Genomic DNA, 42819 nt, shown 5'->3' with positions numbered 1-42819 from the left:
GCCAGTGCAGCTCGGGCATGTTGTCGAAGTTCATCCCGTAGATGCCCGCCACCAGCGTGCCCACGGCGGCGATCGCCACCCACGCCGAGATCTTCCGCATGTCCTCGTTCTGCTCGACGCTGATCCGCGCCAGATGGGCGTCGAAAGCCGTCGAGAGCAGGCCGTCGAGGGTCTCGATCGTCTCCGTGACCCGCACGACGTGGTCGGCCACGTCGCGGAAGAACGGCGCCGCCTCCTGGGTGACCACCGGGACCGACCCGGTCGCGAAGCGCTTCATGGGCTCGCGCAGCGGGTTCACGGCCCGGCGTACCTCGGCCAGCTCACGCTTGAGCACGTAGATCCGGCGGGAGTCGTGGCTTCTGGCGGGCGAGAACACCGACTCCTCCACCTCGTCGACGTCCACCTCCAGCTGGGCGGCGACATCCTCGTAGGCGTCCACCACCCGGTCGCAGATCGCGTAGACCACCGCCGACGGCCCGTGGCCGAGCACGACCGTCTCCTGCTCGAGGTCGAGCCGGGCGGTGTGCAGCTCGGTGCCCTCGCCGTGGCGGACGCTGATCACGAAGTCACGGCCGACGAACAGGTTGATCTCGCCGGTCTCGACGGCGTCCTCCTCGTCGACGTACCAGAGCGTCTTGAGCACTAGGAAGATGCCGTCCTCGTAGCGCTCCAGCTTGGGCCGCTGGTGGGCGTGCAACGCGTCCTCCACGGCCAACGGGTGCAGGGAGAACGCCTGGGCGACCCGGTCCAGCTCCTCACCGTCGGGCTCGTGCATGCCGACCCAGAGGAAGTCACCGGCGCCGGACGTGGCGTCGCGGACCGCGTGCAGGTCGTCCTTGTCGCAGGGAAGTGGGACCCGGACACCGTCCCGGTAGAGGGCGCTGTCGACGATCATGTGACGAGGCTATGGCACGTAGGCTGCCCGGCATGGCAACCGTGATCCTCGTGCGACACGGCCGCACCGGCGCCAACGCCACCGGTGTGCTGGCCGGACGGACCAGGGGAGTGCACCTCGACGAGACCGGCGCCGAGCAGGCCCACGCCGTCGGTGCCCGGCTGTCGGTGCTTCCGCTGGCGGCCGTCGTGACCAGCCCGCTGGAACGCACCCGCGAGACGGCCAAGGCGATTGCGGCAGCCCAGGCCGCGCCGTCGCGCCCGCGGTCGGAGAAGGGCCTGCTGGAGTGCGACTACGGCACGTGGACCGGGCGGGAGCTCAAGACCCTGGCCAAGGAGGAGCTCTGGCGAACCGTACAGGCGCACCCGAGTGCGGCCGCCTTCCCCGACGGGGAGTCGATGGCCGAGATGGCGGCGCGCGCGGTGGGTGCGGTTCGACGGTGGGACTTCCGCCTCGAGGACGAGCACGGCGCCGACGCCGTCTGGGTCGCGGTGAGCCACGGCGACGTGATCAAGGCGATCCTGGCGGACGCGCTCGGCATGCACCTCGACGCCTTCCAGCGGCTGGTCGTGGACCCCGGCTCCTGCTCGGTGGTCCGCTACACGCCGCTGCGGCCGTTCGTGCTGTCGATGAACACGACCGAGGGCGACCTCGGCCACCTCCGGCCCCCGAGGAAGTCCAAGCGCCGCAAGCGCGCCAGCAGCGACGCGGCCGTGGGTGGCGGGACGGGCGCCGCCGCGCACGCGGACCCGGTTCGACCCACCGCATAGGCTCGGCGGCATGGCATCGGTGATCCACAGCTTCGATCCGCCGGAGCGGTTCGTCGCCGGGACGGTGGGCCCGCCCGGGCAGCGCACCTTCTTCCTGCAGGCACGCGCCGGTGCGCGCGTCACCAGCGTGGCCCTCGAGAAGCAGCAGGTCTCCGTGCTCGCCGAGCGCATCGACGAGCTGCTCGACGAGCTGCTCCGGACCGACGAGGGATCGAGCACGATCCCTGCCGTCTCGCCGGTGGCCCTCGAGGCCAACGGGCCGCTCGAGCAGCCGATCGTCGAGGAGTTTCGGGCCGGCACGATGACCCTGTCGTGGGACGCGTCCGACGAGCGGGTCGTCGTCGAGGTGTTCCCGTTCACCGAGGAGTCGGTGGTCGAGCCGGGCACGCCCGAGGAGGAGATCGACGAGCCGGAGCCCGAGGAGATCCTCGTGGTCAGGCTGCCGGCCGGGCTGGCACGTGCGTTCAGCAAGCGGGCCCAGCGCGTCGTCGGCGCGGGTCGCCCGTCCTGCCCGTTCTGCGGCGGCCCCGTCGACCCGGCCGGCCACCTGTGCCCGCGGGCCAACGGCTTCCGGCGTACGACGACCTCCGCGGACTGACCCAGCCGTGATCGAGCGGACCGCGCGATGACCGAAGCCGCCGGCCCACGGGCCGACAGCCCGGCCCAGCTCCTCGACGGCGACGTGCAGGTCGAGGGGCGGGTGCTGCCGGCCTCCAACGCGACCTTCATCGCCCGGGTCGGCCCGGTGGGGGCGACCGTCGCCTGCGTCTACAAGCCTGTCGCCGGCGAGCGACCGTTGTGGGACTTCCCCGACGGCACCCTGGCCCGGCGGGAGGTCGCCGCGTACGCCGTGTCGGAGGCACTCGGCTGGGGCGTCGTCCCGCCCACCGTGCTGCGTGACGGGCCGGCCGGCGTGGGCATGGTGCAGGCCTGGTGCGAGCCGGATCCCGCACAGGCTCCGGTCGACCTGGTGCCGCGGCGGCGGGTGCCCGACGGTTACCTGCACGTGCTCGACGCGTACGACGGCGCCGACCGCCCGATCTCGCTCGTCCACGAGGACTCCGTCCCGCTGCGCCGGATGGCCGTCCTCGACGTGCTGGTGAACAACGCCGACCGCAAGGGCGGCCACGTGCTCGCGATGACCGACGGGCACCGCTACGGCGTCGACCACGGCGTGAGCTTCCACGTCGACGACAAGCTCCGCACGGTGCTGTGGGGCTGGGCCGAGGACCCGCTCGACCCGACCGACGCCGTGGCCGTGGGTGGGCTGCTCGACCGGGTGAGCACCGGCGGCGACCCGCTGCGTGCCGAGCTCGACGAGCTCCTGGCCGGCCACGAGGTCGACTCCCTCGTGGCCCGCTGCGAGCGGTTGCTCACCCGCAGGCGGATGCCGTCGCCGTCGGGGGAGTGGCCGGCCATCCCCTGGCCGGCGTTCTGATCCGGTGCGGGTCCGGCGCCCGCCGCCTCGATAGGCTCCCCGCATGCGCGCCTGGACGAGCCCGGACCTGCCGAGCCTCGACGATCTCGGTCCGGCACCGGCCGTCCGGATCCACGACTCGGCCTCGCGGGGGCTGTTCACCACTCCGGTCCCGAGGTCCCAGGTGGGCGGGCACCCCGAGGGCTCTTCGCCGGACGCCGCGCGCATGTACGTCTGCGGGATCACGCCGTACGACGCCACTCACCTCGGGCACGCCGCCACCTACGTCGCCTTCGACCTGCTCAACCGTGCCTGGCGGGCCGCCGGCCACGAGGTCCGCTACGTGCAGAACGTCACCGACGTCGACGACCCGCTGCTCGAGCGCGCCGCCGCCACCGGCACCGACTGGGTCGAGCTCGCCGAGCGCGAGACCGAGCTGTTCCGCGCCGACATGACCGCGCTGCGGGTGATCGCACCGGACGAGTACGTCGGTGCCGTGGAGTCGATCCCGCTGGTCGTCGAGCTGGTGCACCAGCTGCGCGAGCGGGGTTTCGTCTACGACGTCGACGGTGACCTGTACTTCTCGGTGCACGCCGATCCGCGCTTCGGCAGCGTCTCGGGGTACGACGAGGCGCGGATGACCGAGCTCTTCGGCGAGCGCGGCGGCGACCCGGAACGCAGGGGGAAGAAGCACCCGCTCGACTGCCTGCTGTGGCAGGCCGAACGTCCCGGTGAGCCGGCCTGGGACAGCGAGCTGGGCCGGGGCCGGCCCGGCTGGCACGTGGAGTGCTCGGCGATCGCGTTGCACCACCTCGGCGAGGCCTTCGACGTGCAGGGCGGCGGCAGCGACCTGGTGTTCCCGCACCACGAGATGAGCGCGGCCGAGGCCCAGGCAGCCTTCGACGGGCTCACGTTCGCACGCGCCTACGTGCACGCCGGCATGGTCGGCTACGAGGGCGAGAAGATGTCGAAGTCGAAGGGCAACCTGGTCCTCGTCTCCCGGCTCCGTGAGGACGGCGTCGACCCGATGGCGATCCGGCTCGCCCTCCTGCGGCACCACTACCGCAGCGACTGGGAGTGGACCGACGGCGACCTGACACGGGCGGAGACCTGGCTCGCCGACTGGCGGACCGCGGTCACCCGGCCCTCCGGTGCGGCCACCGCCGAGGTGGTGCGGGCCGTCCGGGCCGCGCTGGCCGACGACCTCGACGCCCCGCGCGCCACGGAGGCGGTCCGCCGCTGGTCGGTCGCCACCAACGAGGGGGCGGACACCTCGGAGCCGGGCGCCGGCGAGGTCATCCGGCGGCTGGTCGACGCCAGTCTCGGCATCGCGCTCTGAGCCGCGGCGCGGCGGCGGGAGTGAGCGGCAGCCCGGTCAGTCGTCGCCGGAGTCGCGGCGCTTGAGGTAGCGCTCGAACTCACGCGCGATCGCCTCGCCGCTCGCCTCCGGCAGCTCGGCGGTGTCCCGGGTCTCCTCGAGGGCCCGGACGTAGTCGCCGATCTCCTCGTCCTCGTCGGCGAGCTCGTCGACGCCGCGCTCCCAGGCGCGGGACTCCTCGGGCAGGTCGCCGAGCGGGATGCTGATCTCGAGCAGGTCCTCGAGCTGACCGACGAGCGCAAGTGTCGCCTTGGGACACGGCGGCTGGGCGACGTAGTGCGGGACCGCCGCCCAGTAGGAGACCGCCGGGATGTCCATCTGCGTGCAGGCGTCCTGGAAGACGCCGACGATGCCGGTCGGTCCCTCGTAGTTGGACTGCTCGAGCTTGAGCCGGTCGATCAGCTCGGGCTCCGTCGCCGTGCCCGTGACCGGGATCGGACGGGTGTGCGGGGTGTCCGCGAGCAGGGCTCCGAGCGTGACCACGATCTCGGCGCCCAGCTCGTCCGAGGCCGCGAGCAGTTCGGCGCAGAACTGCCGCCACCGCATGTTGGGCTCGATGCCGCGCAGCAGGATCACGTCGCGCAGGGCCCCTGGAGGCGAGGCGACCGCGAGCTGCGTCGAGGGCCACGTGATCCGGCGCATGCCGTCCTCGTTGGTGCCGACGACGGGCCGGTTCATCTGGAAGTCGTAGAACTCCTCCGGGTCGATCGCGGCCACCACCCGGGCGTTCCACACCCGCATCAGGTGGTCGACCACCGACGACGCGGCGTCGGCGGCGTCGTTCCAGCCCTCGAACGCGGCAATGAGGATCGGGGAGCGCAGCTCCGGCACCTCTTCGATCTCGATCACGGTTTCAGCGTAGGCCCTGGTGTGTCGCAGCGTGCGCAGGTCGGCAAGGACGGCGAGGGCCGGCTATCCCGGCGTACCCGACCTGACACAATGTGAGACGCCGGTGTCACCATCCGGTAAGTCCACGGGACCGGGGGACCGCCGTGCCTAGGCTCGGGCGAGTGCCTGCCGGACCCCAACGCTGACCCGAGGAGCCTCGTGCCCGACTCCACCCTCGTCCGTCCCGACGCGACCGCGGAGCTCACCACGGCTCTGCGCGAGCGGATCCTGGTGATGGACGGTGCCATGGGCACCCTCATCCAGAGCCACGGGCTCGGTGAGGACGACTACCGCGGCGAGGTGTACGCCGACCACACGCACGACCTCAAGGGCGACTCCGACATCCTGTCCGTGACCCGTCCCGACGTGATCGCCGACATCCACCGCACCTACCTGGAGTCGGGCGCGGACATCGTCTGCACCAACACGTTCACGGCGTCCTCGATCTCGCAGCTGGACTACGGGCTGCAGGACCACTGCTACGAGATCAACCGCTCCGCGGCGGCGCTCGCGCGGGTGGCCGCCGACGAGGCGAGCACCCCCGACCGGCCGCGCTACGTCGCCGGCTCGATGGGCCCCACCAACCGCACGGCCTCGATCTCGCCCGACGTGAACGACCCGGGTGCACGCAACGTGACGTTCGAGGAGCTCGTGGCGGCCTACCTCGAGGAGGCCCAGGGGCTCGTCGACGGCGGTGCCGACCTGCTGCTCGTCGAGACGATCTTCGACACGCTGAACGCCAAGGCCGCGATCTTCGCCCTGGAGACCCTCTTCGAGGAGCGCGGCCGGCGCTGGCCGGTGATCATCTCGGGCACCATCACCGACGCGAGCGGCCGCACCTTGTCCGGGCAGACCACCGAGGCGTTCTGGAACTCCGTGCGCCACGTCCGGCCCCTGGCCGTCGGCCTGAACTGCGCGCTCGGCGCCGGCGAGCTGCGTCCCTACGTGCAGGAGCTCTCGCGGCTCGCCGACTGCTTCGTCTCCTGCCACCCCAACGCCGGGCTGCCCAACGCGTTCGGGGAGTACGACGAGGCGCCCGACCAGATGGCCGCCGTGCTGGGCGAGTTCGCCGGCGACGGGCTGGTCAACATCGTCGGCGGATGCTGCGGCACGACCCCCGAGCACATCGCGGCCATCGCGACGGCGGCCAAGGGCGTCGAGCCGCGGGTCGCGAACGAGGTCGCGCCGGCGCTCCGGCTGTCCGGCCTCGAGCCGCTCAACGTCGACGAGTCGTCCCTGTTCGTCAACGTGGGCGAGCGCACCAACATCACCGGGTCCGCGAGGTTCCGCCGCCTGATCAAGGAGGGCGACTACGGCACCGCCCTGTCGGTCGCCCGCCAGCAGGTCGAGAGCGGGGCGCAGGTGATCGACATCAACATGGACGAGGGGATGATCGACGGCGTCGCCGCAATGGACCGGTTCGTGAAGCTGGTCGCCGGTGAGCCCGACATCTCGCGGGTGCCGCTGATGATCGACTCCTCCAAGTGGGAGGTCATCGAGGCGGGCCTCCGGTGCACCCAGGGCAAGCCGATCGTGAACTCGATCTCCATGAAGGAGGGCGAGGAGAAGTTCGTCGAGCAGGCGCGGCTGTGCCGGAAGTACGGCGCGGCCGTGGTGGTGATGGCGTTCGACGAGGATGGCCAGGCGGACAACCTGGAGCGGCGCAAGGCGATCTGCAAGCGCGCCTACGACATCCTGGTCGACGAGGTGGGCTTTCCGTCCGAGGACATCATCTTCGACCCCAACGTGTTCGCCGTCGCGACCGGCATCGAGGAGCACGCCGAGTACGGCGTCGACTTCATCGAGGCGACCCGATGGATCAAGCAGAACCTGCCCGGCGCCCTGGTGTCCGGCGGCGTCTCCAACGTGTCGTTCTCGTTCCGTGGCAACAACCCGGTGCGCGAGGCGATCCACGCCGTGTTCCTCTTCCACGCGATCAAGGCCGGCATGGACATGGGGATCGTCAACGCCGGCGCCCTCGTGGTGTACGACGAGATCGACCCCGACCTGCGCGAGCGCATCGAGGACGTCATCCTCAACCGGCGCTCTGACAGCACCGAGCGGCTGCTCGAGGTGGCTCCCGACTTCGCCGGCGACGGTGCCCAGCGCGAGGTGGCCGACGAGGCCTGGCGGGCGCTGCCCGTGTCTGAGCGGATCACGCACGCCCTGGTGAAGGGGATCGACGAGCACGCCGAGGCCGACACCGAGGAGCTGCGCGCGGAGATCGCTGCTCGCGGCGGCCGTCCCATCGAGGTCATCGAGGGACCGCTGATGGACGGCATGAACGTCGTCGGTGACCTGTTCGGCGACGGGAAGATGTTCCTGCCGCAGGTCGTGAAGAGTGCCCGGGTCATGAAGAAGGCCGTCGCCTATCTGATCCCGTTCATCGAGGCCGAGAAGAAGCCCGGCGACGCGGTGGAGAAGAAGGGCCTGATCGTGATGGCCACGGTGAAGGGCGACGTCCACGACATCGGCAAGAACATCGTCGGCGTCGTCCTGCAGTGCAACAACTACGACGTCATCGACCTCGGCGTGATGGTGCCGGCGCAGAAGATCCTCGACACCGCCCGCGAGGTGGGCGCCGACATCGTCGGGCTGTCCGGACTGATCACACCCTCGCTCGACGAGATGGTCAACCTCGCCTCCGAGATGGAGCGGCAGGGCTTCGACATCCCGCTGCTGATCGGCGGCGCGACCACGTCGCGCGCGCACACCGCGGTGAAGGTGGACCCGAAGTACCACGGTCCGGTCGTCTGGGTGAAGGACGCATCGCGGTCGGTCCCGATCGCGTCGTCCCTGCTGTCCGACGAGCGCCGACCGGCGCTGATGGAGGAGGTCAAGGCCGACTTCGACTCGATCCGCACCCGGCACGCGGCCAAGAGCCAGGAGCGCCCGCTGGTCACGTTGGAGCAGGCACGCGCGAACCGGACGCCGATCGACTGGTCCGGCTACCGGCCGCCCCGGCCGCGCGTCTACCAGGCGCAGAGCGGGGACGTGTGGTCGCACGTCCCCGGCGAGCGCGCCGGCGACGCGTCGCCGCACTTCGTCCGCACGTTCACCCACTACGACCTGGCCGAGCTGCGTCGCTACATCGACTGGCAGCCGTTCTTCAACGCCTGGGAGATGAAGGGGAAGTTCCCCGACATCCTGAACAACCCGACGACCGGCGAGGCGGCTCGCAAGCTGTACGACGACGCGCAGCAGATGCTCGACCGGCTCATCGAGGAGCGGTGGCTGGAGGCACGCGCCGTCGTCGGGCTGTTCCCGGCCAACGCGGTCGGCGACGACATCGAGGTCTACGCCGACGAGTCGCGCACCGAGGTGGTGACGACGCTGTGCAACCTGCGTCAGCAGGGCCAGCACCGCGCGGGGGTGCCGAACCGGTCCCTCGGCGACTTCGTGGCGCCGAAGGACACCGGCCTGCCCGACTACGTCGGGGCCTTCGCGGTGACGGCCGGCATCGGCTCCGGGGCCAAGATCATGGAGTTCAAGGCCGCGCTCGACGACTACTCGGCGATCCTGCTCGAGTCGCTCGCCGACCGCTTGGCGGAGGCGTTCGCCGAGCGCCTGCACGAGCGGGTGCGCCGTGAGTTCTGGGGCTATGCCGCCGACGAGCACCTCGACCACCAGGCGCTCATCAAGGAGGCCTACGCGGGCATCCGGCCCGCACCCGGATACCCGGCCTGCCCGGAGCACACCGAGAAGGCGAAGCTGTGGGAGCTGCTCGACGTCGAGCAGGCGGCCGGCATCGAGCTCACCGAGAGCATGGCCATGTGGCCGGGCGCGTCGGTGAGCGGCTGGTACCTCAGCCACCCGCAGTCGCAGTACTTCGTGGTCGGTCGGGTCGGCAAGGACCAGGTCGAGGAGTACGCCGAGCGCAAGGGGTTCGACCTGCGCACCGCCGAGCGCTGGCTCGCGTCGAACCTCGGCTACGAGCCCGAGGACTGAAAACACCGGTGGACACGGCTGTCGAGACTCCCGACGCGGTGCTGTGGGACATGGACGGCACCCTGGTCGACACCGAGCCCTACTGGATCCGGTCCGAGCACGAGGTTGTCGCCAAGCACGGCGGCACGTGGAGCGACGAGCTCGCGATGAACGTCGTGGGCTTCGACCTGCTCGACGCCGGTCGCTACATCCGCGAGCACAGCGGCATCGACGTAGAGCCGGCGGACATCGTCGAGCAGCTCCTCGACCGCGTCGTACGCCGGGTGGAGGCGGCCGTGCCCTGGCGGCCCGGCGCCCTGGAGCTGCTCTCCGACCTGCGCGACCGCGGGGTGCGCTGCGCACTGGTCACGATGTCCTACCGTCGCTTCGTCGACCCGATCCTTGCCGGGCTGCCCGCGGGCACGTTCGAGGCAGTGGTGACCGGCGACGCGGTGTCGCAGGGCAAGCCGCATCCCGAGCCCTACCTGAAGGCAGCGGCACTCCTCGGCGTCGACCCGGCCCGAACGCTCGCGATCGAGGACTCCAACACCGGCACCAGGTCCGCGGAGGCGGCCGGGTGCACCGTGCTCGTCGTGCCGAACCACGTGCCCGTCCTGGAGGGGGAGCGCCGGGTGTTCGTCGACTCGCTCGCCGGGCTCACGGCGGCGACCCTGCCGGCACTCCGGTAGTAGTACCACCGGACAGGTGGCGCACGGCCCGGCCGCTCATGGACCCTTGGTAAAGATCGTTCAGCCGGGGAGTAACACCATGGAGCATTCTCGATACAGGCTTGCGGTCGCGACCTTCGCGACGCTTGCTTTCGTTGTCGCAGGCACATCTGCCTCAGTCGCCAACGATGACGACGTCGTCGTGGACGGCAACTGCAGCAAGCGCGCCGAGTACCAGCTCAAGGCCAGCCCCGAGGACGGACGCCTGGAGATCGAGGGCGAGGTCGACAGCAACCGCGTCGGCCAGACGTGGCGCTGGAAGCTCTGGCACAACGGCAGCCTCACCGGCAAGGGCACGCGGCGCACCAAGGGCGACTCGGGATCCTTCGAGGTCAGGCGGGTGATCGTGGACATGGCCGGCACCGACTGGAGCACCTTCAAGGCGCGCAACATCCGGTCCGGCGAGATCTGCCGTGGGGTGGTCGGATACTGACCCGCGGGCGCCCCTCGCGGGCACATACTGGTGCCGTAGACATCATCGAGGGGAGGAGGGCAGATGCGCCTGCTCAGGAACCCTCTTGCCCAGTTCCTCGGTGCCGGGATCCTCATCATCGTGGTGGCCATGCTGGCCGTGCTCCGGCTCAGTGACACCGCGGCCCAGGAGGAAGCCATCGACGACGCGGTCGCCACCACCGAGCTGCTCGCCGAGTCGGTGGCCGAGCCGGCCATCCCGCGAGGTCTGGTCGACGGCGACCCGGGGGCGATCGACCGGTTCGACCGCGCGGTCAGCGAACGGCTGCTCGTAGGCGACGTGCAGCGCATCAAGATCTGGAACAAGGACGGCAGGATCGTCTACTCCGACGAGACCGAGCTGATCAACCAGACGTTCGCCTTCGGCGGCGAAGAGCTCGCCGTCCTGACCGCCGGCGGCCACGACGCCGAGCAGTCCGACCTGGCGAAGCCCGAGAACCAGTTCGAGCGCTCGTCCGGCGGGCTGCTCGAGGTCTACACGCGGATCTGGTCACCCGAGGGCGTGCCGCTCCTGTTCGAGGTCTACTACTCCGCCGAGGACATCGAGGACCGCAAAGCCCGTGTCTTCAGTGCGTTCCGTCCGATCACCCTGGGCGGCATGACCGCGCTCGTCGTCGCCGCCGTGCCGTTGCTCTGGGTGCTCACCCGGCGCCTCGACCGCACCGCCCGCGACCGGGAGCGGCTGCTCAGGTCCGCCGTCGACGCCTCGTTGGCCGAGCGTCGCCGGATCGCCCGCGACCTCCACGACACCGTCGTGCAGGACCTCGCGGGGACGGCCTTCGCGCTGTCCGCGTCGGCCCGCGACGGCGGTGCCGCCCGCGACGAGCTCGACCGGATGGGCAGGTCGGTGCGCAGCTCGCTGCGGTCACTGCGGTCCCTGCTCGTCGAGATCCTCCCGCCCAACCTGGCCACCTCCGGCCTGCACGCCGCGCTGGAGGACCTGGTCGCGACTGCTGCCAACCGCGGCGTCATCGTCGAGGTCGAGGCCGACGACCTCGAGGGCGTCGACAACAACACCGCCGGCCTGGTGTGGCGGGTCGCCCAGGAGGCGGTGCGCAACACCCTCCGGCACGCCGAGGCGGAGCACCTGCACGTGCGCGTGACCACCGCGGGACCGACCGTGCTGCTCGAAGTGATCGACGACGGTCGCGGTTTCGACCCCAACGAGGCCGGTGACAGGACACACTTCGGACTACGCGGGATGGAAAGCCTCATCCACGACGCCGGAGGACACCTCGAGGTGACCTCGGCTCCGGGACAGGGCACCCGCGTCCGACTTCAGCTGGAGGCCCGATGATCCGCGTCGTACTCGTCGACGACCATGCCGTCGTCCGCACCGGTCTGGCGCAGCTCGTCGCCGCCGCCGGAGACATGGAGGTCGTCGGCAGCGCGTCCGACGGGTCCGAGGCGCTCGCCGTCGTGCGCGACACCGAGCCCGACGTGGTGCTCATGGACCTGCAGATGCCCGGCGTCGACGGGGTGGCCGCAACGAAGGCGCTCCGGGCCGCCGGCGTCTCGTCCGAGGTGCTCGTGCTCACGTCGTACTCCGACTCCGACCGGATCGTGGCGGCGCTCGACGCCGGCGCGGTCGGCTACCTGCTGAAGGACGCCGACCCGGAGGACGTGCTGGCCGGCGTCCGCGCCGTGGCACGCGGGGAGTCGCCGCTGCACCCGCGCGCCGCCCGCGCCCTGCTCAGTGCACGAGGATCCGGCAACCACACGTCCGGTGACGTGGGCCTGACGATGCGCGAGCAGGAGGTGCTGAGCCTGGTCCGCGAGGGTCTGGCCAACAAGCAGATCGGCCGCAAGCTCGGCATCAGCGAGCGCACCGTGAAGGCCCACCTGACCTCGATCTTCCAGCGCCTCGACGTGCAGGACCGCACGCAGGCGGCGCTGTGGGCCGAACGTCACGATCTGTGACCGTGCGGACACGCGGGCTCAAATCAGTGCACTCGGGCTGAGCAGCCGCCAGACTCAGCGGGTCCGGGAGGAGACCCACGTGCGCGCCCTGAGGAACCCCGTGTTCCAGTTCGCCGCCGCCGCCACGCTGATCGTGGTGGTGGTCGCCTTCGGTTCGGCACGGCTGAGCCGGCAGGCGGCGGAGGCCGAGGCCGTCGCCGACGCGCGGGCGATGACCGAGCTGCTGGCCTGGTCGGTGGCCCAGCCCAGCGTGCCCCGCGGTCTCGTCTACGGCAGCCGTTCGGTCGCCGACACCTACGACTACCTGATGCGCAGCTCGCTGCTGATCGCGAACGTGCAACGGGTGAAGATCTGGAACGCCGAGGGTCGGATCGTGTACTCCGACAAGAAGCGCCTCATCGGCCAGCGGTTCGAGCTCGGCGACAGCGCCCGCGCGGTGCTGGAGTCGGGCGGCTCGGACGGTGGCGTGCCGGACCTCCGGCGGCCGGAGAACCGCTACGAGCTCGGCGAGGGCGGGCTGCTCGAGGTCTACACCCGGATGGTGTCGCCCGAGGGCGAGCCGCTGCTGCTCGAGATCTACTGGGCGAAGGACCAGCTCACCGACAGCACCGAGGTCGTGCTCGACACGTTCCGCCCGATCGCGGTGGGCGGCGTGCTGCTGCTGGGGCTCCTCACGACCCCGCTGCTGTGGGGGCTGCACCGCCGGCTCGGTCGTGCCTCCGAGGCTCGCGAACGGCTGTTGCGCAGCGCCGTCGTCGCGTCCGAGGAAGAGCGCCGACGGCTGGCTCGGGACCTGCACGAGGGCGTGGTGCACAGCCTCGACGACGCGTCCGCGGCGCTCGCCGCGGAGGCGCGGGACGAGGCGACGCCGTACGCCGCGTCCCGCCGGTTGCTCCAGGTGGACGAGTCGCTGCGCGGCGGCATCGCCTCGCTGCGGTCGCTGGTGCTGGAGATCTACCCGCCGGACCTCGACGCAGGCACCCTTGCTGCGGCGCTGGACCGGCTGGTGATGCCGGCGGAGTACGCGGGGATCGACGTGACCGTGCACGTCGCCGACCTGCCCGGCGCCTCCGACGACGCGATCGCGCTCGTGTGGCGCGTCGCCCGCGAGGGCGTGCGCAACGTCGTGCAGCACGCACGGGCGCACAGCCTGGCGGTCTCCGTCCGGCAGAGCCGGGGCCGCGTGGAGCTCCGGGTCGCCGACGACGGCGTCGGGTTCGTGCCCGGCGCGTTCGGGGACGCCGGCCGGTTCGGGCTGCGCGGTCTGCAGGACCTCGCCGCCGAGGCGGGTGGTCGGCTCCAGGTCACGTCGGGGCCGGGACGCGGCACCGTGCTGCTGCTCGACGTACCGTCGGCCTGACGTCGGCCGAACGCAATCCGGTCGGTCAGTCGAGGTCCTCGGCGGTGAGGCCGCCCTCGAGCTCGTCGTGCCTGAGCCCTTCGGTGGGCGGGGGCGGAAGCGGCGGGGGAGTGCCACCCCACTCGGGGCAGATGCTCTGGTGGGCGCACCAGCCGCAGAGCGCGCTCTTGTGGGGGCGCCAGTCGCCGGTCTCGTGGGCGCGGGCGATGGCCGCCCAGATCGCCTCCACCTTGCGCTCGGTGGCGCGCAGGTCGGCCTCGTCGGGGGTGTAGCGCAGCACCTCGCCGTTGCCGAGGTAGATCAGCTGCAGCATCCGGGGCACGACACCGCGGGTGCGCCAGATGACCAGCGCGTAGAACTTCATCTGGAACAGTGCCTTGGCCTCGAACGCCTCGTGCGGCGACCGTCCGGTCTTGTAGTCGACGACCCGGATCTCCCCGGTCGGCGCGATGTCGAGCCGGTCGATGAAACCGCGCAGCAGCAGCTTGGAGTCGAGCAGGCTCTCGACGTAGAGCTCACGCTCGGCCGGCTCGAGGCGGGTCGGGTCCTCCAGCGTGAAGTAGCGGTCGAGCGACTCCCGGCACGACGCCAGCCAGGCGCCGACCTCCGGACCTTCGGGGCCGAACATCTCCGCGATCGTCGGCTCGGCCTCCAGCAGCTGCTCCCACGCAGGCTGGAGCAGCTCGGCCGCCTGACCAGGGGTGCGCTCGGCGGCGGGCAGGTCGAAGAGGTCCTCGAGCACCTTGTGCACGACGGTCCCGCGGACGGCGTCGGGCGACGACGGCTCGGGAAGCTTGTCGATGGTGCGGTAGCGGTAGAGCAGGGGGCACGCCAGGAAGTCGCCGGCACGGCTCGGCGAGAGGGAGCCCAGCACGTCGACGCCGTCGACGACCGTGCGCCCGGGGTGCTCCACCACCTCACTGCTCATGTCAACGACCCTCGGCTCCGGCTGTCGATCCTGCGGTCCATCATCTCCAGACAGACCCTAGGCGACGTCGCCGACAGTTCCGGTGCGGCCCGATCGGGCGGCCGCGGGATACTTTGGGGGAGTGACGGACGACGAGCGGCGGGCCCGCGAGCCGGGGACGCTCAAGATCGGCGAGATCGGCGGCGTCGACGTGCTCGTCCGCTCCTCGTGGCTGCTGGTGGCGGTGCTGATCTCGGTGATGATCGCCCCGGCCATCGAGCAGGTGGAGCCCGGCATCGGCAACGGCAAGTACGTCGCCGGCGCCGCTTTCGCCGTGCTGCTCTATCTGTCCGTGCTGCTGCACGAGATGTCGCACGCGCTGATGGCCAAGCGCTACGGCCTCCCGGTCCGCTCCATCACCCTGCACTTCCTCGGCGGAGTCACCGAGATCGAGGGCGAGCCGGACACGCCGGGACGCGAGTTCGGCGTTTCGGTCGTCGGGCCGATCACCTCGATCGGGGTCGGCCTCGCCTTCCTGCTGCTGCACCCGGTCGTGCCCGACGGGCTGCTCCGGCTCGCCGTCGACGCGCTCGCCGGCGCCAACCTCGTCGTCGGCGTGCTCAACCTGGTGCCGGGCCTCCCGCTCGACGGCGGCCGGGTGCTGCGGGCGGGTGTGTGGCGGGTCACCGGCAACCCGCACCGGGCCACCATCGTCGCCGGATGGGGCGGACGGGTGGCGGCGGTGCTGTGCCTGCTGTTCCCACTCCTGCAGGAGCCGGTCACGGGGCGACCGGCACTGGTCACCGACTACGTGCTGGGGCTCGTGATCGCGCTGTTCCTCTGGGGCGGGGCCACCCAGGCGATCGTGTCCGCCAAGGTGCGCGCCCGGCTCCCCGTCCTGCGGGCCCGCACCCTGGCACGGCGGGCCCTCGCGGTGCCGCACGACCTGCCGCTGGCCGAGGCGGTACGCCGTGCGCAGGAGGCCCAGGCCGGCAGCATCGTGGCCGTGGGGCTCGACGGCACCGTGTCCGGGATCGTCAACGAGGCGGCCGTCCTCGCGACCCCGGAGGAGCGGCGTCCGTGGGTGGCCGTCAGCACGGTCGCGCGCACCCTGCAGCCGGGACTCCGGCTGCCCGCCGACCTGTCCGGTGAGACGCTGATCCGGGCGATGCAGCGCACCCCGGCCTCCGAGTACCTCCTGGTCGAGCCCGACGGGACCACGTTCGGCGTGCTGGTCACCGAGGACGTCGACCGCGCCTTCGCCGCCGCGACGTGAGGCGCGCCCAGCTCACTCTTATAGGGTCTGGGCCGTGTCCGACGCCGTGCCTCCCGCCCCCGACCGGCCCGACGACCCGACCTGGTCGGGGGTGCACCGTGGACCGCTGCGGGCCGGCGAGTGGGTCCGGCTGACCGACCAGAAGGGTCGCCGGCACAACATCTGTCTCGAGCCCGGCAAGCGGTTCTTCTCCAACAAGGGACACCTCGACCACGACGAGCTGATCGGCCGGGACGAAGGGTTCTCGGTGACCTCGTCCGCCGGCGGCGAGTACCTCGTGTTCCGCCCGCTGCTCAGCGAGTTCGTCGTCTCCATGCCGCGCGGCGCAGCGGTGGTCTATCCCAAGGACGCGGCCCAGATCGTCGCGATGGCCGACGTGTTCCCGGGTGCGCGGGTCGTCGAGGCCGGCGTCGGGTCCGGGGCGCTGACCTGCTCGCTGCTGCGGGCGGTCGGACCCGGTGGCCACGTCTCGTCGTACGAGCGTCGGCAGGAGTTCGCCGACGTCGCCGAGAAGAACGTCACCCAGTTCTTCGACGGCCGGCACCCGGCGTGGGAGCTCACCGTCGGCGACCTCGTCGAGGCGATGAAGGAGGAGGAGAGCTCCGTCGACCGGGTCGTCCTCGACATGCTCGCGCCGTGGGAGTGCGTCGACCGGGTGGCCGAGGCGCTCGCCCCCGGCGGGATCCTGTGCGCGTACGTCGCGACGACGACCCAGCTCGGCCGAACCGTCGAGACGGTCCGCGCGCACGGCGGTTTCACCGAGCCGCAGCCCTGGGAGACCCTGGTCCGCGACTGGCACGTCGAGGGTCTCGCCGTCCGGCCCGGGCACAAGATGATCGGGCACACCGGCTTCCTGGTCACCGCACGCCGGATGGCGCACGGCGAGGTCGCCCCCGCGAAGAAGCGGCGGCCTGCGCCCGGCGCGTACGGCGTGGACTACTCCGGACCGAGGCCGTCCGGACTGCCGCCGACCGCGTCCGCGGAGCCGTTCGAGGAGTAGCCGACGGCTCGGATCGGGTGTCGTGACACGTCCGTTACCTACGTGCTGGATTTGAGACCGACACTTGCCCGGTTGCGACTTCAAAACGGTTGACGCGCGGGTAGGGTCGAATTCAGACGAAGCACCCATGCTGCGGAGGTGACGGTCGTGCCGGCATCAGACAGTGGCTCCGAGCGAGCCAGGGGGCGGACCCCGGAAGAGCTGGAGACCCAGGTCGGTTTCCTCGAGGACGAGGTCGGCGACCTGCGTCGACGCCTGGCCGAGAGCCCGGTGCACTCACGCGCGATCGAGCAGCGGCTGGCCGAGACGCAACGGTCCCTCGCAGCCGTGACCGCGCAGAACGAACGCCTCGCCCAGACCCTTCGTGAGGCGCGCGACCAGATCATGACCCTCAAGGAGGAGGTCGACCGGCTCGCGCAGCCGCCGGCCGGCTTCGGCACGTTCCTCTCCCGCAACGAGGACGACTCCATCGACGTCTTCACCGGCGGCCGCAAGCTCCGCGTCAACGTGAGCCCGTCGGTCGACCTCGACGACCTGCGCAAGGGTCAGGAGGTCATGCTCAACGAGGCCCTCAACGTGGTGGCGGCGATGGCGTTCGAGCAGGTCGGCGAGGTCGTCATGCTCAAGGAGGTGCTCGCCGACGGCGAGCGCGTGCTCGTCATTGCCAACGCCGACGAGGAGCGCGTGGTGCGGCTCGCCGCTCCGCTGCGCGACGAGATGCTGCGCGCAGGTGACTCGCTGCTGCTCGACACCCGTTCCGGCTACGCCTACGAGAAGGTCCCGAAGTCCGAGGTGGAGGAGCTGGTCCTCGAAGAGGTCCCCGACATCGACTACGAGAAGATCGGCGGGCTCAAGGGGCAGATCGACCAGATCCGCGACGCGGTGGAGCTGCCGTACCTCTACCCCGACATGTTCAAGGAGCACGAGCTCAAGCCACCCAAGGGCGTGCTCCTGTACGGCCCGCCCGGCTGCGGCAAGACGCTGATCGCCAAGGCCGTGGCCAACTCGCTGGCCAAGAAGGTCGCGGCCAAGACCGGCGGCGAAGGCTCACCGGGGAAGTCCTACTTCTTGAACATCAAGGGACCCGAGCTGCTCAACAAGTACGTCGGAGAGACCGAGCGGCACATCCGGCTCGTGTTCCAGCGGGCCCGGGAGAAGGCCAGCATGGGCACGCCGGTCATCGTGTTCTTCGACGAGATGGACTCGCTGTTCCGCACCCGCGGCTCCGGCGTCTCCTCCGACGTCGAGAACACCATCGTCCCGCAGCTGCTCAGCGAGATCGACGGCGTCGAGGGCCTCGAGAACGTCATCGTGATCGGTGCGTCCAACCGCGAGGACATGATCGACCCGGCGATCCTGCGGCCCGGCCGCCTCGACGTGAAGATCAAGATCGAGAGGCCGGACGCCGAGTCGGCCCGCGACATCTTCTCGAAGTACCTCACCGCCACTCTGCCCCTGCACGCCGACGACCTCGCCGAGTTCAACGGCGACAAGAACGCCTGCGTCGCGGGGATGATCCAGGCGACGGTCGAGCGGATGTACACCGAGACGGAGGAGAACCGCTTCCTCGAGGTCACCTACGCCAACGGCGACAAGGAGGTCCTGTACTTCAAGGACTTCAACTCAGGCGCGATGATCCAGAACATCGTCGACCGCGCCAAGAAGATGGCGATCAAGGACCTGCTCGACAGCGGCCAGAAGGGTCTGCGGGTGACGCACATGCTCCAGGCGTGCGTCGACGAGTTCAAGGAGAACGAGGACCTGCCCAACACCACCAACCCGGACGACTGGGCCCGCATCTCCGGCAAGAAGGGCGAGCGGATCGTCTTCATCCGCACGCTCATCACCGGCAAGCAGGGCACCGAGCCGGGTCGGTCGATCGACACGGTCTCCAACACCGGCCAGTACCTGTAGCGTCCCTCGGTATGAGCGACGGGAACCAGATCGAGCGTCACGAGTCCGAGGCGTTCCTCGAGACTCGTCGTGAGCTCGGACCGTCGTTCGAGAAGGAGATCGTCGACGCGTTCGCGGAGCGCATCGAGCGTGCCGTCGAGGCACGCTCCGGGGGCGAGATCGAGGAACGTCGTCAGCGCCGGGACGAGGAGCGTGGCGACCGGCAGAGGCAGCTGGCGCTCGGCATCGTGTCGATCGGGGCGGGCATCCCGATCACGATCCCGCTCGCGGTCACGGACCACACCTTCGCTGTCATCGTGTCCTGGGCCGGCATCGTCGGCGTCAATGCCGCGCACGCCTGGGTCGTCAACGCCCGGCGGCTCCGACCGGGTCGGTGACGTCGGCGACGGTGGCCCCCAGCAGCCGCACCACGTCGTCGGCGTCGACGGTCAGCGCGACACCGTGTGCGCCACCACCGAGCGACACCCGGCCGCTCATCGCGGCGTCGGCGACGACCGGCCAGTCGTGGCTGCTGCCGAGCGGCGTGATCGTGCCGCGCTCGTAGCCGGTGACCTCCTTCGCCACCTCGGCGCTGGGCATCGACAGCCGGTTGACCCCCAGCAGCGCACGCAGCTTGGGCCAGGAGATCTCCCGGTCGCCGGGGACGAGCACGAACCGGTAGTCGTCATCGGTCACCCGCACCACCAGGGTCTTGACCACGGCGGCCGGCTGCACCCCGCGGGCAGCCGCGGCCTCCTGCAGCGACCGGACCGGTCCGTGCCGGACGACGGTGTGGGAGAGGCCGAGCCGGTCGGCCGCGTCCTCGGCGGGTGTCCGCTCCTCGCTCATGCCGTGACGCTACCGCCAGGGCCGTGATTGGGCGGGTGTCCACGGGGGTACGACGGCAGCACCCGAGCCTCTGGAAGGTGGCCCCGTGAAGACCATCATCATCCTCGTCGTCGTCGTACTCGTCGTGCTGTTCCTGGTGGGCAAGCTCCGCCCCGGACGCCGCTGACCGCGTCCGGGCCCGTCCGGTCACCCCGTCCGCGTAGGCTCGGTCGCATGAGCGTCCGACGCGTGATGGGCACGGAGACGGAGTTCGGCATCTCCGTGCAGGGGCAGCCCACCGCCAACCCGATGGTGGCGTCGTCCCAGGTGGTCAACGCCTACGCCGGCTCGACGCTCAAGGCCCGGCGGGCGCGCTGGGACTTCGAGGAGGAGTCGCCGCTGCGCGACGCCCGCGGGTTCGACATGTCCCGCGAGGTCGCCGACGCCTCCCAGCTGACCGACGAGGACCTGGGTCTCGCCAACGTCATCCTCACCAACGGCGCCCGTCTGTACGTCGACCACGCCCACCCCGAGTACTCCACACCCGAGTGCACCAACCCGCGCGACGTGGTGCTCTGGGACAAGGCGGGGGAGCAGGTGATGCTCGACGCGACCAGGTTCGCCGCCGCGGTCCCGACCACGGCTCCACTGCTGCTCTACAAGAACAACACCGACAACAAGGGCGCGTCCTACGGCGCCCACGAGAACTACCTGATGCGGCGCAGCACGCCGTTCGGCGACATCGTCCGGCACCTCACGCCGTTCTTCGTCAGCCGCCAGGTGGTCTGCGGTGCCGGCCGCGTCGGCATCGGCCAGGACGGCCGCGACCACGGATTCCAGGTCAGCCAGCGCGCCGACTACTTCGAGGTCGAGGTGGGGCTGGAAACCACCCTCAAGCGCCCGATCATCAACACCCGCGACGAGCCGCACGCCGACCCGGAGAAGTACCGCCGGCTGCACGTGATCATCGGCGACGCCAACCTCGCCGAGGTGTCCACCTACCTCAAGGTCGGCACCACCGCGCTGGTGCTGGCGATGATCGAGGACCGTTTCATCAACGTCGACCTGGCGGTCGACCAGCCCGTGCGCACCCTCCGCGCGGTGTCGCACGACCCGACGCTCAAGGAGCTGGTGACGCTCAACGACGGCCGCAAGCTCACGGCCGTGCAGCTGCAGATGGAGTACCTCGACCTGGCCCGCAAGTTCGTCGAGGACCGGCTCGGCTCCGACGTGGACGCCCAGACGTCCGACGTACTCCTGCGTTGGGAGTCGGTGCTCACTCGGCTCGAGACCGACCCGATGGATTGCGCCCGCGAGCTCGACTGGGTGGCCAAGCTGCAGCTGCTCCAGCAGTACCGCGACCGCGACGGCCTGGAGTGGGACGACGCCAAGCTGCACCTCATCGACCTGCAGTACGCCGACGTGCGACCCGACAAGGGCCTCTACCACCGGCTCGTACGGATGGGCCGGATCGAGCGGCTGCTCGACGACGCCGAGGTGGCGGCGGCGATGCACCACCCGCCGGAGGACACCCGGGCCTACTTCCGTGGCCGCTGCCTGGAGCAGTACGCCGACCGCATCGCGGCGGCGTCCTGGGACTCGGTGATCTTCGACCTGCCGGGCCGCGAGTCGCTGCAGCGGGTGCCCACGGTGGACCCGCTCCGGGGCAGCAAGGCCCACGTCGGCGAACTCCTCGACCGTTGTGAGACCGCAGAGGCCTTGTTCGAGGCTCTGACTCGGTAGGGTCGTGGGTGGGGGTCGGCTCACCCGGTGGTCGAGACCCTGCAGACCGAAGGAGGCGCGCTCATGGCTCAGGAGCACAAACATTCCAAGAAGTCCTCGGAGACCGAGGAAGCCAACGAGGTCGAGGCCGGCGCCGACGTAGCCGAGCGCAAGGAACAGCTCGACGAGGACATCGACGCGATCCTCGGTGAGATCGACGAGGTTCTGGAGACCAACGCGGAGGACTTCGTGAAGTCCTTCATCCAGAAGGGCGGCGAGTAGACCTCAGATGACGAGCTCCCCGACGGGTCCGCGTCTCGCGGCCGCCTACCTCACTCCCGGCACGTCGTCCTTCGCCGAGTTCCTGTCGAACCAGGCGCCCGAGCTGCTGCCGCAGCGCCGTTCGCTGCCCGAGGGCAGTGCCGCCGGTCTGGCGCCGCACGGCACCACGATCGTGGCGGCCACCTTCGACGGCGGCGTGGTGATGGCCGGTGACCGGCGCGCGACGATGGGCAACATCATCGCCCAGCGCGACATCGAGAAGGTGTTCCCGGCCGACGAGTACTCCTGCGTGGGCATCGCCGGCACCGCGGGTCTCGCCGTCGAGATGGTGCGGCTGTTCCAGACCGAGCTCGAGCACTACGAGAAGATCGAGGGCACGACGCTGTCGATGGACGGCAAGGCCAACCGGCTCGCCGCGTTGATCCGCTCCAACCTCGGCATGGCGATGCAGGGGCTCGCCGTCGTACCCCTCTTCGCGGGCTTCGACCTCACCCGCGAGCAGGGCCGGATCTTCTCCTACGACGTGACAGGTGGCCGCTACGAGGAGACCGCGTTCCACTCCGTCGGCTCGGGCTCGCTGTTCGCGCGCGGCTCGCTGAAGAAGCTCTACCGCGACGACCTCGACGCCGAGGGCTGCGTGACCGCGGTCGTCCAGGCGCTGTACGACGCGGCCGACGACGACTCCGCGACGGGCGGCCCCGACGTCACCCGCCGGATCTTCCCGGTCGTCGGCGTGATCACCGGCGACGGCTACCAGCGGCTGCCGGAGGCGGACGTCGCCGAGATCGCAGACCGGGTGATCGCCGCCCGGATGGACCGCCCCGACGGCCCCGCCGCATCCCTCACCTGAGCCAGGAGCCTCTCGACTCATGAGCATGCCGTTCTACGTCTCGCCCGAGCAGCTGATGAAGGACCGGGCCGACTTCGCCCGCAAGGGCATCGCCCGGGGCCGCTCGGTCGCCGTCGTGCAGTACGCCGACGGGATCGTCTTCGTGTCCGAGAACCCGTCCCAGGCGCTGCACAAGGTCAGCGAGATCTACGACCGGATCGCCTTCGCCGCGGTCGGCCGCTACAACGAGTTCGAGAACCTCCGGATCGCCGGCGTCCGGCTCGCCGACATGCGCGGCTACGCCTACGACCGCCGCGACGTGACCGGCCGCGGCCTCGCCAACGCCTACGCCCAGACGCTCGGCACGATCTTCTCCAGCGGGGGCGAGAAGCCCTATGAGGTGGAGATCTTCGTCGCCGAGGTCGGCGACACCGCCGAGGACGACCAGGTCTACCGGCTCACCTACGACGGCCAGGTCGCCGACGAGCACGGCTTCGCGGTGATGGGCGGGAACGCCGAGCTCGCCGCGGCGTACCTCAAGGAGCACTACGCGCCCGGCGCGGGCCTCGACGACACGATCCGGCTGGCCGTCGACGCCCTCGGGCGCGACGACGGTGAGAACAGGCGGATCCTCGCGTCCGCGCTGGAGGTCGCCTCGCTCGACCGGACCCGGACCCAGCAGCGGAAGTTCAGGCGACTCACGGTCGCCCAGCTCGGCCGGATCCTCGGGGAGCCGGGCGGCGGCCCGAACGGCGGAGCCCCCACCGACGGCGGCCCCGACGGCGGCGGACACCCGTCCACCGACCCGACGCCTCCGGACGACCCGGCCGACCCCACCGACACGATCAGCAGCCAGCCGCCCCTGGAGAACCCCACGACCGGCGAGCCCGAGCCCCCGGTCGCACCCCCGATCGCCCCCTGACCCACCCGTTGCGCGCCGGCCTCCGGTCTGCGGTTTGGTCCCCAACGTCAGGCTGAGCCTGCCGAAACAGGCCGTTCGTGACCAACGGCGACCCCGAGTCCCGGGATTCTCGGCCGTCATCCACAGATCGGAGAAGTCGCCTGGGCGCGGGTAGGAGAGGGCACGATCATCGACGTCCATGAGGGCGTCGGATGCCGTGCGCGGACAGGTGCGAAGGTCGGGATATCGCCGACTCAGTCACGGGCTGTACCTTCCTCTCCTCGACGGTGCGCGCGCCGACGAGGAGCAGCTCCGCGACCTCGCAGCCTGGTGCCTGGTTCTCCCCGAGGATGCGGTCTTCACCCATGTCACAGCGGCGTACCTTCACGACTGGTGGCTGCCCAAGCTTCCGCGTTTCGTGCCCGTTTTCGCCGCAATGGACCTGCACAGCAACCGGCCTCGTCGCGCCGGCCTGATCTGCTCCAGGCTGGACCGCGCCGCGGACACCGAGATGGTGCGTGGGCTCCCGGTCGACGCCTGCCCGGAGGTGCTGCTCCGTGCAGCACGCGACCTCGCGGTCCTCGACCTGGTGCCGATGGTGGACTCCGCGCTTCGCAAGGGTGACGCCACCCGGGCCGGGCTCGACCAGATCTGCGCCACGGGCCGACCGGGCGTCCGCCAGCTCCGGCTGGCGTCGTCGTTGGCGGATCCCCGCTCCGAGTCCGCGTGGGAGTCGATCTTGCGCCTCTTCCACCACGTGATCGAGATCGACGTCGTGCCGCAGAAGCAGATGTTCGACGACGCCGGCCGGTTCGTGGCTCGCGTCGACCTGTGGGTGACAGGCACCCCCTTCGTCCACGAGTACGACGGTGGCGAGCACGAGAGGGCACCGCGTCGCACGATCGACCTGCGACGTGGGCGTGGACTCAACGACCTGGGCATCACGCGTCGCGGGTATGTCGCCGACGACCTCCTGAACCACCCTTTGGCCGTGCTCCAGGAGATGGACCGTGAGCTCGATCGACCGCATCGACCCGCCCGGTTGGCGCGGTGGCGCCGGTGGGTCGCGGAATCGTCGTACTCCGATGCCGGCCGCCGCCGGCTGCAGAATCGGTGGCTCCGGCGCACCACCGGAATCGCCGATTGGTCAGTACCGGCATGATCCGGGCCGCCATTCCTGCCGTTGGGGACCAAACCGCAAGAGCGGCGAGGTTGAGCGAGTCGGGGACGGCGGTTGCCTGTGGCGCCTACTGTGGTCGCGTGGACCGCCGGATCTTCGGGATCGAGAACGAGTACGGCGTCACCTGCACGTTCCGCGGGCAGAGGCGCCTCTCGCCGGACGAGGTTGCCCGCTACCTGTTCCGCAAGGTGGTCTCCTGGGGGCGCAGCAGCAACGTGTTCCTGCGCAACGGCGCCCGGCTGTACCTCGACGTCGGCAGCCACCCGGAGTACGCCACGCCGGAGTGTGACGACATCGTCGACCTGGTCACCCACGACAAGGCGGGGGAGCGGGTCCTCGAGGGCCTGCTCGTCGATGCGGAGCGGCGGCTGCACGACGAGGGCATCGCCGGCGACGTGTACCTGTTCAAGAACAACACCGACTCGGCCGGGAACTCCTACGGCTGCCATGAGAACTACCTCGTCGGGCGGCACGGAGAGTTCTCCAAGCTCGCCGACGTGCTCATCCCGTTCCTGGTGACCCGGCAGATCATCTGCGGCGCCGGCAAGGTGATCCAGACCCCGCGCGGCGCGATGTACTCGGTCAGCCAGCGCGCCGAGCACATCTGGGAGGGCGTCAGCAGCGCCACCACCCGAAGCCGTCCGATCATCAACACCCGCGACGAGCCGCACGCCGACGCAGAGCGCTACCGCCGCCTGCACGTGATCGTCGGCGACTCCAACATGAGCGAGACCACGACGCTCCTCAAGGTCGCCACCTGCGACCTGGTGCTCCGGATGATCGAGGAGGGCGTGGTCATGCGTGACCTCACGATGGAGAACCCGATCCGGGCGATCCGCGAGATCTCGCACGACATGAGCGGGCGTCGCAAGGTGCGCCTGGCCAACGGCCGCGAGGCCAGCGCCCTGGACATCCAGCAGGAGTACCTCACCCGCGCCCGCGACTTCGTGGACCGCCGCGAGATCGACACCCCGGTGATCAGCCGCACCCTCGACCTGTGGGAGCGCAGCCTCAAGGCGGTCGAGTCGGGTGATCTCGGTCTCGTGGAGCGGGAGATCGACTGGGTGATCAAGTGGAAGCTGATCGAGCGCTACCGCGCCCAGCACGGCCTGCCGCTCAGCCACCCGCGGATCGCTCAGCTCGACCTCGCCTACCACGACATCCACCGCGGGCGCGGCCTCTACTACCTGCTCGAGGCCCGCGGGGCCGTCACCCGCGTCACCGACGACCTGCGCGTGTTCGAGGCCAAGTCGCTGCCGCCGCAGACCACCCGAGCCCGGCTACGCGGCGAGTTCATCAAGCGGGCCCAGGAGCGACGCCGGGACTTCACCGTCGACTGGGTGCACCTCAAGCTCAACGACCAGGCCCAGCGCACCGTGTTGTGCAAGGACCCGTTCCGGGCGCACGACGAACGGGTGCACAAGCTGATCGAGGGGATGTAGCGCTCGCACCACCTCCCCTCTCAGGATTCGTTAGGAAGCGGCGGTTATCGTGGCGGCTCCGCTTCCCCAACGTCTTTGAGGTGTGTCTACTCGTGCGTCGTCGTCTGATCGCGCTCTCCGCCGTGTCCCTACTGCTCTTCGGGACCGCCGCCTGCGGCGATGACGGCGAGTCCCCGGAGTCGTCCAGCTCCGGCGCCGAGATCGACGGGCTGAGTGTCGAGGGGGCGGTCGGCGAGGAGCTCACCGTCGACATGGAGGCGCCCCTCGACGGCGAGGGCACCAAGACCGAGGTGCTCGAGACCGGTGAGGGGAACCCCCTCAAGCTCAACGAGTCGGCCCTGCTGCACCTCTACATCGGGAACGCCACCAGCGGCAAGGACGCCATCTCGACCTACGACCAGGGTGTCCCGATCCAGGTCACGGCTTCCGAGGACCAGCTCTTCAAGGCCGTCCTGGACAACATCGTCGACCAGCCGCGCGGCAGCCGCGTCGCCGTCACCGCCCCGGTCAAGGACGTGTGGGGCGAGCAGGGCGCACCGCAGCTGAACCTCAAGGCGTCCGACACCGCGCTGTTCGTCGCCGACATCGTCTCCGTCCAGCCGGCCGAGGTGATCGAGGGTCCCGAGGGCGAGTCCGTGGACCCGACCTCCGACGCGCCGACCGTGGAGGAGAAGGACGGCCAGGTCACCGGTCTGGACTGGTCCACTGCACCGAAGAAGGCCCCGAAGAAGCTCACCGTCATCCCGCTGGTCGAGGGTGAGGGTCCGGAGGCCACCGCGGAGTCGATGGTCACCTTCGACTACTACGGCGCGGTGTACGGCGAGGACAAGCCGTTCGACGAGTCCTACAGCCGCGAGCCCACGCCGTTCGGTGTCGGCGTCAAGGGCCTCATCCCGGCCTGGGACAAGGTGATCCCGGGTCTCAAGCGCGGCAGCCGGGTGCTGATCATCGCCCCGCCGGAGGACGCCTACGGCGACCAGGAGCAGCCCAACATCCCGGCCGGATCCACGCTGACCTTCGTGGTCGACGTCCTCGGAGTGGATGAGTAAGCCACGTCGGGCCCTGAGGTAGGTTCACCTGCGGCGGACCGGAGGAGTCCGTCGAGAGGGGTGGACGTGACCGCGCGCAAGAGTGAGCGACTGCTCAACCTGCTGATCACGCTCCTCGTCGCGCGCACCTACGTCAGCAAGGCCCGGCTTCGCGAGGTCATCGAGGGCTACCGCGAGGCCGCCAACGCCGAAGCGTTCGAGAAGATGTTCGAGCGCGACAAGGAAGAGCTCCGCTCGCTGGGCGTGCCGATCGAGGTGGGGTATGTCGACCGGGCGTTCGAGGACGAGCCCGGCTACCGCATCGAGCGCTCGGCGTTCGAGCTCCCCGAGATCGACCTCGAGCCCGAGGAGGCCGCGGTGATCGGCCTCGCCGCCCGGGTCTGGCAGCATGCCGGGCTGGCCGCGGCCACCTCGGACGCCCTGGTCAAGCTGAAGGCGGCCGGGATCAGCGTGGACCGCGCCGCCCTGGACGTCGTACAGCCGCAGATCGCGGCCGAGGAGCCGGCCTTCGAGCCGTTCTGGCAGGCCACCCAGACCCGGACCGCGGTCACCTTCGACTACCGGCGTTCCAACTCCGCCGAGGTCGCCACCCGGCACCTGCAGCCCTGGGGCGTCGTCTCCTACCGCGGCCGTTGGTACGTCGCCGGGCACGACACCGATCGCGAGGACACCCGGCTGTTCCGACTCTCGCGCGTCCAGGGCGAGGTGGTCCTGGACCGACGGGCCGGCAGCTACGAGGTGCCGGCGGGCACCGACCTGCGGGCGGTCACCTCCATGCTGGCGCCCGCACCGGCCGACCGCACCGCGGTCGTGCTCGTCCGGCAGGGCGCCGGCCACGGCCTGCGCCGGCACGGTGAGCCCGATGACGGAGCGGCCGCACCCGACGGCTGGGACCGGATCCGGGTCCGCTACGCCGGCACCGGGGCGCTCGCCGACGAGGTGCTCGGGTACGGCGACGACGCGGTGGTGCTCGCGCCTGCGGAGGTCCGGGACCTGGTCGTGTCCCGGCTCGAGGAGCTCGCGGGGGCGGCCCGATGAACACCACCCAGAACCGCGCCCTTCGTCCCGTCAGGGCCCCCGCATGAGCCCGTCGACAGGCTCGGGAGGGTCCGGCGCACGCGACCAGGTCGGACGGCTGCTGGCGCTGGTGCCGTACATCCAGTCCCGGCAGCAGGTCTCCGTCGAGGAGGCGGCAGCGGAGTTCGGGGTCAAGCCGGCCCAGATCGTCAAGGACCTCAACGTGCTGTGGTTCTGCGGCCTGCCGGGTCTCGGCATGGGTGACCTGATCGACGTCGACATGGACTCCGTGCAGGGTGAGGGCGTCATCCGGGTCTCCAACGCCGACTACCTGCGCCGCCCGCTTCGTCTGGACAGCTCGGAGGCGTCCGCCCTGATCGTGGCGCTCCGGGCGCTGCGGGACGGGAGCACCCCCGAGGTGCGCCCGATCGTGGACCGCACGCTGGGCAAGCTCGAGGCCGCCGCCGGCGACGGGGCGGCCCTCGCCGCCCAGGTCGAGCTGCGACTGCCCGGGCAGGACGCCGCGGCGGCCGAGCTGCGCGGGCGCCTGCACGCGGCGGTAACCAGCCGTCGGCAGGTCCGCATCGACTACTACGTGCCGGCGAGGGACGAGTCCACCGCGCGCGTCGTCGACCCGCTCGGCCTGGTCACCGCCCAGGGCAACGACTACCTCGACGCCTGGTGCCACCTCGCCGAGGACCAGCGGCTGTTCCGGCTCGACCGGATCTCGTCGGCGGAGGTCCTGGACACCGAGGTCGACGACCACACCGACGTACACCCGCGAGACCTCGCGGACGGCATCTTCCAGCCCTCGCCCGACGACGCCCAGGTCACCCTCCTGATCGAGCCCGACTCACGTTGGGTCGCGGAGTACTACCCGACCGACAGCACCGAGGAGGCCGAGGGCGGCCGGCTGCGGGCCCGGCTCCGTGCCGGCAACCCCGAGTGGCTCGTGAGGCTGCTGCTGCGGCTGGGGAGCACCGTCACGGTCGAGGAGCCGGCCGAGGTGTCCGAGGCCGTCCACCAAGCCGCAGTCGCCGCTTTGGCGAACTATCAAAGCCTGCGCGCGTACGATGAGACGACGACGACGTGAAGAGGACGCCATGAACATCGGTCCCCCTGAGATCATCCTGATCCTGCTCGTGCTGGTGCTGCTCTTCGGCGCGAAGAAGCTGCCCGAGCTCGCGCGAGGCAGTGGCCGGGCGCTGCGCATCTTCAAGGCCGAGACCAAGGGCCTGATGGACGACGACGAGGAAGACAGCAAGACCAAGACCCAGGAGCAACGGGAGATCGAGGCGCGCAATCAGGCCTCGGAGCCGGCTCGTCCCATCGAGGTCACCGAGCACCAGCCGCGTCCCGACGCCGACCGCTGAGCCGTAGGCGCCGAACCTCCTCATGTCCATCGTCGGTGTCCTGAGGCTGTTCCGCGTCGAGCCGAAGCACCCCGTCGGCCCCGAGGGGCAGATGGCGCTGGCGGACCACCTGCGCGAGCTGCGGGCGCGGGTGATGATCGCGACGGTCACCGTGTTCGTCGGCATGGTGGTGGCGTGGTTCTTCTACGACGAGCTCAACAGCCTGCTGCTGGACCCCTACCGCCGCGCCCAGGAGACCCTGGAGGCGCAGGGCGTCGACACCGACCCGATCGTCTCCGGGATCGCCACGTCGCTGCTGCTGCAGATCAAGATCAGCGCGCTCGCCTCGGTGGTGGTCACCTCACCGATCTGGCTCTACCAGATCTGGGCGTTCATCGTGCCCGGGCTGCACCCCCACGAACGGCGCTCGACGAAGCTGTTCGCGGTGATCGCCGGGCCGCTGTTCGTGGCCGGTGTCGCGACGGCGTACTACGTCCTGCCCAAGGGCATGGAGGTCCTGCTCAGCTTCACCATCGCTGACGTGCAGTCGTTCGTCGAGCTGGAGCGGTACCTCTCCTTCCTGATCCGGATGATGCTGGTCTTCGGCGTGGCGTTCGAGATCCCGTTGTTCGTGGTGATGCTCAACCTCGCCGGCGTGGTCTCCGGCGCCACCCTGGGGGCCTACCGGCCGTGGATCGTGCTCGGCACGTTCGTGTTCGCGGCGGTGGCGACCCCGTCGACGGACCCGTTCACGATGATCATGCTGGCCCTCCCGATGACGATCCTGTTCCTGCTCTCCGAGGTGGTGGCCCGGCTCGTCGACCGTCGCCGCGCGCGGGCCGACCGGCTCGCCGGGCTCGACGACGACGAGCAGTCCGAGCTCGACTACCGGCCCGAAGAGGTCCGGCGTTCGGATCTCGGCCAGGACGACTGACCCGGTGAGCGCACCCCGTGTGACCTCCGTCGACCCCTTCGACCTGCCAGAGTGGCTCGGCGCGGGGGAGGACGTGACCTGGACGGCCGTCGGGAGCGTGCACGACGGACACCTGGTCCGCGGCGAGCTGACCGGCGAGGGGGATCCGCTGAGCTGTGACCTGCTCGGCGCCGACCAGGCGTTCCCGCAGCCGGTCCTCGACGACGGATGGCGCCGCCAGGTGCACCAGGCGTGGACCCACGGTCAGGTGCTGCTCCTGGAGTACGACGGGCGGCTGACCCTCGCCGTACCCGGCACCGCCTTCACCGCCGACCGCGCCCTCGAGGCGATCGGCCGGCTGGCGAAAGCGGTCGGCGTCAAACCGGGCAAGTTCCTGGCGGCGCTGCGCCTCTGACGTCGAGGCGCGCTCCGGGGACGTCGAGACGCGCCTCGCGGGGTCCCCAACGCGCGCTTGGAGACCCCACAACACCTCTCAACGAGTACGGCGCTCCGAGAGCTCGTCGAGGATCTCGCCGATCCGGCCCCACAGCGACAGGTGGCCCTCGTCGTCGTCGAGGTGGACGGTCGCGCCGGGGATGTTCGCGGCGAGCCACTGGCCGTGCGAGAACGGCACCATCCGGTCCTGGGCGCCCTGCCACACCGAGACCGGCACCGTGATCTGGGAGGGCTCGAAGCCCCAGTGGCGGGTGAAGGCGAGGTCGTCCTCGGCCCAGCCCTCGATGCCGTGCAGGCAGGCACGCCGGAACGACGTGAGCAGCCGCTCGGCGAACTCACCGGTCGCGTAGGCCTTGTCCACGGGGGAGACGAGCCCGCCGAGGGCCTCGGCGATCCGCTCGGCGGTGACCGTGGTCATCTCCCCGGCCTCCTTCTCCAGGTAGGGCTCCAGCGCGTGCCGGCCCTCGACGGCGGCGCCGAACTCCTCGTGGTTCTCCGGTCCCATCCCGTCGAGGAAGTCCAGGTCCTCGGCAAGGTACGGGGCGACCCCGGCGCCGGTCGCCGCCGCCACGCACCGGTCGGGGAGCAGGGCAGCGCAGGCGAGCGAGTGCGGTCCACCGCCGGACCAGCCGAGCGTGATGAACTCCCGGTCACCGCGGTGGTCCAGGATCGCCGCGATGTCCTCCGCGACGTCACCCACGGTCCGGTCCGGGCGCGGCGTCGACTCGCCGTACCCGGCCCGCGAGTACTGGATGAGTGCGAGGCCGCGCTCGGCCGCGGCCGTCGAGTAGGTGGGGTAGGGCACCGCCGAGCCGGGCGTGCCGTGGTGGTGCACCAGCGGGAAACCGTCAGGGTCGCCCTCGACGAGGAACTCGATGACCCGGCCGTCGGGGGTCTTGCACTGCTCGTACGTCGTCACGGATCCCATCTTCCTCTCCGGGAGCCACCGTGGCTCCCGCCCGCCCGACCCTAGGGCACGCCGTTGCGACACCGGTCCGCGGCGGGGCGCGGCGACGTCGGGTCCCGCCCGAGCCCCGCGTATTGTCCGAGTCGTGGCCCGAACGATCGCTCTCCTGACGAACCCCACGTCCGGGAAGGGCCGGGGGCAGCGGACGGCGGCCATCGCCCTGCCGCGACTGACCGAGGCCGGGTTCGAGGTGCAGGAGCTGGTCGGACGCGACGGGGACGAGGCGCTCGACCTGGCCCGCAAGGCGGTGGCGGACGAGGTGGAGAACCTCGTCGTCGTGGGCGGCGACGGCATGGTGCACATCGCGGTGCAGGCCCTCGCCGGTACGCCGACCAACCTGGGCATCATCCCGGCGGGCACCGGCAACGACGTCGCGCGCTACGTCGGCGTCCCGCGCACTGACCCGCAGCTGGCCGCCGACGTGGTGGTCGGCTCACGGGTCCGCACCATCGACCTGGCCCGCGCGGGCGGCACGTACTTCGTCACCGTGCTCGCGTCGGGCTTCGACTCCAAGGTCAACGAGCGCGCCAACACGATGGCCTGGCCGCGCGGCCAGATGCGCTACAACCTGGCCACGCTCGCCGAGCTGCGCGTCTTCGAGCCGTTGCCCTACATCCTCGAGCTCGACGGCGAGGTGCAGACTCTCGACGCGATGCTGGTGGCGGTCGGCAACGGCGAGTCGTTCGGCGGCGGGCTGCGGATCACCCACGGCGCCTCGCTCGAGGACGGCCTGCTCGACGTGGTGATCATCAGGCCGATGTCCAAGGCCAAGCTGGTGCGGACCTATCCCAAGCTGTTCTCCGGCAAGCACGTCGGCATGCCCGAGTACGAGCACCACCGGGTCCGCTCGGTCACCGTCGCCGCACCGGGCATCTCGGCGTACGCCGACGGTGAGCGGATCGGCGCGCTGCCGCTCACCATCGAGGCCGTGCCGCGGGCCCTCAGGGTGCTGGTGCCGTGATGTCCACCCCCTCGGAGAGGTACGCAGCGTTCAGGCGCGGTCGCGATACGCCGGAGTTCACCGACTTCGCGGCGCTCTACGACTTCACCCTCGACGACTTCCAGGTGCGTGCCTGCCACGAGCTCGAGGCCGGCAAGGGCGTGCTGGTCGCGGCGCCTACCGGCTCGGGAAAGACCATCGTGGGGGAGTTCGCCGTCCATCTCGCGCTCGCGCAGGGCCGCAAGTGCTTCTACACCACGCCGATCAAGGCGCTGTCGAACCAGAAGTTCGGCGACCTGCAGCGCCGCTACGGCGCCGACAAGGTCGGCCTGCTGACCGGTGACAACTCCGTCAACGGCGAGGCGCCGATCGTGGTGATGACCACCGAGGTGCTCCGCAACATGCTGTACGCCGGGTCGCGGACGCTGGCCGGTCTCGGCTACGTCGTCATGGACGAAGTGCACTACCTCGCCGACCGGTTCCGGGGCGCGGTGTGGGAGGAGGTGATCATCCACCTGCCCGAGTCGGTCGCGCTGGTGTCCCTGTCGGCGACCGTGTCCAACGCCGAGGAGTTCGGCGAGTGGCTGGAGACCGTCCGCGGCGAGACCACGACGATCGTGGAGGAGCGGCGGCCGGTGCCGCTGTACCAGCACGTGATGGTCGGCCGCCGGATGTACGACCTGTTCGCCGACGACGGCGCCTCCGGACCCGACGCCCGGGTGAACCCCGAGCTGTTCCGGGTGGCTCGCGACGACTGGCGTGCCGGCCGCGCCGGTGACCGGCGCGGCAAGCGTGGTGGACCGCAGAAGCGGGGCGGGGCCCGCGGCGGGCAGGGCGCCCGGCGCCCGTACCTGCCGAGCCGCTACGACGTGGTGGAGAAGCTCGACTCGCAGGGCCTGCTGCCGGCCATCGTGTTCATCTTCAGCCGGGTGGGCTGCGACGCGGCCGTGCAGCAGTGCCTCAACGCGAACCTGCGGCTGACCAGCCCCGCGGACCGCGACGAGATCATCAGGTTCGTCGAGGAGCGCTGCCGGCACATCCCAGAGGAGGACCTGCACGTCCTCGGCTATCACGACTTCCTCGACGGGCTCTCCCGCGGGATCGCCGCGCACCACGCCGGGATGCTGCCGACGTTCAAGGAGTGCGTGGAGGAGCTGTTCGCCACCGGCCGCTGCAAGGTGGTGTTCGCCACCGAGACGCTGGCCCTGGGCATCAACATGCCGGCCCGCAGCGTGGTCATCGAGAAGCTGTCGAAGTGGAACGGCGAGACCCACGCCGACATCACGCCGGGGGAGTACACGCAGCTCACCGGCCGCGCGGGTCGCCGCGGCATCGACGTGGAGGGCCACGGCGTGGTGCTGTGGCAGCCGGGCCTGGAGCCGAAGTCGGTGGCCGGCCTCGCCTCGACGCGCACCTACCCGCTCAAGTCCTCGTTCCGGCCGTCGTACAACATGGCGGTCAACCTGGTCCACCAGGTCGGCCGGACGACCGCCCGCGAGCTCCTCGAGTCGTCGTTCGCGCAGTTCCAGGCCGACAAGGCCGTGGTCGGACTGGCCCGGCAGCTGCGCAAGGCCGAGGAGGCGCTCGAGGGGTACGCCGAGGCGGCGCACTGCCACCTCGGCGACTTCATGGAGTACGCCGGGATGCGCCGCCGGCTGTCGGACGTGGAGGCCGACATGGCGCGCAGCCGTCGTGCCGACCGCCGGGACGAGGTCGTCACCGCGCTGGAGGCGCTGCGCCCGGGCGACGTGATCGAGGTGCCGGCCGGACGGTTCGCGGGGATGGCGGTGGTGATCGACCCGGGCATCCGCTCCGACCGCGACGGTCCGCGACCCTACGTGCTCACCGCCGACCGGCACGCCCGGCGGCTGTCGATGGCGGACTTCCCGGTCCCGGTCCGCTCGTTCACGCGGATGCGGATCCCGAAGACGTTCAACGGACGCAACCCGCAGTCGCGGCGCGACCTCGCCTCGACCCTGCGGCAGCGCACGCACGGGCTCACCCCACCGCCGGACGCGCCCGGGAAGCGCGGTCCTCGGGACCGGCCCGGCTCGCAGCCGGAGCACGGCTCGCAGTCGGAGATCACCCGGCTCCGCGAGGCGCTGCGGGCGCACCCGTGCCACGCCTGCCCGGACCGTGAGGACCACGCCCGGTGGGCGGAGCGGCACCAGAAGCTGGACCGCGACACCCGGACGATGCGCCGCCGGATCGAGCAGCGCACGAACACCATCGCCCGGCAGTTCGACCGGGTCTGCGACGTGCTCACCGACCTCGGCTACCTTGAGGACGACAAGGTCACCGAGGCCGGCAGCCGGCTGAGGCGGATCTACACCGACATGGACCTGGTCGCCGCCGAGTGCCTGCGCAACGGGCTCTGGGACGACCTGTCCGCGAGCGGGCTGGCCGCCGCGCTGTCGGCGCTGGTGTTCGAGGCCCGGCGTCCCGACGACGCGCAAAGCCCACGGCTCCCGGGTGGCATGGTCAAGCAGGTGCTCGCCGACACCGTCTCGGTATGGGCCGACCTGGAGGCGCTCGAGCGCGAGCACAAGCTCGCCTTCCTCAGGGAGCCGGACCTCGGGTTCGCCTGGGCGGCGTACCGCTGGGCCGAGGGTGCCGCCCTCGACGAGGTGCTGAAGGAGACCGACCTCGCCGCCGGGGACTTCGTCCGCTGGATGAAGCAGCTGCTCGACCTGACCGACCAGGTGGCCGACGCGGCCGGCGAGACCGGTCTGCACCAGACCGCCCGCGACGCCTCCCGGGCCCTCCGGCGCGGGGTCGTCGCGTACTCCTCGCTCACGGACTGACCGTTCACGACCGGACGCCGAGGCCCCTCGAGAGCGGTCGGTCGTCCGGTCGAGACCGGGCGCGGCCCCGAAGTGACTGTTCGGTAGGCTCGGGGTCCCAACCCTCACCCGCCGCGGGGCCCGCGGCCCGCATCGATGACTTTTGTCTCGGGAGCGCCAGTGTCACAGCGTCGCCGCACGTCGTGGATCGACCAGTTCGTGCTGCGTGAGGACGTCAACAACCCGTTCTTCCAGGTCATCACGTCCGCCCAGCAGCTGGCCCGGGTGGCGGAGGACCGCGTCGGGCTGACCCGGGCGGAGTACGACGAGGTCGCGACCGCCCGCTACCAGGCCCGGGTCCTCGAGGACCTGGCCCGGATGCTCGACGAGGACGTCGCGGCACACGGCCGCCGCGCCGACGAGGCCCTCGCGGGCGACCCCGACCCGGTCGTGCGGGCGCGGGTGATGACGGGCTCCCTGACCGGCTGCGTGCGGGCCAGCGCGATGCTCGTGGACGCCTGCCACACCCTGCTGGGCCTGTCGGAGAAGCTCCTGGTGATTCGTCGGCCGGCCAGCCGGCTCACCCTGATGGCGGCGGTCGAGAACACCCGCGCCGCCGCCAGCACCGCGCACCTGACCGTGCTGGTCAACCTGCCCCGGATCACCGACGTGGCGCTCTACGACGAGCTCGCCGGCGGCATCGACTCCTTCGACATCACGCTGGCCCGGGCCAACCGGGTCGCCGCCGCGCTGCGCAGCGAGGTCAGGGTCGCCCACGCGATGCCGTCCCAGCGCGCGACCCCGCTCCGCTGAACAACGATTCGTCTGCGGACTTTGGGGTGATTCCCGCGGGCGGACCGCAGACGAATCGTTGGGGTCAGCCGATCGGGCGGTGCTCGTACGGCGTGGACAGCACGATCGTGGTCCGCGTCGACACGTTGGCCGCGGCCCGGATCCGCGCCAGCAAGTCCTCCAGGTCGACCGGGGTCGCCACCCGGACCTTGAGGATGTAGGACTCGTCGCCGGCCACCGACCAGCAGCTCTCGATCTCGGTGATGCCACGAAGCCGCTCGGGTGAGTCGTCGGGCTGGGACGGGTCGATCGGCCGGATCGAGATGAACGCGGTGAGCGGCTTGCCGACCGCGTCGTAGTCGATCGACGCGCCGTACCCCTTGATCACGCCGCGTCCCTCGAGCCGCTTGACCCGCTGGTGCACCGCGGACGTAGACAGCCCGGTCGCCTTGCCCAGGTCGGTGAACGACATCCGGCCGTCGGCGGCCAGCAGGCTGAGGATCTGCGCGTCCAGGGCTTCCACGGGACGCAGACTAGCGGCCCCGACAGCGACAGCCGTCGGTCTCGACATGGAAGACTCACCGGCTGTGAGCCGACTGATGCTGCTGGACACCGCCTCGCTGTACTTCCGTGCGTTCTTCGGGGTGCCCGACTCGGTCACCGCGCCCGACGGGACGCCGGTGAACGCGGTGCGCGGGCTGCTGGAGTTCATCAGCCGGCTCGTCGGCGAGTACCGCCCGACCCACCTGGCCTGCTGCTGGGACAACGACTGGCGGCCGCAGTGGCGGGTGGACCTGATCCCGTCGTACAAGGCGCACCGGGTCGTCGCCCCGCTGCGGCACGAGGGCGAGGGCGGCAAGCACTGGCTGGAGGTCGTCCCGGACCCGCTGGAGACCCAGATCCCGATCATCGAGGACGTCCTGGCGGCATTCGGCATCACCGTGGTCGGTGCCGACGGCTACGAGGCCGACGACGTGATCGGGACCCTCGCGACCGGCGCCGGGATGCCGGTCGACATCGTCACCGGTGACCGCGACCTCTTCCAGCTCGTCGACGACGAGGCCGAGGTGCGCGTGCTGTACGTCGCCCGGGGCGTCGGCCGGCACGAGCGGGTTACCAACGCCGTCGTACGGGAGAAGTACGGCGTGGACGCGAACCAGTACGCCGACCTGGCCACGCTGCGCGGCGACGCCTCCGACGGGCTCCCCGGCGTGGCCGGCATCGGCGACAAGACCGCGGCGACGCTGCTCGGCCGGTTCGGCGACATGGCCGGGATCCTCGCCGCGGCCGAGGACCCGGAGGCCGACCTCGGCCCCGGACCGCGGCGCAAGATCAAGGACGCCGTCGACTACCTCGCCGTCGCGCCGCGGGTGGTCGCGGTGGCGCGCGACCTGGACCTGGGGGCCCCGGACCTGACCCTCCCACTCACCCCCGTGGACCCCGAGGCACTGACCAAGCTCTCCGAGCGCTGGGGGCTGGACAGTCCCGCCGCGCGCCTCGTGGAGACGCTCACCGGGCTGCGCGGGTAGCCGCCGGAACCCGGCCCGCCGCGGCGGTGTAGCACCCTCGGAGGAGGAGGTCTCAGCACCTGACGACCGAGGACGACGCCCGCACAGTGGCCCGGGTCCGGGACGGCGACGCAGACGCCTACGCCGACCTGGTGCGCCGTCATGCCCCGGTGGCCGTGCGGACGGCAGCGCTCCTGGGTGCGGGACCCGATGCGGAGGACGTGGTGCAGGAGGCGTTCGTGAAGGCCTACGTCGCGCTGGACCGGTTCCGCAGCGGGTCGCCGTTCCGGCCGTGGCTGCTGCGCATCGTCGCCAACGAGACGCGCAACCTGCACCGGGCCGCCGGCCGACGGGCGGCGCGCGAGCAGCGCGCGTGGGCGGCCGCGGAGCCACTGCTGCTGGCCGGAGACGAGCCCGCGGAGTCGGCGCTCGGCGACGTACGACGATCGACCCTGGTGGCCGGACTGTCCCGGCTGTCGGCGCAGCACCGCCAGGTGGTGACCTGCCGTTACCTGCTCGACCTCGACGAGGCCGAGACGGCGGCGGTGCTGGGCTGGCCGCGCGGCACCGTGAAGTCCCGGCTGCACCGGGCGCTGTCCGCGCTTCGTGACGACCTGGCAGCCCGCGACGCGGAGGAGGTGGGCCGGCATGGCTGACGCGACCGAGGACCTGCTGGTGGCGGACCTGCGCAGCCTGGGCCTCCGGGCGGCACCCGAGACCGACGTCGAGGTGCTGGCCGCGCGTGTCCTCAACGCGATCCCGCAGGCGGGACCGGACCCTCGTCGCACGCTTCTACGGGTGGCGCTGGCCGCCCTGGCGGTCCTGGTGGCGCTGGTGGCGACCCCGCCGGTGCGGGCCACGGTCGCCGACTGGTTCGGCTTCGGCGGGGTCCGGGTGGAGCGCGGGGAGCCGGACCGCACCGGGGGTGAGGGCGCGGCCCCTCCGAGGGTCGGCGACGTTGCGGACGCCGCCGCGGCGGTGGCCTTCCCGGTGCTGCTGCCCACGGCTCTCGGCGAGCCCGACGTGGTCGGGGTCGGGCGCGACCGACGGGTGGTCTCGATGACCTGGGGCGGCGGCGACGAACAGCTGCGGGTGGACCAGTTCGACGGTGCGCTGGACTACGCGGTCGCGAAACGCGCTCCACGGATGCGGTTCGTGTCGGTGGCCGGCACCGACGCGCTCTGGTTCCCCACGCCGCACGACGTGGTGCTGCTCGACCCCGACGGCTCACGTCGCACGGAGTCGGCCCGGTTGGCCGGGCAGACCCTGGTGTGGCCGACGGCGACCACGACGCTCCGGCTCGAGGGTGACCTGTCGCTCGCCGAGGCGGTGCGGATCGCCGAGTCGGCGGTCCCGGTGGGCTGAGCGGGAACCTTCTCGCGCGCCGCGGTGTAGCCAGAGCATCCGACCGAAGGAGGCTCCATGCGCCGCGTCCGCCCCACCCGCGTCGTACCGATCGTGCTGTCCTTGCTGCCGGCCGTCGCGGCCGCGCTGCTGCTCGCAACGTTGCCACTGGCGCCCGCGACCGCCGGGGGACCGACCAGCGTGCTGCTGTCGGTGCCGGGGGAGGGCCGGACGGCCTCGCTGTACTACACGGATCCGGAGTACGACGCGCTCGCGCGTGCGGTCGGCGCGATGAGCGAGCGTCGCGTCGACGAGGTCGCCGGCAGCCACCAGGTCGGCACCCCGGTCACGCTGACCTGGCTGATCCACGACGTGACGCCGTGGCGTGTGGACCAGGTCTACGTCGACGACGGCGAGGTCTGGATCGCGACGCAGGAGAGCCTGGGTGGTGGGACGTTGGCCGAGCAGGCGCCCGTCTGGCATCGGGGGACCCCCGCCCTGGCGCGGCTCCTCGACCGGGTGCTGCCCGAGAGGGGGTCCGCCACGGGCACTTCGACCACACCCCCGCCCCTGCAGCAGGCGCCCACCGCTCCCGCTCCGGCCGCGTCCGCGGAAGCCACCTCGCCCTGGACCCTGGCCGCCTGGGCCGGCGGCGGGCTGGTGGCCGGTGCGGTGCTCACCCTGCTGACCCAGCGCTGGCAGCACCGGCGACCGTCAACCGTGGTCGAGGATCGACCCACGGCGACCGACCAGCTCGTGTGGCCGTGACGCCACCACGATTCGTCTGCGATCCACCCGGGGAAATCACCCCATAGACCGCAGACGAATCGTTGTTCAGACGATGGTGAGCGTCTTCTGCGACTCGGCGGCGCGCCGGGACTCCGCCGCCCGGTGCTCGGCCTCGACGAGGTTGGAGCCGTTGGTGCGGGCGTGCTCGGCCCACCACGCCTGGCCGGCCTCCGGCAGCGAGTGGATCGGGTCGTAGTACTCGTACTGCCGCGACATGGCCTCGGGGTCCTCGGCCTCGATGGACGTGCGGTAGTTCTTCGTCCAGTAGGAGATGCCGAGCTCGGTGTCGTAGTCGGCGTTCTGGTGCACCCAGCGCTTGCCGACGAACGGGACGTCGCAGACGATGCGCGGCGTCGCGAAGCCCGGCAGGTAGCCCATGATGTGGTGCTGGAGCTGCTGCGCCTCGGTGAGCGAGACCCGCCAGTGCTCGCTGAACGGGATCATGTCGCACATGTAGAAGTAGTAGGGCATGATCTGCGCGCCGTCGAGGAGCGCGAAGCAGAGGTCGAGCAGCGCGTGCGGGTCGGCGTTGACGCCGTCGAGCAGGACGCCCTGGTTGCGCACGTCGCGCAGGCCGGCGTCGAGCATGGCCCGGCTGGCCTCCGCCACGATCGGGGTGATCGACTGCGCGTGGTTGGCGTGGGTGTGCATCGCCAACGACACACCGCGGTCCCGCGCGGTCCGCGCCACCCGCTCGATGCCGGTGCGCACGTCGTCCTGCAGCCAGTGCTGAGGCAGGCCGATCAGCGCCTTGGTGGCGAGCCGGATGTCGCGGATGTTCTCGATCTCCAGCAGGTTGGTGAGGAACTCCTCGAGCCGGGGCCACGGCATGTTGGCGACGTCGCCGCCGGAGACCACCACGTCCCGCACGGACGGCGTACGACGCAGGTAGGCGAGCATCTCGGCGTGCCGGTCGACCGGCTTGCCGAGGAACTTGAGCTTGTCGATCACCGGCGTGGAGTTGCCGACGAGGTCCATGCGCGTGCAGTGGCCGCAGTACTGCGGGCAGGTGGGCAGCAGCTCCGCGAGCACCTTGGTGGGGTAGCGGTGGGTGAGCCCCTCGGCGACCCACATGTCGTGCTCGTGGAGCGAGTCGCGGGTGGCGTGCGGGTGCGACGGCCAGTCGGTGCGCCGGTCGGAGAACACCGGGAGCATGTAACGGCGGATCGGGTCGGCGTAGATCGCCTCGGTGAGCGACCCGGGTCCCGAGGGGACCTCTCGGGGCGCCATCGTGTTCATCATCTGCGGCGGCACCAGCATCGACATGGTGGCGCGCTCCGCCTGGTCGCGCTCGAGGTCCGCGTAGAAGCGGTCGTCGACCAGGTCGCCCCAGAGGGCGCGCAGCTGCTTGACGTTCTTGACGCAGTGCGCGCGCTGCCACTGCACGGAGGCCCAGTCCTCGGCGGTGACGTCCTTCCAGCCAGGGAACCGGGTCCAGTCGGGCTCGACCAGCTCGGTGCGTCGGTAGGGGTACGGCTGCCCGGACTCCTCCCAGGAAACGGGGGAGTTGTTGACCGTCTCGATGCTCATGGTGCTCCTTGTGCGCGGATCTGCAGCGGTGCGGGCGCGTCCGTTTGTGGCGGGATCGCCTGTCATGCCAGAGTACGCAAAGAATCTGCGGACAGTCCAATGACCCGCCGTAAGATTTCCCGTGAGAACGCTCGTAGACACCAAGGAAGACCCGTGAACGACGTGACCAGCAGCCCGGTCGGGCTGCACCGCGTGCTCGCTCCCGCCGGCGTGCTGCCGCAGGCCGCCGAGCGGCTGGACACCCGACGCGACCTGGCTGCCGACGAGGTGCGCGTGCGCGTGCAGCGGCTCAACCTCGACGCGGCGTCGTTCCGGCAGCTGGAGCGCAAGCACGAAGGCGACGGGGACGCGGTGCGTGCCGAGGTGCTCGACATCGTCCGCACCCGGGGCAAGATGCAGAACCCCGAGACCGGGTCCGGCGGCATGCTCGTCGGCACCGTCGAGGAGGTCGGCCCCGAGTCGCCGCTCGGCCTGACCGTCGGCGACCGGGTCGCGACCCTGGTGTCGCTGACCCTCACCCCGCTGGTCATCGAGGACGGGCTCGCGGCCTGGGACGGTCGCAGCGAACAGGTCCCGGCCGACGGCTACGCGATCCTGTTCGGACGGAGCATCGCGGCCAGGTTGCCCGACGACCTGGCCCCCGAGCTCGCGCTGTCCGTGATGGACGTGTGTGGTGCACCGGCGCTGACCGCCCGCGTGGTCAGCCAGTACGCCGCGACGACCTCGCCGACCTCGACGACCGGAGGGCCCGTCGTGGCCGTCATCGGCGGGGCCGGGAAGTCGGGTTCGCTGTCCCTGGCGGCGGCCCGCGACGCCGGCGCGGCCCGCACGATCGGCGTGGTGCCGCACCGCGCGGAGGCCGACCTGCTCGACGAAGCCGGGATCGCGGACGAGGTCACGATCGCCGACGCCCGCGACCCGGTGGCGCTCTCCGAGGCCGTCGCCAAGGCGGGCGGTCCCGCGGACGTCACCGTCGTGTGCGTCGACGTACCCGGCTGCGAGGGCGGCGCGATCCTGTCCACCCGCGACGGCGGGACGGTCGTCTTCTTCTCGATGGCGACGTCGTTCAGCGCCGCCGCTCTCGGTGCCGAGGGGCTCGCCGCCGACGTGACGATGCTGGTCGGCAACGGCTACGTCCCCGGGCACGCCGACTACGCCCTGTCGGTGCTGCGCGCGCACGAGGGGGTCCGCGGCCTGTTCGAGCGCCGCCTCTAGGACCATGGCGTCATGAGGACTCTCCTGCGCGGCGGATACGTGCACACCCCGGCCGACCCGCACGCGACCGCGCTGTGCATCGAGGACGGTGCGATCGTGTGGACGGGTGACGACGACGCCTCGGCCCACTTCGAGGACGGCGCCGACCGG

At 71.1% G+C, this 42819-nt stretch carries 41 protein-coding genes; 34 read left to right on the top strand and 7 right to left on the bottom strand.

What is annotated here, in order from left to right:
* On the bottom strand, positions 1-895 hold an 895-nt coding region (locus tag VFH10_RS00255; RefSeq protein WP_325124831.1), incomplete at its 3' end, for a magnesium and cobalt transport protein CorA.
* Positions 896-927: 32 nt separating this feature from the next.
* On the opposite strand from VFH10_RS00255, the gene VFH10_RS00250 reads away from it, so the two are divergent.
* Genes VFH10_RS00250 through mshC form a run of 4 tightly spaced genes read left to right on the top strand, consistent with a single transcriptional unit; the run spans position 928 to position 4421 of the window.
* Positions 928-1665, top strand: a complete 738-nt coding sequence (locus VFH10_RS00250; protein WP_325124829.1) for a histidine phosphatase family protein — start codon at positions 928-930, stop codon at positions 1663-1665.
* 10 nt (positions 1666-1675) lie between these two features.
* Positions 1676-2263 (top strand): DUF3090 domain-containing protein, encoded by a 588-nt coding sequence (locus VFH10_RS00245; RefSeq protein WP_325124827.1) that lies wholly within the window; start codon positions 1676-1678, stop codon positions 2261-2263.
* Positions 2264-2290: 27 nt separating this feature from the next.
* Positions 2291-3103, top strand: coding sequence for an SCO1664 family protein (locus VFH10_RS00240; RefSeq protein ID WP_325124825.1), 813 nt, complete (start codon positions 2291-2293; stop codon positions 3101-3103).
* A 43-nt stretch (positions 3104-3146) separates the two neighbouring features.
* The gene (mshC, locus tag VFH10_RS00235) at positions 3147-4421 is read left to right on the top strand and encodes a cysteine--1-D-myo-inosityl 2-amino-2-deoxy-alpha-D-glucopyranoside ligase (protein WP_325124823.1); all 1275 of its coding nucleotides are present in this window, start codon (positions 3147-3149) and stop codon (positions 4419-4421) included.
* Positions 4422-4457: 36 nt separating this feature from the next.
* Here the strand turns inward: mshC and VFH10_RS00230 are convergent, their stop codons facing one another.
* On the bottom strand, positions 4458-5309 hold the full coding sequence (locus tag VFH10_RS00230) for a PAC2 family protein (RefSeq protein WP_325124821.1): 852 nt from the start codon (positions 5307-5309) through the stop codon (positions 4458-4460).
* Positions 5310-5507: 198 nt separating this feature from the next.
* Here VFH10_RS00230 and metH point away from each other — a divergent pair, with 198 nt between their 5' ends.
* The 6 genes from metH (at position 5508) to VFH10_RS00200 (ending at position 13754) form a co-directional block, all read left to right on the top strand.
* Positions 5508-9296 carry a methionine synthase gene (gene metH / locus VFH10_RS00225; RefSeq protein ID WP_325124819.1) on the top strand — a complete coding sequence of 1263 codons (3789 nt, stop codon included), beginning with the start codon at positions 5508-5510 and terminating at the stop codon, positions 9294-9296.
* Positions 9297-9304: 8 nt separating this feature from the next.
* The gene (locus VFH10_RS00220) at positions 9305-9964 is read left to right on the top strand and encodes an HAD family phosphatase (protein WP_325124817.1); all 660 of its coding nucleotides are present in this window, start codon (positions 9305-9307) and stop codon (positions 9962-9964) included.
* 181 nt (positions 9965-10145) lie between these two features.
* On the top strand, positions 10146-10436 hold the full coding sequence (locus VFH10_RS00215; protein WP_325124815.1) for a hypothetical protein: 291 nt from the start codon (positions 10146-10148) through the stop codon (positions 10434-10436).
* Positions 10437-10499: 63 nt separating this feature from the next.
* On the top strand, positions 10500-11771 hold the full coding sequence (locus VFH10_RS00210; RefSeq protein WP_325124813.1) for a sensor histidine kinase: 1272 nt from the start codon (positions 10500-10502) through the stop codon (positions 11769-11771).
* Complete coding sequence (locus VFH10_RS00205) at positions 11768-12394, top strand: response regulator transcription factor (RefSeq protein ID WP_325124811.1); 627 nt, start codon at positions 11768-11770, stop codon at positions 12392-12394. Before VFH10_RS00210 ends, VFH10_RS00205 begins: the two co-directional genes overlap by 4 nt.
* Positions 12395-12473: 79 nt before the next feature.
* Entirely contained in the window at positions 12474-13754 is a 1281-nt protein-coding gene (locus VFH10_RS00200) for a sensor histidine kinase (RefSeq protein WP_325124810.1), read from the top strand.
* A gap of 25 nt (positions 13755-13779) precedes the next feature.
* Here the strand turns inward: VFH10_RS00200 and VFH10_RS00195 are convergent, their stop codons facing one another.
* On the bottom strand, positions 13780-14682 hold the full coding sequence (locus VFH10_RS00195; protein WP_325124808.1) for a PD-(D/E)XK nuclease family protein: 903 nt from the start codon (positions 14680-14682) through the stop codon (positions 13780-13782).
* Positions 14683-14803: 121 nt separating this feature from the next.
* On the opposite strand from VFH10_RS00195, the gene VFH10_RS00190 reads away from it, so the two are divergent.
* The 4 genes from VFH10_RS00190 to VFH10_RS00175 all read left to right on the top strand — a co-directional run bounded on the left by VFH10_RS00190 (position 14804) and on the right by VFH10_RS00175 (position 19228).
* A complete protein-coding gene (locus tag VFH10_RS00190) occupies positions 14804-15937 on the top strand; it encodes a site-2 protease family protein (protein ID WP_325124806.1) in 1134 nt (377 codons plus the stop codon).
* A gap of 34 nt (positions 15938-15971) precedes the next feature.
* Entirely contained in the window at positions 15972-16937 is a 966-nt protein-coding gene (locus VFH10_RS00185) for a tRNA (adenine-N1)-methyltransferase (protein ID WP_325124804.1), read from the top strand.
* Positions 16938-17084: 147 nt separating this feature from the next.
* A complete protein-coding gene (gene arc, locus VFH10_RS00180) occupies positions 17085-18851 on the top strand; it encodes a proteasome ATPase (protein WP_325124802.1) in 1767 nt (588 codons plus the stop codon).
* Positions 18852-18862: 11 nt separating this feature from the next.
* On the top strand, positions 18863-19228 hold the full coding sequence (locus VFH10_RS00175; RefSeq protein ID WP_325124800.1) for a hypothetical protein: 366 nt from the start codon (positions 18863-18865) through the stop codon (positions 19226-19228).
* Here VFH10_RS00175 and VFH10_RS00170 read toward each other — a convergent pair.
* A complete protein-coding gene (locus VFH10_RS00170) occupies positions 19197-19679 on the bottom strand; it encodes a YbaK/EbsC family protein (RefSeq protein WP_325124799.1) in 483 nt (160 codons plus the stop codon). The two genes, VFH10_RS00175 and VFH10_RS00170, sit on opposite strands and share 32 nt — an antisense overlap.
* Positions 19680-19892: 213 nt before the next feature.
* Here VFH10_RS00170 and dop point away from each other — a divergent pair, with 213 nt between their 5' ends.
* The 12 genes from dop (at position 19893) to VFH10_RS00110 (ending at position 30760) form a co-directional block, all read left to right on the top strand.
* Positions 19893-21401 (top strand): depupylase/deamidase Dop, encoded by a 1509-nt coding sequence (gene dop / locus VFH10_RS00165; RefSeq protein WP_325124797.1) that lies wholly within the window; start codon positions 19893-19895, stop codon positions 21399-21401.
* 63 nt (positions 21402-21464) lie between these two features.
* A complete protein-coding gene (locus VFH10_RS00160) occupies positions 21465-21662 on the top strand; it encodes a ubiquitin-like protein Pup (protein ID WP_325124795.1) in 198 nt (65 codons plus the stop codon).
* A 7-nt stretch (positions 21663-21669) separates the two neighbouring features.
* The gene (gene prcB / locus VFH10_RS00155) at positions 21670-22512 is read left to right on the top strand and encodes a proteasome subunit beta (RefSeq protein ID WP_325124793.1); all 843 of its coding nucleotides are present in this window, start codon (positions 21670-21672) and stop codon (positions 22510-22512) included.
* Between the two features lie 19 nt (positions 22513-22531).
* Positions 22532-23413, top strand: coding sequence for a proteasome subunit alpha (gene prcA / locus VFH10_RS00150; protein WP_325124791.1), 882 nt, complete (start codon positions 22532-22534; stop codon positions 23411-23413).
* A gap of 178 nt (positions 23414-23591) precedes the next feature.
* Entirely contained in the window at positions 23592-24554 is a 963-nt protein-coding gene (locus tag VFH10_RS00145; RefSeq protein ID WP_325124789.1) for a hypothetical protein, read from the top strand.
* Between the two features lie 98 nt (positions 24555-24652).
* Positions 24653-26014, top strand: coding sequence for a Pup--protein ligase (gene pafA / locus VFH10_RS00140; protein ID WP_325124787.1), 1362 nt, complete (start codon positions 24653-24655; stop codon positions 26012-26014).
* A gap of 92 nt (positions 26015-26106) precedes the next feature.
* Entirely contained in the window at positions 26107-27063 is a 957-nt protein-coding gene (locus VFH10_RS00135; protein WP_325124786.1) for an FKBP-type peptidyl-prolyl cis-trans isomerase, read from the top strand.
* A 66-nt stretch (positions 27064-27129) separates the two neighbouring features.
* Positions 27130-28101, top strand: coding sequence for a helix-turn-helix transcriptional regulator (locus VFH10_RS00130; RefSeq protein WP_325124784.1), 972 nt, complete (start codon positions 27130-27132; stop codon positions 28099-28101).
* A 43-nt stretch (positions 28102-28144) separates the two neighbouring features.
* Positions 28145-29173, top strand: coding sequence for a YafY family protein (locus tag VFH10_RS00125; protein ID WP_325124781.1), 1029 nt, complete (start codon positions 28145-28147; stop codon positions 29171-29173).
* A 10-nt stretch (positions 29174-29183) separates the two neighbouring features.
* Positions 29184-29453, top strand: a complete 270-nt coding sequence (gene tatA / locus VFH10_RS00120; RefSeq protein WP_325124779.1) for a Sec-independent protein translocase subunit TatA — start codon at positions 29184-29186, stop codon at positions 29451-29453.
* Between the two features lie 22 nt (positions 29454-29475).
* Entirely contained in the window at positions 29476-30366 is an 891-nt protein-coding gene (gene tatC / locus VFH10_RS00115) for a twin-arginine translocase subunit TatC (RefSeq protein WP_325124777.1), read from the top strand.
* Between the two features lie 4 nt (positions 30367-30370).
* On the top strand, positions 30371-30760 hold the full coding sequence (locus VFH10_RS00110) for a hypothetical protein (RefSeq protein ID WP_325124775.1): 390 nt from the start codon (positions 30371-30373) through the stop codon (positions 30758-30760).
* Between the two features lie 78 nt (positions 30761-30838).
* Here the strand turns inward: VFH10_RS00110 and VFH10_RS00105 are convergent, their stop codons facing one another.
* Entirely contained in the window at positions 30839-31720 is an 882-nt protein-coding gene (locus tag VFH10_RS00105) for an alpha/beta fold hydrolase (protein ID WP_325124773.1), read from the bottom strand.
* A gap of 133 nt (positions 31721-31853) precedes the next feature.
* Here VFH10_RS00105 and VFH10_RS00100 point away from each other — a divergent pair, with 133 nt between their 5' ends.
* The 3 genes from VFH10_RS00100 to VFH10_RS00090 all read left to right on the top strand — a co-directional run bounded on the left by VFH10_RS00100 (position 31854) and on the right by VFH10_RS00090 (position 36304).
* Entirely contained in the window at positions 31854-32729 is an 876-nt protein-coding gene (locus VFH10_RS00100; RefSeq protein ID WP_325124771.1) for a diacylglycerol kinase, read from the top strand.
* Positions 32729-35512: a DEAD/DEAH box helicase gene (locus tag VFH10_RS00095; RefSeq protein WP_325124769.1), complete on the top strand. Its 2784-nt coding sequence runs from the start codon at positions 32729-32731 to the stop codon at positions 35510-35512. Before VFH10_RS00100 ends, VFH10_RS00095 begins: the two co-directional genes overlap by 1 nt.
* A 159-nt stretch (positions 35513-35671) precedes the next feature.
* Complete coding sequence (locus VFH10_RS00090; protein ID WP_325124767.1) at positions 35672-36304, top strand: cyclodeaminase/cyclohydrolase family protein; 633 nt, start codon at positions 35672-35674, stop codon at positions 36302-36304.
* 64 nt (positions 36305-36368) lie between these two features.
* Here VFH10_RS00090 and VFH10_RS00085 read toward each other — a convergent pair whose 3' ends face one another.
* Entirely contained in the window at positions 36369-36806 is a 438-nt protein-coding gene (locus tag VFH10_RS00085; RefSeq protein ID WP_325124765.1) for an Lrp/AsnC family transcriptional regulator, read from the bottom strand.
* A gap of 64 nt (positions 36807-36870) precedes the next feature.
* Here VFH10_RS00085 and VFH10_RS00080 point away from each other — a divergent pair, with 64 nt between their 5' ends.
* From VFH10_RS00080 to VFH10_RS00065, 4 genes are all read left to right on the top strand, one after another.
* Complete coding sequence (locus tag VFH10_RS00080; RefSeq protein WP_325124763.1) at positions 36871-37812, top strand: 5'-3' exonuclease; 942 nt, start codon at positions 36871-36873, stop codon at positions 37810-37812.
* Between the two features lie 86 nt (positions 37813-37898).
* A complete protein-coding gene (locus tag VFH10_RS00075; protein ID WP_325124761.1) occupies positions 37899-38447 on the top strand; it encodes an RNA polymerase sigma factor in 549 nt (182 codons plus the stop codon).
* Positions 38440-39156, top strand: coding sequence for a hypothetical protein (locus tag VFH10_RS00070; RefSeq protein WP_325124759.1), 717 nt, complete (start codon positions 38440-38442; stop codon positions 39154-39156). The genes VFH10_RS00075 and VFH10_RS00070 overlap by 8 nt, the downstream gene beginning before the upstream one ends.
* A gap of 57 nt (positions 39157-39213) precedes the next feature.
* Complete coding sequence (locus tag VFH10_RS00065) at positions 39214-39903, top strand: hypothetical protein (RefSeq protein ID WP_325124757.1); 690 nt, start codon at positions 39214-39216, stop codon at positions 39901-39903.
* A 66-nt stretch (positions 39904-39969) separates the two neighbouring features.
* On the opposite strand, the gene VFH10_RS00060 is transcribed toward VFH10_RS00065, so the two are convergent.
* Positions 39970-41454, bottom strand: a complete 1485-nt coding sequence (locus VFH10_RS00060) for a lysine 2,3-aminomutase (RefSeq protein WP_325124755.1) — start codon at positions 41452-41454, stop codon at positions 39970-39972.
* A 153-nt stretch (positions 41455-41607) separates the two neighbouring features.
* Between VFH10_RS00060 and VFH10_RS00055 the strand changes: the two genes are divergently transcribed.
* Positions 41608-42669 (top strand): L-erythro-3,5-diaminohexanoate dehydrogenase, encoded by a 1062-nt coding sequence (locus VFH10_RS00055; protein WP_325124753.1) that lies wholly within the window; start codon positions 41608-41610, stop codon positions 42667-42669.
* Positions 42670-42819 lie beyond the last annotated feature (150 nt).

Source organism: Nocardioides sp., assembly GCF_035697785.1.
In the GTDB taxonomy this organism is placed as follows: domain Bacteria; phylum Actinomycetota; class Actinomycetes; order Propionibacteriales; family Nocardioidaceae; genus Nocardioides_B.
The sequence above is the reverse complement of the archived record's forward strand: the minus strand, read 5'-3'. Positions and strand labels throughout refer to the sequence as shown.

What these genes read in the sequence shown, in the direction of transcription:
- tatA (WP_325124779.1), top strand. Translation starts at nt 29,184, where the DNA reads ATGAACATCGGTCCCCCTGAGATCATCCTGATCCTGCTCGTGCTGGTG.
- VFH10_RS00205 (WP_325124811.1), top strand. Translation starts at nt 11,768, where the DNA reads ATGATCCGCGTCGTACTCGTCGACGACCATGCCGTCGTCCGCACCGGT.
- VFH10_RS00250 (WP_325124829.1), top strand. Translation starts at nt 928, where the DNA reads ATGGCAACCGTGATCCTCGTGCGACACGGCCGCACCGGCGCCAACGCC.
- VFH10_RS00070 (WP_325124759.1), top strand. Translation starts at nt 38,440, where the DNA reads ATGGCTGACGCGACCGAGGACCTGCTGGTGGCGGACCTGCGCAGCCTG.
- VFH10_RS00065 (WP_325124757.1), top strand. Translation starts at nt 39,214, where the DNA reads ATGCGCCGCGTCCGCCCCACCCGCGTCGTACCGATCGTGCTGTCCTTG.
- VFH10_RS00060 (WP_325124755.1), bottom strand. Translation starts at nt 41,454, where the DNA reads ATGAGCATCGAGACGGTCAACAACTCCCCCGTTTCCTGGGAGGAGTCC.
- VFH10_RS00170 (WP_325124799.1), bottom strand. Translation starts at nt 19,679, where the DNA reads ATGAGCGAGGAGCGGACACCCGCCGAGGACGCGGCCGACCGGCTCGGC.
- VFH10_RS00245 (WP_325124827.1), top strand. Translation starts at nt 1,676, where the DNA reads ATGGCATCGGTGATCCACAGCTTCGATCCGCCGGAGCGGTTCGTCGCC.
- VFH10_RS00095 (WP_325124769.1), top strand. Translation starts at nt 32,729, where the DNA reads ATGTCCACCCCCTCGGAGAGGTACGCAGCGTTCAGGCGCGGTCGCGAT.
- VFH10_RS00240 (WP_325124825.1), top strand. Translation starts at nt 2,291, where the DNA reads ATGACCGAAGCCGCCGGCCCACGGGCCGACAGCCCGGCCCAGCTCCTC.
- VFH10_RS00210 (WP_325124813.1), top strand. Translation starts at nt 10,500, where the DNA reads ATGCGCCTGCTCAGGAACCCTCTTGCCCAGTTCCTCGGTGCCGGGATC.
- VFH10_RS00160 (WP_325124795.1), top strand. Translation starts at nt 21,465, where the DNA reads ATGGCTCAGGAGCACAAACATTCCAAGAAGTCCTCGGAGACCGAGGAA.
- dop (WP_325124797.1), top strand. Translation starts at nt 19,893, where the DNA reads ATGAGCGTCCGACGCGTGATGGGCACGGAGACGGAGTTCGGCATCTCC.
- prcA (WP_325124791.1), top strand. Translation starts at nt 22,532, where the DNA reads ATGAGCATGCCGTTCTACGTCTCGCCCGAGCAGCTGATGAAGGACCGG.
- VFH10_RS00145 (WP_325124789.1), top strand. Translation starts at nt 23,592, where the DNA reads ATGAGGGCGTCGGATGCCGTGCGCGGACAGGTGCGAAGGTCGGGATAT.
- VFH10_RS00175 (WP_325124800.1), top strand. Translation starts at nt 18,863, where the DNA reads ATGAGCGACGGGAACCAGATCGAGCGTCACGAGTCCGAGGCGTTCCTC.
- tatC (WP_325124777.1), top strand. Translation starts at nt 29,476, where the DNA reads ATGTCCATCGTCGGTGTCCTGAGGCTGTTCCGCGTCGAGCCGAAGCAC.
- prcB (WP_325124793.1), top strand. Translation starts at nt 21,670, where the DNA reads ATGACGAGCTCCCCGACGGGTCCGCGTCTCGCGGCCGCCTACCTCACT.
- VFH10_RS00195 (WP_325124808.1), bottom strand. Translation starts at nt 14,682, where the DNA reads ATGAGCAGTGAGGTGGTGGAGCACCCCGGGCGCACGGTCGTCGACGGC.
- mshC (WP_325124823.1), top strand. Translation starts at nt 3,147, where the DNA reads ATGCGCGCCTGGACGAGCCCGGACCTGCCGAGCCTCGACGATCTCGGT.
- VFH10_RS00125 (WP_325124781.1), top strand. Translation starts at nt 28,145, where the DNA reads ATGAGCCCGTCGACAGGCTCGGGAGGGTCCGGCGCACGCGACCAGGTC.